Source organism: Chryseobacterium sp. KACC 21268 (genome assembly GCA_028736075.1).
Classification (GTDB): domain Bacteria; phylum Bacteroidota; class Bacteroidia; order Flavobacteriales; family Weeksellaceae; genus Epilithonimonas.
The window spans coordinates 2,537,549-2,595,219 of sequence record CP117875.1; the positions used below are offsets into that span (position 1 = coordinate 2,537,549).

The 57,671-nt window shown below is 38.0% G+C and carries 54 protein-coding genes (2 of these 54 running past the window's edge); 21 read left to right on the plus strand and 33 right to left on the minus strand.

Annotated features, from left to right (window positions below; all coding sequences use genetic code 11):
- The 8 genes in view from PQ459_11815 to PQ459_11850 are tightly spaced (at most 28 nt apart) and all read right to left on the minus strand, a layout consistent with a single transcriptional unit that may run on beyond the window.
- Positions 1-79 carry the 5' end (the start) of a carboxymuconolactone decarboxylase family protein gene (locus tag PQ459_11815; GenBank protein WDF45584.1) on the minus strand. The gene continues 665 nt to the left of window position 1, outside the view, so 79 of the gene's 744 nt are visible here — the first part of the coding sequence; its start codon is at positions 77-79; its stop codon lies off the left edge, out of view.
- Positions 80-107: 28 nt separating this feature from the next.
- Positions 108-728 carry a flavodoxin gene (locus PQ459_11820; protein ID WDF45585.1) on the minus strand — a complete coding sequence of 207 codons (621 nt, stop codon included), beginning with the start codon at positions 726-728 and terminating at the stop codon, positions 108-110.
- Positions 729-747: 19 nt separating this feature from the next.
- Positions 748-1,824: an alpha/beta fold hydrolase gene (locus tag PQ459_11825; GenBank protein ID WDF45586.1), complete on the minus strand. Its 1,077-nt coding sequence runs from the start codon at positions 1,822-1,824 to the stop codon at positions 748-750.
- A 2-nt stretch (positions 1,825-1,826) separates the two neighbouring features.
- The gene (locus PQ459_11830) at positions 1,827-2,300 is read right to left on the minus strand and encodes a nuclear transport factor 2 family protein (protein WDF45587.1); all 474 of its coding nucleotides are present in this window, start codon (positions 2,298-2,300) and stop codon (positions 1,827-1,829) included.
- 20 nt (positions 2,301-2,320) lie between these two features.
- The gene (locus tag PQ459_11835; GenBank protein WDF45588.1) at positions 2,321-3,304 is read right to left on the minus strand and encodes an aldo/keto reductase; all 984 of its coding nucleotides are present in this window, start codon (positions 3,302-3,304) and stop codon (positions 2,321-2,323) included.
- 25 nt (positions 3,305-3,329) lie between these two features.
- The gene (locus PQ459_11840; GenBank protein WDF45589.1) at positions 3,330-4,331 is read right to left on the minus strand and encodes an aldo/keto reductase; all 1,002 of its coding nucleotides are present in this window, start codon (positions 4,329-4,331) and stop codon (positions 3,330-3,332) included.
- A gap of 4 nt (positions 4,332-4,335) precedes the next feature.
- A complete protein-coding gene (locus tag PQ459_11845) occupies positions 4,336-4,470 on the minus strand; it encodes a hypothetical protein (protein ID WDF45590.1) in 135 nt (44 codons plus the stop codon).
- Between the two features lie 26 nt (positions 4,471-4,496).
- Positions 4,497-5,348 (minus strand): aldo/keto reductase, encoded by an 852-nt coding sequence (locus PQ459_11850; protein WDF45591.1) that lies wholly within the window; start codon positions 5,346-5,348, stop codon positions 4,497-4,499.
- A gap of 185 nt (positions 5,349-5,533) precedes the next feature.
- On the opposite strand from PQ459_11850, the gene PQ459_11855 reads away from it, so the two are divergent.
- A complete protein-coding gene (locus tag PQ459_11855; protein ID WDF45592.1) occupies positions 5,534-6,430 on the plus strand; it encodes a helix-turn-helix domain-containing protein in 897 nt (298 codons plus the stop codon).
- 117 nt (positions 6,431-6,547) lie between these two features.
- Here PQ459_11855 and PQ459_11860 read toward each other — a convergent pair whose 3' ends face one another.
- Together PQ459_11860 and PQ459_11865 are read right to left on the minus strand one after the other, a co-directional pair.
- Positions 6,548-7,066 carry a hypothetical protein gene (locus PQ459_11860; GenBank protein ID WDF45593.1) on the minus strand — a complete coding sequence of 173 codons (519 nt, stop codon included), beginning with the start codon at positions 7,064-7,066 and terminating at the stop codon, positions 6,548-6,550.
- A 50-nt stretch (positions 7,067-7,116) separates the two neighbouring features.
- Positions 7,117-10,704, minus strand: a complete 3,588-nt coding sequence (locus PQ459_11865; protein WDF45594.1) for a T9SS type A sorting domain-containing protein — start codon at positions 10,702-10,704, stop codon at positions 7,117-7,119.
- A 158-nt stretch (positions 10,705-10,862) separates the two neighbouring features.
- On the opposite strand from PQ459_11865, the gene PQ459_11870 reads away from it, so the two are divergent.
- The 3 genes from PQ459_11870 to PQ459_11880 all read left to right on the plus strand — a co-directional run bounded on the left by PQ459_11870 (position 10,863) and on the right by PQ459_11880 (position 14,850).
- Positions 10,863-12,845 carry an ATP-binding protein gene (locus tag PQ459_11870; protein ID WDF45595.1) on the plus strand — a complete coding sequence of 661 codons (1,983 nt, stop codon included), beginning with the start codon at positions 10,863-10,865 and terminating at the stop codon, positions 12,843-12,845.
- A gap of 143 nt (positions 12,846-12,988) precedes the next feature.
- Positions 12,989-14,044: a hypothetical protein gene (locus PQ459_11875; protein ID WDF45596.1), complete on the plus strand. Its 1,056-nt coding sequence runs from the start codon at positions 12,989-12,991 to the stop codon at positions 14,042-14,044.
- Between the two features lie 101 nt (positions 14,045-14,145).
- Positions 14,146-14,850: a hypothetical protein gene (locus PQ459_11880; GenBank protein ID WDF45597.1), complete on the plus strand. Its 705-nt coding sequence runs from the start codon at positions 14,146-14,148 to the stop codon at positions 14,848-14,850.
- Between the two features lie 162 nt (positions 14,851-15,012).
- Here PQ459_11880 and PQ459_11885 read toward each other — a convergent pair whose 3' ends face one another.
- The 3 genes from PQ459_11885 to PQ459_11895 form a co-directional block, all read right to left on the minus strand.
- Positions 15,013-15,573: a ferritin-like domain-containing protein gene (locus PQ459_11885; protein WDF45598.1), complete on the minus strand. Its 561-nt coding sequence runs from the start codon at positions 15,571-15,573 to the stop codon at positions 15,013-15,015.
- A 137-nt stretch (positions 15,574-15,710) separates the two neighbouring features.
- Positions 15,711-16,310 (minus strand): Crp/Fnr family transcriptional regulator, encoded by a 600-nt coding sequence (locus PQ459_11890; GenBank protein WDF45599.1) that lies wholly within the window; start codon positions 16,308-16,310, stop codon positions 15,711-15,713.
- Between the two features lie 418 nt (positions 16,311-16,728).
- Entirely contained in the window at positions 16,729-16,959 is a 231-nt protein-coding gene (locus PQ459_11895; GenBank protein ID WDF45600.1) for a hypothetical protein, read from the minus strand.
- A gap of 215 nt (positions 16,960-17,174) precedes the next feature.
- Here PQ459_11895 and PQ459_11900 point away from each other — a divergent pair, with 215 nt between their 5' ends.
- Positions 17,175-17,768 carry a Crp/Fnr family transcriptional regulator gene (locus tag PQ459_11900; GenBank protein ID WDF45601.1) on the plus strand — a complete coding sequence of 198 codons (594 nt, stop codon included), beginning with the start codon at positions 17,175-17,177 and terminating at the stop codon, positions 17,766-17,768.
- Between the two features lie 112 nt (positions 17,769-17,880).
- On the opposite strand, the gene PQ459_11905 is transcribed toward PQ459_11900, so the two are convergent.
- The 3 genes from PQ459_11905 to PQ459_11915 are packed head-to-tail and all read right to left on the minus strand — an operon-like array spanning position 17,881 to position 21,417.
- Positions 17,881-18,051, minus strand: coding sequence for a lmo0937 family membrane protein (locus PQ459_11905; protein ID WDF45602.1), 171 nt, complete (start codon positions 18,049-18,051; stop codon positions 17,881-17,883).
- A gap of 27 nt (positions 18,052-18,078) precedes the next feature.
- Positions 18,079-19,245, minus strand: a complete 1,167-nt coding sequence (locus tag PQ459_11910; protein WDF45603.1) for a glutathione-dependent formaldehyde dehydrogenase — start codon at positions 19,243-19,245, stop codon at positions 18,079-18,081.
- A gap of 30 nt (positions 19,246-19,275) precedes the next feature.
- Positions 19,276-21,417, minus strand: coding sequence for a catalase (locus PQ459_11915; protein WDF45604.1), 2,142 nt, complete (start codon positions 21,415-21,417; stop codon positions 19,276-19,278).
- A 346-nt stretch (positions 21,418-21,763) separates the two neighbouring features.
- On the opposite strand from PQ459_11915, the gene PQ459_11920 reads away from it, so the two are divergent.
- The 6 genes from PQ459_11920 to PQ459_11945 all read left to right on the plus strand — a co-directional run bounded on the left by PQ459_11920 (position 21,764) and on the right by PQ459_11945 (position 29,986).
- A complete protein-coding gene (locus tag PQ459_11920) occupies positions 21,764-22,864 on the plus strand; it encodes a glycosyltransferase family 1 protein (protein ID WDF45605.1) in 1,101 nt (366 codons plus the stop codon).
- Positions 22,857-23,963, plus strand: a complete 1,107-nt coding sequence (gene glf, locus PQ459_11925) for a UDP-galactopyranose mutase (protein ID WDF45606.1) — start codon at positions 22,857-22,859, stop codon at positions 23,961-23,963. Before PQ459_11920 ends, glf begins: the two co-directional genes overlap by 8 nt.
- The gene (locus PQ459_11930; protein WDF45607.1) at positions 23,947-25,116 is read left to right on the plus strand and encodes a hypothetical protein; all 1,170 of its coding nucleotides are present in this window, start codon (positions 23,947-23,949) and stop codon (positions 25,114-25,116) included. The genes glf and PQ459_11930 overlap by 17 nt, the downstream gene beginning before the upstream one ends.
- 162 nt (positions 25,117-25,278) lie before the next feature.
- Positions 25,279-26,997 (plus strand): FAD/NAD(P)-binding protein, encoded by a 1,719-nt coding sequence (locus PQ459_11935; protein ID WDF45608.1) that lies wholly within the window; start codon positions 25,279-25,281, stop codon positions 26,995-26,997.
- 83 nt (positions 26,998-27,080) lie between these two features.
- Positions 27,081-29,375 (plus strand): GH92 family glycosyl hydrolase, encoded by a 2,295-nt coding sequence (locus PQ459_11940; GenBank protein WDF45609.1) that lies wholly within the window; start codon positions 27,081-27,083, stop codon positions 29,373-29,375.
- A gap of 128 nt (positions 29,376-29,503) precedes the next feature.
- The gene (locus PQ459_11945; GenBank protein WDF45610.1) at positions 29,504-29,986 is read left to right on the plus strand and encodes a histidine phosphatase family protein; all 483 of its coding nucleotides are present in this window, start codon (positions 29,504-29,506) and stop codon (positions 29,984-29,986) included.
- An 81-nt stretch (positions 29,987-30,067) separates the two neighbouring features.
- Here PQ459_11945 and alaS read toward each other — a convergent pair whose 3' ends face one another.
- From alaS to queG, 5 genes are all read right to left on the minus strand, one after another.
- The gene (alaS, locus tag PQ459_11950; GenBank protein WDF45611.1) at positions 30,068-32,671 is read right to left on the minus strand and encodes an alanine--tRNA ligase; all 2,604 of its coding nucleotides are present in this window, start codon (positions 32,669-32,671) and stop codon (positions 30,068-30,070) included.
- Positions 32,672-32,792: 121 nt separating this feature from the next.
- Positions 32,793-34,385: a T9SS type A sorting domain-containing protein gene (locus tag PQ459_11955; protein WDF45612.1), complete on the minus strand. Its 1,593-nt coding sequence runs from the start codon at positions 34,383-34,385 to the stop codon at positions 32,793-32,795.
- A gap of 53 nt (positions 34,386-34,438) precedes the next feature.
- Positions 34,439-35,023, minus strand: a complete 585-nt coding sequence (locus PQ459_11960; GenBank protein WDF45613.1) for a murein L,D-transpeptidase catalytic domain family protein — start codon at positions 35,021-35,023, stop codon at positions 34,439-34,441.
- A 62-nt stretch (positions 35,024-35,085) separates the two neighbouring features.
- Positions 35,086-35,763 (minus strand): TIGR02117 family protein, encoded by a 678-nt coding sequence (locus PQ459_11965; protein WDF45614.1) that lies wholly within the window; start codon positions 35,761-35,763, stop codon positions 35,086-35,088.
- 233 nt (positions 35,764-35,996) lie between these two features.
- Positions 35,997-36,920, minus strand: a complete 924-nt coding sequence (gene queG / locus PQ459_11970; protein WDF45615.1) for a tRNA epoxyqueuosine(34) reductase QueG — start codon at positions 36,918-36,920, stop codon at positions 35,997-35,999.
- A 113-nt stretch (positions 36,921-37,033) separates the two neighbouring features.
- Between queG and PQ459_11975 the strand changes: the two genes are divergently transcribed.
- Positions 37,034-37,321 (plus strand): rhodanese-like domain-containing protein, encoded by a 288-nt coding sequence (locus PQ459_11975; protein ID WDF45616.1) that lies wholly within the window; start codon positions 37,034-37,036, stop codon positions 37,319-37,321.
- 57 nt (positions 37,322-37,378) lie between these two features.
- Here PQ459_11975 and PQ459_11980 read toward each other — a convergent pair whose 3' ends face one another.
- Positions 37,379-37,543: a phosphatidate cytidylyltransferase gene (locus PQ459_11980; GenBank protein ID WDF45617.1), complete on the minus strand. Its 165-nt coding sequence runs from the start codon at positions 37,541-37,543 to the stop codon at positions 37,379-37,381.
- A 370-nt stretch (positions 37,544-37,913) separates the two neighbouring features.
- Here PQ459_11980 and PQ459_11985 point away from each other — a divergent pair, with 370 nt between their 5' ends.
- Positions 37,914-38,114 (plus strand): YqaE/Pmp3 family membrane protein, encoded by a 201-nt coding sequence (locus PQ459_11985; protein WDF45618.1) that lies wholly within the window; start codon positions 37,914-37,916, stop codon positions 38,112-38,114.
- 105 nt (positions 38,115-38,219) lie between these two features.
- Here the strand turns inward: PQ459_11985 and PQ459_11990 are convergent, their stop codons facing one another.
- From PQ459_11990 to PQ459_12005, 4 genes are all read right to left on the minus strand, one after another.
- Positions 38,220-39,632, minus strand: coding sequence for a T9SS type A sorting domain-containing protein (locus PQ459_11990; protein ID WDF45619.1), 1,413 nt, complete (start codon positions 39,630-39,632; stop codon positions 38,220-38,222).
- 22 nt (positions 39,633-39,654) lie between these two features.
- Positions 39,655-42,567, minus strand: coding sequence for an insulinase family protein (locus tag PQ459_11995; GenBank protein ID WDF45620.1), 2,913 nt, complete (start codon positions 42,565-42,567; stop codon positions 39,655-39,657).
- 361 nt (positions 42,568-42,928) lie between these two features.
- Positions 42,929-43,390 (minus strand): IS200/IS605 family transposase, encoded by a 462-nt coding sequence (tnpA, locus tag PQ459_12000; protein WDF45621.1) that lies wholly within the window; start codon positions 43,388-43,390, stop codon positions 42,929-42,931.
- A gap of 454 nt (positions 43,391-43,844) precedes the next feature.
- Positions 43,845-44,324: a hypothetical protein gene (locus PQ459_12005; protein ID WDF45622.1), complete on the minus strand. Its 480-nt coding sequence runs from the start codon at positions 44,322-44,324 to the stop codon at positions 43,845-43,847.
- Positions 44,325-44,887: 563 nt separating this feature from the next.
- Here PQ459_12005 and PQ459_12010 point away from each other — a divergent pair.
- From PQ459_12010 to PQ459_12030, 5 genes are all read left to right on the plus strand, one after another.
- Positions 44,888-45,439: a hypothetical protein gene (locus PQ459_12010; GenBank protein ID WDF45623.1), complete on the plus strand. Its 552-nt coding sequence runs from the start codon at positions 44,888-44,890 to the stop codon at positions 45,437-45,439.
- Between the two features lie 26 nt (positions 45,440-45,465).
- Positions 45,466-45,987 (plus strand): hypothetical protein, encoded by a 522-nt coding sequence (locus PQ459_12015; GenBank protein ID WDF45624.1) that lies wholly within the window; start codon positions 45,466-45,468, stop codon positions 45,985-45,987.
- A gap of 80 nt (positions 45,988-46,067) precedes the next feature.
- Positions 46,068-47,069 (plus strand): SDR family oxidoreductase, encoded by a 1,002-nt coding sequence (locus PQ459_12020; GenBank protein WDF45625.1) that lies wholly within the window; start codon positions 46,068-46,070, stop codon positions 47,067-47,069.
- A gap of 338 nt (positions 47,070-47,407) precedes the next feature.
- Positions 47,408-48,055, plus strand: a complete 648-nt coding sequence (locus PQ459_12025; GenBank protein ID WDF45626.1) for a response regulator transcription factor — start codon at positions 47,408-47,410, stop codon at positions 48,053-48,055.
- Between the two features lie 346 nt (positions 48,056-48,401).
- Complete coding sequence (locus PQ459_12030; protein ID WDF45627.1) at positions 48,402-49,046, plus strand: response regulator transcription factor; 645 nt, start codon at positions 48,402-48,404, stop codon at positions 49,044-49,046.
- An 87-nt stretch (positions 49,047-49,133) separates the two neighbouring features.
- Here the strand turns inward: PQ459_12030 and PQ459_12035 are convergent, their stop codons facing one another.
- From PQ459_12035 to PQ459_12065, 7 genes are all read right to left on the minus strand, one after another.
- On the minus strand, positions 49,134-50,639 hold the full coding sequence (locus PQ459_12035) for a carboxypeptidase-like regulatory domain-containing protein (GenBank protein WDF45628.1): 1,506 nt from the start codon (positions 50,637-50,639) through the stop codon (positions 49,134-49,136).
- Between the two features lie 12 nt (positions 50,640-50,651).
- A complete protein-coding gene (locus PQ459_12040) occupies positions 50,652-52,016 on the minus strand; it encodes a CsgG/HfaB family protein (protein ID WDF45629.1) in 1,365 nt (454 codons plus the stop codon).
- Positions 52,017-52,034: 18 nt separating this feature from the next.
- Positions 52,035-52,448 carry a curli assembly protein CsgF gene (locus PQ459_12045; GenBank protein WDF45630.1) on the minus strand — a complete coding sequence of 138 codons (414 nt, stop codon included), beginning with the start codon at positions 52,446-52,448 and terminating at the stop codon, positions 52,035-52,037.
- Positions 52,449-52,459: 11 nt separating this feature from the next.
- Entirely contained in the window at positions 52,460-53,191 is a 732-nt protein-coding gene (csgH, locus tag PQ459_12050; GenBank protein ID WDF45631.1) for a curli-like amyloid fiber formation chaperone CsgH, read from the minus strand.
- Between the two features lie 11 nt (positions 53,192-53,202).
- Complete coding sequence (locus tag PQ459_12055; protein WDF45632.1) at positions 53,203-53,610, minus strand: hypothetical protein; 408 nt, start codon at positions 53,608-53,610, stop codon at positions 53,203-53,205.
- Between the two features lie 153 nt (positions 53,611-53,763).
- Positions 53,764-54,582, minus strand: a complete 819-nt coding sequence (locus PQ459_12060; GenBank protein ID WDF45633.1) for a hypothetical protein — start codon at positions 54,580-54,582, stop codon at positions 53,764-53,766.
- A gap of 258 nt (positions 54,583-54,840) precedes the next feature.
- Positions 54,841-55,875, minus strand: a complete 1,035-nt coding sequence (locus PQ459_12065) for an acyl-CoA reductase (GenBank protein ID WDF45634.1) — start codon at positions 55,873-55,875, stop codon at positions 54,841-54,843.
- 49 nt (positions 55,876-55,924) lie between these two features.
- On the opposite strand from PQ459_12065, the gene PQ459_12070 reads away from it, so the two are divergent.
- From PQ459_12070 to PQ459_12080, 3 genes are all read left to right on the plus strand, one after another.
- On the plus strand, positions 55,925-56,275 hold the full coding sequence (locus tag PQ459_12070; GenBank protein WDF45635.1) for a 4Fe-4S dicluster domain-containing protein: 351 nt from the start codon (positions 55,925-55,927) through the stop codon (positions 56,273-56,275).
- Between the two features lie 48 nt (positions 56,276-56,323).
- Positions 56,324-57,379: a 3-phosphoserine/phosphohydroxythreonine transaminase gene (gene serC / locus PQ459_12075; GenBank protein WDF45636.1), complete on the plus strand. Its 1,056-nt coding sequence runs from the start codon at positions 56,324-56,326 to the stop codon at positions 57,377-57,379.
- A gap of 159 nt (positions 57,380-57,538) precedes the next feature.
- On the plus strand, positions 57,539-57,671 hold the 5' portion of the coding sequence (locus PQ459_12080) for a D-2-hydroxyacid dehydrogenase (protein ID WDF45637.1). Its footprint extends 824 nt past the window's final position; only the first 133 of its 957 coding nucleotides appear in the window; it begins with the start codon at positions 57,539-57,541; its stop codon lies beyond the right edge, outside the window.

Consider the following 57,671-nt stretch of genomic DNA (forward strand, 5'->3'; position numbering starts at 1 on the left):
GCTGTGCTTTTAGATGATTAAAAAACAGTGAAATTCCCATCAGTAAAACAATGACGACTGTAAATTGTATTTTCTTCATTTTTCTTTTACTTTAAATTTAATTTCAACTATTTTGTTTTATTTAAACCACTTCTGGTCAGCCATTCTCTGACTTTCTTCTCCGCTTCGATTTTCTTTTTCCCTTCCATTACAAATAAAATCCCGTCACGTTCTACGCCGCCTTTCATTGTAAATCCTTCCAGAACTTTGCTTTCCGGACTGAGTTCTTTAACCGTATTAAAACTGCTTCCGACTCCGTAACCTGCATTGGTATTGAATGGGATAATGGTTTTACCTTTTAAATCATATTGTTTCAGAAAACTTTTCATTGGTGGCGGCAGTTTCATTCCCCAGGTTGGAAAACCAATGAAGACGACGTCATATTTTTCAATGTTTTCAATTTTTGTTTTCAGTGGTGGCAAAAATCCTGACTCATTTTCCTTTGAAACCTGGTCAACAATGGCCTTATAATTTTCGGGATAAGGATTTTGAAGTTCCAGCTCTACCAAGTCTCCACCCACATTCTTCTGAATTATTTCTGCAATGGTTTTGGTGTTTTTGGTTCGGGATAAATAGACAATCAGCACTTTTTTATCTTTTAATAATTCTCTTTCTGATGTTGTTTCCTTTGCTTTTGAGCAAGAGAAAAAACTGAGAACTGATATTATGAGTATGATGTATTTCTGCATTGATAATGATTTTAAATAGTTAATCTAATTTTTTAGCCTTCAGCCATTGGCTCATTAAATCGGCCACCTGGATGTTATTTAAATCAGAAAAAGGAAAATGTGTATTGCCTTTCAAACCGACCTCGGGAAGATGAACGACTGTCACATCACCACCATATTGATTGACCGCATCGCGCCACAATCTCGCCATCTGCAAACGTGCTCTCCAACCGTCAGGTCCCGAATTTTCCGAGTACTTTTCAGGAATATTATCGCCGTAATAAATAATAATCGGAATTTTAGTAAGTTTCATAAAATCCTCTTTTGAAACCGAAGAAGCTTCGAGCGCACCGGCAGAACTGGCAATGGGTTTGGGTAATTCGCCCTCAGGAAAAACAAAACCACTTCCCGGCTCGTAGGAAACAATGCCTTTTACATTTTGATTTTTTATAGCGGTCAGCCAACCCATTCCACCCGAATGAGAATGCGTAACCAAAACTCCGGCCCCGATTTTATTAAATAAAGCTGAAGCTGCGTCAACATTTACCTTAATATCAATTGTCCCAATATTCGGTGTCATAGAACGGAAATATTGATTGAGCGTGGCAGAATCTTTGGCAAACTGTACACCTTCGTAATATTTCGGCCACAATCCCACACGGAAAACATTGAACCAATTTTGCTCATCGGGAGTTGGTTCAATCTTAGAAGCTACCGTACTCCTTCCCGCATTTCCTCTTCTCGGCTGATCAATTATGTAAACCGGGAAATTCCTGCGCAGAAAGATATTCTGAAAACCTTCTCTTCCGTCTGGAGTTGTCTCCCAGGTTTTTGAAAACTGTCCGATTCCGTGCCACATTACCAATGGATATTTTCTGGCTTTCACAGGAATCTGATAGAAAACGTAAGCGTGGTCGCCTCTGAAAGTCTGTCCCTCCGCAGTCGGCTTTTGTGGATTGAATGTTCCCGGACTTTTCAAAACAGTTCCGCCAACCGCAAAACTTCCCTGCTCTGCAATCATCAAGGGTTCCTTCGCATTTTTCTGAGCCTGAATCGTAGTATTAGTAAATACTATTAAACCAATTAAACTTAAAAATTGTATCGCCTTAGTTCTCATCTCTATTTCTTTTCCGAGGTCATTGTTTTGGTGAATGACAGTGAACCCAATTTCCAGGTTCCATTATTTTTCACAAATACTTCCGTTACAATAAAGGGATTGGTTACTTCATTTCCACCAACCACGGCTACTAAATCCATTTTGGTCAGAATGATGGCGGTATTTTCAATAATGTTTACCGATGTTTCGTGGATGTGGGCTTTCTTGTACCAGATTCCGCCACTTTTGATGACGTCCAGTTCCTGTTTTTTGCCCCACGAACCGCCCATATGTACGAATACTGATTTTTCGTCAAAAAGTTTCTCCAGTTTTTCGGCATCTTTAGAAGACATCCAATCCCATTTGTCTTTGGAAAGCTGGATGATTTCCTGTTCGGATTTTGTCTCTTTTTTCACGACGTTTTCCACTTTTGTCTGCTGTGCGAATGTGTAGGTAGAACTTGTGGATATGATTAATGCAACAATTAATGCTTTCATTTTTTTTTGAATTATTTAAATTATTTCCCAACTCTCGACTGTAAATGCTGCGGATAACGTTCCCCGACGATTTCAATCTGGCTCAGTGATTGCGTGATTTTAGATAAATCATCAGAAGAAAGTTCTAAAGATGCGCCACCGATGTTTTCCTCCAGTCTGTGCAGTTTTGTAGTTCCCGGAATTGGTGCGATGAACGGTTTCTGCGCCAACAGCCACGCCAAAGCAATCTGTGCGGGTGTTGCCTCTTTTTCTGCAGCAATCTTTTTCAACAAATCGACCAAAGCCTGATTTGCCTTTCTGTTTTCCTCAGAAAATCTCGGGACAATATTTCTGAAATCGTTTTTGTCAAACTGCGTCTGCTCTGTCATTGCTCCCGTTAAAAATCCTTTCCCTAAAGGACTGAATGGCACAAAACCAATGCCCAGTTCTTCCAGCGTCGGGATAATTTCTTTCTCGGCATCACGGAAAAACATTGAGTATTCACTTTGCAAAGCTGAAACAGGCTGTACGGCGTGTGCTTTTCGAATGCTTTCGACACTGGCTTCCGACAATCCGAAATTTTTTACTTTTCCTTCGCTAATCAATTCTTTTACCGCTCCTGCCACGTCTTCCATTGGAACATTCGGGTCTACTCTGTGCTGATAAAAAAGGTCGATATAATCTGTTTTCAGTCTTTTCAAAGAATCCTCCACTACTTTGCGGATTCTTTCCGGACTGCTGTCTAATCCTTTGCTGGAATCACCATCCTGAAAACCAAATTTCGTAGCGATAACGACTTCATTTCGGAAAGGCTGCAAAGCTTCGCCCAGCAATTCTTCATTAGTAAACGGGCCATAACATTCAGCTGTGTCGAAAAAAGTAACACCCTTTTCAAATGCTGTTCTGATTAATTTAATAGCTTCCTGTTTCTCTGTTGCAGGTCCGTAGCCAAAGCTTAAACCCATACATCCTAATCCTAAAGCCGAAACTTCTAATCCTTGATTTCCTAATATTCTTTTTTGCATTTTAATTTTTTTGTATGATTAATTTCTAATTCTTTTTCAAAGGTGCTTCCACATCCGAAAACTGCTGTACGAAAGGCGGTAATCTCTCTCCAGCGATTTTCACAGCATCAATTTGCGTATTGAATTCTTTAAATTCGGTATTGGTGAATTTGATTTTATCCGCTCCGATATTGTCCAGCATATTTGATATTTGAGTTGTTCCCGGAATGGGCACAATCCAAGGTTTTTGATGAAGCAGCCACGCCAAAGATATCTGAGCTGGCGTCGCCTCTTTCTTCACGCTCCAGTCTTTCAGAACTTTGACTAATTTTAAATTTTGCTGAATATTTTCCGGTGAAAAACGGGTTTCATTTCCACGGATGTCACCTTGTGCAAAACGCGTGTTTTCATCAATAGCTCCTGTCAAAAAACCTACACCCAGCGGACTCCAAGGAACAAAACCAATTCCCAATTCCTCACAAAGCGGGATAATTTTCTTTTCCGGTCCGCGCCACAGCAATGAATATTCATTTTGAATAGCTGTCACAGGATGAATTTTATGCGCTCTCCTCACCGTTTCCACGCCAGGTTCTGAAAGTCCGTAATGCAGGACTTTTCCCTCTTTTATTAAATCTTGAATGGCGCCAACCACATCTTCAATCGGAACTTCTGGGTCAACACGGTGTTGATATAGCAAATCGATTCGGTCGGTTTTGAGACGCTTCAGCATTCCTTCAACAACAATTTTGATATGTTCAGGCTTGCTGTTCAGTCCGGGCAGACGTTTTCCGGTTTTCTGGTCGATGTTCCAGCCATATTTGGTTTCGATAACAATTTTATCCCGAAAAGACGAGGTGGCTTCTCCCAAGATTTTCTCACATTCAAAAGGACCGTAAGCTTCTGCGGTATCAAAAAGCGTCACACCGTTGTCGTACGCTTTCTGAATAATTCTGTGCATTTCTTTCCGGTTGGGAATTGTAGTTTGATACGTTCGGCTCATATTCTGAACGCCCAATCCGATGCTTGAAACTTCTAAAGATTTGCCCAATTTTCTACGGCTGGGGAAGCGAACCAATTTCTTTATCACCTAAATCTGACGTTGCACCTTTTGCTACATTCCCGAAAGGTAACAATACAGTTCCGACAGCTGCCAATCCGATGGTTTTTAAAATATCTCTTCTGTCCATTTTAATATTTTTAAGTCTTGATTAATTTATAAATCCAGTTTTCTTTCGCTCAGCCATTTGACCATATTCGGGTCTCTGTGGTCGAAAAACAGGCTTGCACTGGTGTCTAAAGTTGAAATCTCCTGCATTTCTTCTGCGGACAATTCAAAATCAAAAATGTCAAAATTTTCAGCCATTCTTTCTTTTCGAACCGATTTTGGAATCGCCACAACACCTCTTTGACTTAACCAACGCAGGATTATTTGAGCCACAGATTTATTATTTTTAACCGCAATCGATGCTAAAATTTCGTTTTTAAAAATATCGTTTTTACCTTCTGCGAATGGTCCCCAGGATTCGATTTGAATATTGTTTTCCTGAAGGAATTTCTGCGCTTCGACCTGCTGATGGAAAGGATGGGTTTCTATTTGGTTAATGGCCGGCGTAAATCCACTGTTCGCAATCAAATCTGCAATTCTGTCGGGATGAAAATTGGAAACGCCAATCGCTCTTACTTTTTCCTGAAAATACAGTTCCTGCATCGCTCTCCAGGAACCGAAAATATCGCCATAAGGCTGATGAATTAGATATAAATCAAGATACTCCAGCTGTAATTTATTAATTGATTTCTCAAACGCTTTCAACGTATTTTCGTAGCCAGCATCCTGAATCCAAAGTTTTGTGGTGATAAATAATTCCTCTCTCGCAACACCGCTTTTACTGATGGCATTTCCTACTGCTTCTTCGTTTCCATAAGATGAAGCTGTATCGATTAATCTGTATCCGGTTTCGATAGCCTCAAGGACTGCTTTTTCACATTCTGCCAAATCCGGCACCTGAAATACGCCGAAACCTAAAATCGGCATTTCCACACCGTTGTTTAATATTACTTTTTGCATAATTTTAAATTGATTTTAAAAAATTGATTATTCGGATAATCAACTTACTATGCAAATTTCCACCCTTATGATGAACCTTTTTGTAGACAGATTACGGTATTACCTACCAATATTACAGATGTGAAGTTTTACACTTAGAAGACATTGATTTTATAATTAGATTTGTATCAGAAAATGAAACTGCTATGAGTAATTCCGTTAATTTTGAAACCGTTAATGATTATAATCAATTTAATAATCACGAGACATTGCATCCTTTGGTGAGCGTTATTGATTTTTCAAAAGCCCACAAAAGAACAGGTTCTAAAATGAATTTTAATCTCTACTGTATTTTTCTGAAGGATGTAAAATGCGGTGACTTGAAATATGGCCGCGCAACGTACGATTATCAGGAAGGTACGCTGGTTTTTGTCTCTCCGGGACAGGTTGTGGATGTTGAAAATAAAGTAGATTTTTATCAGCCGATGGGTCACGGACTGGTTTTCCATCCCGATTTGATTAAAGGAACGCCGCTTGCCAAAAGTATTTCAGAATATGGCTTTTTCAGTTATCAAAACAATGAAGCGCTCCACTTATCTTCGAAAGAACAACAGCTTGTTTTGGAATGTTTTGCTAAAATTCAGTCAGAACTCGAGCAGTCTGTGGACAAACACAGCAAGAAACTGATTGCCTCCAACATCGAACTTTTCCTCAATTACTGTGAGCGTTTCTACGACAGACAGTTCATCACTAGAGAAAATGTCAACAAAGGAATTCTGGAGAAATTTGAAGAATTGCTGAACAGTTACTTTAATTCAGAAAAACCGAACAGTTTTGGATTGCCATCTGTCGCTTTTTGTGCAGATGAACTCAATCTTTCTCCCAACTATTTTGGAGATTTAATTAAAAAAGAAACCGGCAAAACGGCGCAGGAATATATTCAAAATAAAATCATAGATGTTGCCAAAGAACGGGTTTTTGATGCTGATAAATCCATCAGTCAGATTGCGTATGATTTAGGGTTTAAATATCCTCAGCATCTGACGAGACTGTTTAAACAAAGAGTTGGTTATACGCCCATTGAGTATAGGAATTTGAATTGATGGTCAATTTTTTTTAAAAATTATTTGAATGAAATGTTTAACACTTGTTCTCACATATGCTCTTAAAATTTTTTTTCAGCGTATTAAGTTATAAATCTTAACTGTGTTTTCATTAAACTAAAATCCATTTGCAGCATCGAATTTAGCTAGGGCAATACTGAGAAGATTTTCATTTTTATAAACTTTTGTATACAGAGATTTTTTTTGACGAGCCAATTCAATCAGCTGATCCTGAGCCATTTTTTGATCTTTCCCATACAGTTTGCTGATTAATTGCTGCTGCACAATTTCTTTACGGTCAAAAAAATGAAGTTCCTTCAATGATTGGTAATAATTGATAGCAGCCATCTTAAGTGGTTCACCTTCCTTAATATCATCAGACGAAAGAATTTTAATACTTTTAATCAATTTGTCAAATTCTACTGCCTGCTGATCTACAGCTCTTAGCGCACCTTTGAAATCATTTTCCTCCAGATATTTAAGCTTCTTTGTTTCGGGACCATCTTTACCAAGAATAATTTGAGATGCGACACGCTCTTCTTGAACAATGCTCTCCCTAAAGTCTTTTGTTTTTGGAGATTTGCAGGAATTAATCATTAAAAATAGAAAAGCCAACAGAAAAATCTTAAAATTCATATTTGTATAGGATTGGTCATTAAACTATCTAAAAACGTGCTGAAAATTATCTATTTTTTAATAATTTTAAAAGCTTGCGTAGAATTTTCGATGGTCAACATATAAACACCAGTTGGTAGATTTGCGATATTGACACTGCTGTTTCTAAAATTACCTTGTTTTACAATACCTCCGGCTGTATTGAAAATTACAAATCCAGAATCCTCTTTAGCGTTATCTTTGGAAATAATGTGAAGTATATCTTTCACCGGATTTGGATGAATTTGAATCACGTCATTGCTATGTTCTTTGATTGAAATAACCGTGTTAAGGTTTGTTGCTTGCGAACTTACCGAGTAAGGCAGATCTCCCATATATCTTTCCGTGTCCTTCACACATCTTACTCCCATAGCAGCCTGCGGATAAAAGCCTGTTCCCGATGCAAGTTTCCCTCCATATCCCGATACGCTGCTGAGATTAAATCCAATAGCATAACCTGTATAGAAGTCTGCGGGAGAACTGGTCCACAATCCTGTCTGGTACTTATAATTATCTGCAGCAGGATAGCCGCTTCTGGCATTTTTCCAATCATTCCCTCCAAGAATTCCTCTTATTCCCGTTACAGGAATATTTCCAATATTATATTTTGAATTTGGGAAATTAAAAACCCAGCCAGATCTGCTGCTTGGTGTTGTACTTTCTGTTGTCACTGTAAGGGTGTATCCTGGATACTGTCTTGCGTTTACTGCATTATTAACCGAATTACCCGTGAGATCTGCAATGGTGCTTTGGACAATACCATAGTTTGAAAAGTTACTTGTCGTGTTGTAACCATTGTAAAACCAAGGCGATGAGCCTTTAGCATATGAACCATTATTGCCTGCAGCAAATAAATTAGCATTCGCAGTATCAGGTACCCGCCAGCCTGCAGGACAAGGATCATAAACTGATTTTTCTGAAGCGTGTCCCCATCTGTCTTGCGCCAATCCATTTTCATCGGAAATCCAATCTTTTACCTGCTGTGATTTTGTAAGCAAAGTTCCTGCATCTTCCATCCCAAGTTCATTTCCTGTTTTGGATCTGAAGAGAAAGTATAAAGGATTTTCCGCAGCGTATTTTGTGATTTTTCTGATCTTTTCATTTTTTGGATCAGCGGCAGCGATTCCGGCGGAAGATCTGTAAACATTCCATTCCCTGGAATACCCGGAAGTATCTGTGGATGAAAAAATAGCGTCTGTAATCGGATTTGATATTCCAATAATGATATTGTTGTTGGCATCTACACCAGTCTGCTTATAAACATTATAAGTTGCGGCAACCTGCACACTGTTTGCGTGGGCAGAAATGTACTGTGTTCCTCCAGGGTTATGGAAGGTTGGCAAAGGATCCTTTCTTCCCCATTGATAATGAAGTCCACCAGACTGTTGTATTTGTGTTTTAGACTGCAACTCGGTAGCTAGATTGGGTCTGACCAATGAGGATGGCAACACCTGCAAAGCACCAAGATTACGATCCATAAAAGTGGTAGTCATAGCTGTACCTCCTTTGGCGGGATTGATAATTTGTGCATTTGATGTAGGAATAATTCCGCCATTCTCTACAGATTCTGTGGTGTATGTAATTTGATTTTCTAATGCCAATGGGTCCGTAACAGGTGCCCAAATATGCCAGCTCCAAAGAATTTTATCAGGATTGGAACTTCCCCATACTCCATTATTACCTTTGTGGAAAGCAATAACCGCATTGCCTTTTTTCTTCGCAGCAATTGTGACCTTCATCTGCTGATCCGGATAAGTGCCAACAATCTGAATTTTCTTAATTAAAGTTTGATTATCAGTCCAAACCACACTTCCTGTATTGATATTTCCTGTCGGAAGTTCTTTATTATCAGATAGGTAAAGCTTGTGCATCGCATAGGCTTTTTTAAGGCTTATAATTAATTCTTTATCCTGTGCCACTGTTTCATTTGCCTCACCTGTCATTACGACAAAGCTATTGGGTTCTTTTGTCCAGGCTTTGTAATCGGTTTGATCGGTATCGGTTGACAAAACATATTCTGTTTCATAAATTGAAGGTAACAATGCCATATTTGGATCTTTCATACATCTTACGGCGCCCAAACCATTTGTTTTGACTGTTTGATTGACGTAGATTCCATTCCAGCCACTAACGGAAACATCTGTTCTTTCGGGATCACTGTGAATAATGGTTGCTCTGTGGCCACCAATCCCATAAGTCGCATTAAGTAAAATACCATCAGAACCCTGATCTTGATAGACAACTTGTGCTGGATTAGCACCAGTGGTCTGATAGTAAACATAATTGCCAGTAGTTGGCATCAAGCCGATTGATCTATTATCTGCACCTGTAAAATCTATTCCTCTGCTGGGATAAACTTTCACTCCAACCAAAACATTATTAATTGCATTCGGCAAAATCTGACTGTTGGCGCTATTCGTATCATCATTGGCACCACTGTTTTTCCTACCAAATGGGTTTAGATTATTATTAACGGTATTTCTGCCGTATTGAGAAGGAATTCGCCAACCATTTGGGCAAGGATCAAATTCTGATTTTAATTCATAGGATTTGCTATCGGTTGCCAAAGTATTATCACTGCTAGAGGCGTTGCTATTCAGACCTTTTCTGTTGTCCGACCACAAGTCCCAGGTCTCTACCAGGTTCAGATTGGAATTATTAATCTTATATTCCTGGCTGGAAAACCAAGTTCCGTCATTAGTAGCATGTGTTATTATATCAATTGGATTATTAATGGAGTATCTTATGTTTCCATTAATATTATTAGTGCCAGTATCGGTTCCTCTTTGTTTTAAAGCTATTGTGGCAGATTGCAAAGCAGCATAGGAATGTCGTCTGCTGCCAACATCACCTGTCACTTCATAGAATGATCCATCTTTATATTCCAACGGAGGAACAGGATCTTTCCTGCCCCATTGGTACATTAGGCCTCCGGATTTGTGCCAGTTATGTCCCAGAAAGCTGGCATTAGTTGCTCCCAGATTCCGATCCATATACTTTGGTGTGAATGCCTGATTCAAACTATTAGTTTCAAAGCCTTGTCCGTAGGCTGCTCCGTCTGCAGGATCATCTGTAACCCAAATGTGCCATGTCCAATAGATGATGCCATCTACTTTAAATGCTACACTCGCATTCCCTTCTCCTTTCGTCTTATCAATTATTATTTTAATTTTAGCATCTTCACCCGTGCCTACGATGGAGGTTGAGCTGATTAATCCATTTACATCTTCCCAAAATACAGTTGCAGACTGAAGACCAGTTTCATTAATCGGAGTGAATGTGCCGCTGTCATTTTGCATGTACCTACCCTGTTTCCACATTTGATAGGCTTTTGCAACAGGAATGTACAATCCATCGGTTTTAGTACCATCTGGCAGAATTCCATCTTTGTAATAGATATAACTATTGGGAGCAAACGAATAATCATTTTGTGCTATTTTTAAATTATTTGCATTTGCAGTCTGAGTCCTTTGCTTTACATGATCCGAAATTAAAATTACATCCTGAAAATTCGAAATATCTGAATCAGCGTTATTTGTTTCGGAAATTTTAGATTCGGGAATCTGTCCAAACAAAAACAATGAACCGAATGATATAAATAAAATATAAATTTTATGCATGATGAGTTTTTTAATAACCATATTACAATATACGTGCTAATAAATCAAATTTTAATCATTATGAATAAGAATGTGTAAAAATATTAAAGCATCTTTATTTAAGAACAATAAAAGGACTTTTGTATATCTTTGTCATACGTATAATTACTCAAGAAAATATGTCCGATAAAAATTTCAGTCAGGATCTAATCATCCAGGCTTTAGTTTCATCTCCTGCACCCACAGCAATCTATTCTGGAGAAGAAATGGTCATCCAATTTGCAAACGAAGGTATGCTGGCGCTATGGGGCAAAGATGCATCTGTAATAGGAAAACCTTTGATGGACGCAATCCCGGAGCTGGAGGGACAACCGTTTTTAGAATTATTGAGGGAAGTTTGGCGTTCTGGTAAGACCTATTCCGTGCACGAAGCTCCTGCAAAACTTATAAAAAACGGGGTGGAAACGCTGGATTATTTTGATTATGAATACAAGGCACTTACGGATCAGCAAAATAAGACCTGGTGCATTCTTAATACAGCACTTGAGGTAACATCCCGACGCGAATTCTTGCAGCAGATAAAGCAAAAAGAAGAGCGGGAAAATGCACTGAATGAGGAAATGGCTGCTACACTTGAGGAACTGACATCCACCAATGAGGAACTGAATACATCAATGCAGCAGCTTGCACAAAGCAGAGAGTACATTAAAACAATTATCGAGCAGGCTCCTGTTGGCATTGCGATGCTGGAAGGACCAGAGCACGTCATTGAAATTGCTAATCCGGCCATTCTTAATATATGGGGTCGCAAAGAATCTGAAGTCATAGGACATCCACACGAAAGTGCAAGACCAGAATTGCGAGGCCAACCTGTCAATGACTGGCTTAGAGAAGTTTACAATAATGGAAAGCCTAAAATAAATACCGAGTTTACGGTTAGATTACGCCATAATGATGGATTAAGGGAAGCTATTGTAAATTCCATTTATCAACCAATTTTTACTGATCGTGGCGATATTTCGGGTGTTCTTGTCATTATCGAAGAAATCACTGAACAGGTTTTAGCAAGGAGGAAGAATGAAAATGATCAGCAAATGCTGGCTCTTGCCATCGATGCTGGGGAACTTGCCACCTTCTACTACCAACCGGCAACAAACTTGTTTTCAGGAAACAACCTGCTGAAAAATTGGTTTGGCTTATCTTCGGAAGAAAATCTGGACTTGTCTGTTGCGTTAGCCGCAATTTTGCCGGAGGATCGGGAGCGTGTAGTTACAGCCATCGCAAATGTTTTGGGGAAAGATTCTGATGGTCAATATTTTATCGAATATAAAATTCAAAATAAAACAGACAAAAAGATTAGACTCTTACAGGCTAACGGCAGAGTTTTCTATGATCAGGAAGGAAATCCACAAAGTCTAAACGGTACTTTGAGAGATATTACAAAACAGAAAAAAGAGGAGGAAAGAAAAGATGATTTTATGGGCATGGTAAGTCACGAGCTCAAAACACCGCTCACTTCTCTTAAGGCCTATATACAAATTTTACAACGTTTGGAAGCACGTGAGGGAGATTCAAAACAACAAAGCATCTTAGAGAAATGTTTGAAGCAAACGGATTATATGAACAATATGATCAATGGTTTTCTTAATGTTTCAAGACTTGATTCGGGACAGTTACATATTGAAAAAACAGATTTTGATTTCCAAGTTTTATTCTCAGAGATTGAGGATGAAGTACTTTCCACCAATCAAACCCGCAATTTTGTTTTCAGGCCATCCGGGCAGGTTATGATTCAGGCGGATCGTGAAAAAATATCACAGGTACTTCACAATCTTATTGGGAATGCTATTAAGTACTCTCCCATTGGTACTTCCATTAATGTAGAATATCTGACGAAGGATCAAAACAATTTAATAATTAATGTTCAGGACCACGGAATTGGAATCTCGGAAAATGATCAGCAGCGAATATTTGACCGCTATTACAGGGTGAAAGATATGAATAGCAGATCCATAGCAGGATTCGGTATTGGACTTTATCTTTGTAGAGAAATCATAGAACTACACAATGGAGTTATCCAAGTGGAGAGTTCTAAAAATGAAGGTACCATATTTTCTGTTGTCATTCCTATTGCAGATTCAAACACATCAAAAGAGATCTAAAAATTGTATAATTAATTAAAGAGGTTTCCTAAAAATTAAATAATCATCCATCAACGTAAAAAAGAATGTGAGAATGTTAAACTGCTGGAAAAGTTGAATCATCTGGCGTATTTTTTGACCTGAGTTGAGCAAATAACGTCTCAATGAATTTAAAATCTCTTTTCTACGCATCCTCTTTCCTTTTAATAACAGCACTTGCCGCAGTACAATGCACCAGTAATGAGGAAAATGACAATGATTCAAATATTTCAGAACCGATAATTTACACAGCAGGACGCGAAAATTACAAGGCCAAATACTGGAAGAATGGACAGGAAGTTCTTTTAGGAAAAGGCTCTGGAAGTTCTGATGCACTGGGAATGAAAGTCTTGGGAGATGATATACATATTGTGGGCTACGAAATCAATTCAGCTGGCAAGTACGTGGCCAAATATTGGAAGAACGGCGTATCTACTAATTTGACAGACGGATCCAAAGATGCCTACGCTAATGATATTTTCATCAGTGGTAATGATGTTTACATAGCCGGCCAGGAAATGAAGCCAGGACAGGCAGCCTATGAAGCCAAGTATTGGAAAAACGGAATTCCAATTACTTTGACGGATGAGGCGCAGACAGCCATTGCCACAGGAATTGCTGTAGTAGGCAGCGATGTCTATGTTATCGGTGAAAGACGGATGCAGAATTGGATCACTCCTGTTACCTGCTATTGGAAGAATGGCCAAAGAACCGATATTTCCAATCAGAACACCACAGCAGCTGATCAGGATATTACTGTTTCTGGAAATGACGTATACATGATGTGGTCGGTCGTTTATGACAACGCTGGACAACTGCAAACCTGGTATTCTAAAAATCTAACCGGAGCTACACTTATTCAAGATGGAACTTCCTATGCAGGCGGAACAGCGATTGAAGTGCAGGGAAATGATATTTATATTGCAGGAAGTGGCATTGCCCCAAGCAGTAATTCCTTTGTATCAAAATACTGGAAAAACGGTTCACCAATCATTGTGGGTGCAGAAAATTCCTTTGGACTGACTCTTGGTATGTCAGCGAATGATGTCTATTTGGCAGGCTATCAGGAGGCAACTGGAGGTGGTTCCGCAGCGGTTTATTGGAAAAATGGAATAGCACAGGCTGTAACAGGCAACACAGGAAGTGCGATGATCAGGCAAATTATTGTAAAAGAAAGATAGTTAACAACCCTACCATTTTTCTGCGATTTTGACAGTTAGTTCATCAGATCGATATAATTTTATTAACTTGTCGAGGAGAAAATAAAGTAAGCTCTTAAAGTATGAAAGTATATTTTTCCATTGTAACCGTCTTGTTCTATTCGATTTTTATGGGACAGGAATTTAAAATTATATCGATCAAAGATTCAATCCCGGAAAATAAAAATTATGAGATTTTTGAATTTATTAATGATAAAACACCAACCGACAGTCTGCGATTTTTGGCTAGCATAAGTTGCGAAGGTGAAAAAAAAGCATTTTCAAATATCTATGAGATTGCAAAGTTTCATTCCCAAAATTTAGGCTCGAATTCATTTAAATATATTAAAAAGGAAATTGACGGGGACAACATCAAAATTTTCTTAGATGTTTATTACACGGATCCGAAAATACTTGTAAAGAATAGAAACAGCGAGCCGGAAAATAGCATCTACATATTCGGAAGCGATAATTTGAATGAAAAAAAGAAACGTTCTTACAAACAAAACGGAACTGCTATTGTCCTTCCATTCGGAAAGTTTAATAAGATCAATTATCAGCTCAATTCTACTTTAAAACTCTCTAAAGATGAATTTATGGCGCCCTTTGTAAAAATCAAATCATCCAGGAATTTCAGATCATTATTTTTCAACACAGATGGCTGGGGTCAAAATGACAGCAGGAATTATGATAGTGACGTGTTCGACAGAACGATGATCTACGATAGGAATACGCTATATCATTTCGATAAAAACCTTGGATATACTCTATTGGAGGTGCTAAAATAATTTTAAAAAAGCTGTCTGAGAAATCGAACCAAAATTAATCAACAATAATTATTATTTTAAAATTTTTTGAATATTTCATTAACGTATTTGAAAATTGTTCCAGTACAAACATAAAAAAAGCAGCAATTAATTTTGCTGCTTTTTGATTTCTAAGTGGTTTGATTATTTATTAGCTTTAGAATTGAGATTCGTATCAGCCAGTTTTGTCAATAATTCATCACAGGTTTTTTCTTCGCCTAATGTCGCTAGTAAATTAACCAAAGCATCCTTTTCTTTCAGCACTTTTGCAAACGCTGCCAAAGTACCATAGGTTGCAATTTCGTAATGCTCCACTTTTTGTGAGGCAGCAATGATTCCTGCATCACGCACGGTTCCAGGCTCCGTTTCTTCGATGATGCTGTCGGCTTCGTCTAATAATCCCTGCATGGCATCACACTTTTTCGCCTGTGCCTTTACGCCGATAGATTCAAAGATATCTTCCAATCGGCTTACCTGTCCTTTGGTTTCCTCGAGGTGTTGTGCGATTGCCTGCTTCAAAGTTTCATCTGTAGCATTTTTCTGCATTTTTGGTAAGGCTTTCACTAATGCTTTTTCTGCCCAATAGATGTCTTTCAAACTATCTTCGAAAAGATCCTTTAGTTCTTTTGCTGCATCACTTTTTGCGGGTGTTTTTTTCTCTTTACTGGTTGCAGTACTTGTCGTTGTTTTTGAATTTGTTGCCATAATAATATTTTTTGGTTAATTGATGGTTTGATATGTTATTTAATCATAATTCAAAACTATAATTAAGCATTTCAGCGAGTTATGACTGGAATCACAATGCAATATAATCGCTTAAAAAAGTATTGAAATTGAAAAAATCAATACAGAATTTTTCGGTTTCTGATTCTTACAATATTGTCCTTTTCCATTGTCTTTATGGTTCTGATGGTTGTTTCAACACAAAGACCAGTAAGATTAGCCATTTCCTGACGTGTGTAGGGAACCTGAAAGGCAAATGGTTCTTTTGCATGTTGACTGCTTTTCAAATAGTCCAAAAAGGATTTCAGCTTGTACATTGGACTGTTTGTACAAAGAATCGGTCCCATTTTTTGTTTGAAATAAAGGATTTGAGAAAGGTGTCGATTCATTTCCAGACTTACTTCTGGATTTTTATCCAGCAAATCAAAAAATGCAGATTTTCGTAGTTTGAAGATTCTGCAGCTGGTGATTGCGACCGCATTTACAGGATAGGTTACATTTTCCACAAAAAGAAGAGATTCTCCGATGCTTTGTCCAGGCTCCAAAATAGTCTGAAGCACTTCTCTGCCTTCGTGGTTGTAGTTGTTGAGTTTTACTTTACCATTGTTAATCTGGTAGTAGTATTTGGGGATTTCATCTTCTGAGAAGATAGATTCTCCTGCCAGGAAATTTTCGGTAGTTGCACCCAGAGATTCCAGAATGAGTTCATTAATAATCATAATTGATAATGGTAGATTTCTAATGATCAGATCTCATAAATAGAACCAGGAGAAAAGTGTGATGTGTTACTTCGATTTTTCTAAATAATTCAATTTTTTAACTGATGTACAGTCCACAAAATTTATTATTCCAGAATATTTAAATCGTAATTTTTATATAATATTTACCTTTCAAATCTTGTGCCTTAATTAATGATATTTATACAAATAAAATAATATCGGTGATTAATTTCAATTAAATATATTATTAGCTTAAATAATTCATATATTTACAGATATTGATATGAAAAGATTCGTCCCGAAGCAATGATAGTAGATTGAGAAAATAGGATGATGTTTGTTTGAAAAATCACCATCTTCCCTTTTCTCTTATCAGTGCTTACTCAGAACGAAAATTTAATTTTAAAAAAGTAGAATTCTATTTTGCCGAATCTTTTCTGGCAGAAGACGAAGTTGAAGTACTGTCGCTGGAAGAACCCGAATTGGACATTGATGCAGTCGTACTGTCTGTTTGCGGCGCTGGATTTGGGATTGCAGCAGAACTGTCGGATACGAGAGAATCATTGTTCATAGAATTTGTTTCAGTAGTATCTTTCTTAGAACAACTGATGATGAATAAAAAACTCATCGTTAAGAATAATTTTTTCATAATAATTTATTTTTTGGTATCTATCAAAGCTATGACAGTTACAGAATAAACTTTATGACCTGAATCATATTAATAAAATAGTTTGTTGATTAATTTCGCACAGCTTAAAAATAGAGCCTTCAATTAATTTATAAATTATTGTATTCAATTATCTATCAATAACTTATTTCTGTTTAAATCTATTTTAAAACTAATTGTCATTAAACCATAATAAAATGATTGCGGAAGAATTACTATTGTCATACGGTGCAGAATATGAAAAGTTCAAACGTGGTGACATTATTTTCAACGAAGGCGAGACTCCAAAATGTTATTATCAAATCGTAAATGGAAGAATAAAGCTGAATCACTACAACGAAGCGGGAAAAGAATTGATATTAGCGATCTTACAACCTGGTCTCAGTGTTTGTGAACTTTTACTTTTTATTGATAAAAAATATCCAGTGAATGCTGTGGTTTTTGAGGAAAGCACCGTCCTGAAATTATCAAAAGCTAAGTTTATAAAAATGCTGGATGATCATCCTAATCTATCTAGAGACGTCAATAAATTTCTGTCCGAAAGATTGTACTACAAATTTGTGATGCTGGAAAATAATGCATCATTGCAGGCAGATGTAAGAATCAAAGGCGTTTTGGATTATCATAAAAGTTTCAGTTCAGACATGAGTCAGTTTTCTTATCAGGTTCCATTGACTAGGCAGCAGTTGGCTTCCATTACAGGACTTCGTGTCGAAACTGTAATCCGAACTATTAAAAATCTTGAGAAACGAGAAGTTCTTAAAATCATTAATAGAAATATTTATTATTAATATAAATTCAAATAACACAAAACCCACCTGTAAAAGTGGGTTTTGTGTTTTCCAAAACTACAGAATTGAAAAATTTGAGTTTGTTTCTGAAGTTTTTAGAAAAATCAATTAATTAATCAAGAGGTTTTCTGCCCGATATGATGTTGTACAAAACAACAATCACGGCGATGACCAGAAGGATATGAACTAGATATCCTGTGCTTAGGCCTTCTATTACGCCTAACATTCCGAGTAGCCAAACAAAGATGCAAATTGCTGCTACAAACCATAGTATATTTTTCATAATATTAAATTTAGTTGTTTATTAAAATTAAATCCACGGATCCAAAACGACTTTCACACAGCCATCTTCTTTTTTGTGGAAGATCTCGTAGCCTTTCGCCACATCGGTGAGACTAAGTTTGTGCGTGATGATATCATCCAATTTCACCTGCCCGGTTTCTACATATTTCAGAAGTTTATCGATGATGGTATGAACAGGACATTGTCCACCTTTGATCGTGATGCCTTTGTCGAACAATTGACCAACTCTGAAGTTGTCGTAATTAACAGGATAGACTCCCAAAATAGAAACAGTACCGCCTCTCTTGACACCGCTCATACAAGCTTCCAAAACTTTGATCGACCCTTTTTCGAAGTTGATAACCGCTTTGGCCTTGTCCAAGAAATCTCTCTCTGGCTCGAATCCAACCGCATCGATACAAAGATCTGCGCCGCGTCCGTTTGTCAAGCTTCTGATTTCCTCCACGACCTGTTCCGCATTCTCCCAAAGAATCGTTTCGCAACCTGTCAGCTTTTGAATCTGATCCAGTCTGTATTGCAAAGTATCGATCACGATGACTTTTTTCGCATTGTGTAGAATGGCACTTTTCACAGACATCGATCCAACTGGACCTGCACCGAAAATAGCTACTGTTTCTCCACCTTTCAGATCGCCCCACATTACGCCAACATAGCCTGTCGGGAAAATATCTGTGAGGAAAAGCACTTGTTCGTCGGTTAAATTATCAGGCACTTTTCTCGGTCCGAAATTAGCGGAAGGAACACGTACATATTGCGCTTGTCCGCCATTGTGACCGCCATACAAATCTGTGTAGCCGAACATACCGCCACCTTTCTCTGTCAAGATTCCACCTTCTGGACCATAATGATCCGGATTGCTATTTTCACAAGCTGTTGGCAATCCGTGTTCGCAGAAATAACAGCCTCCACAAGCGATTGGAAAAGGTACGACTACCCGATCGCCGACTTTGAGATGGTTGATATTCTTTCCAACTTCTTCTATGATCCCCATAAACTCGTGTCCCATTACCATTGGTCTGGCCTGCGGAATGCTACCGGTGTACATATGGAGATCACTGCCACAGATTGCTGTGGAAGTCACTTTTAGGATGATGTCATTTTGATCCTCAATGATTGGATCTTCTACCGTGTCGCAAGTAATTTTACCTGGTGCGTGAAAAACTGCTGCTTTCATATTTTAATATTTTGTGGTGATTTGATGTTTCTAAGCAGGATTGTTTCTTTCCGTTTCCAATTCCCAAACGCGGTGGTTGGCAATTGCTTTGATGAAAGCTTCGTCTGCGTTTTGACTTTCTGAGGTGACAATCGCAGGATCCTTATGTTTCTTGCTTGCGACCTGACTCGCTTTGAAGATTTCATCTGTGTCTGTTCCGAAATAGATCGCTTTGCAATGTTTGTAAGCTTCATTCACAAAATGAACAGTTCCAGGTTTGTTATCTTCATTTAAAAGATTGTCTGAAGATGATTTTCCGCTACAGATATATAAAGCATCAAAACAAACGCTGGCTGTACTGGTCAAAGAATGCTTAGGCGTAAAACTGCTTCCATTATCTGCTTTGACTGGTGAAAGACTTCCGGCGATGATTTGAACCTCTGCACCTTCGGACTCTAATTTTGATTTTAAAGAATTGACATCTGAAGCATTTACGCCATCTTCCATAATGAAACCTACCACTCGACTTTCTATGGAATCTTTCGCCGTATTTTTCATACTGAGTGCGTCTGAACTTTTAGTTGCCGGTTCTCTTTCCTCACTTTGAAGTGTTTTCGGATCGGCATCGGCGGGAATACTTTGGTTGGGTTGTTCGAGTTTTGTCACATCAACACCAACTTTCTTTGCTACATTTTTTGCTAGATCTTTATCTATGAAATTAAGTTGACCAACCATTCTTTCACGGATTGCCGGGATTTTCACTTTCGAAAGTTCAAAGATCAAGGCATCCTGAATGTGTTTCTTTTCTGGCGCACTTTGGCTGTTGACAAATAATTTGGCTTGAGAATAATGATCCACGAAACTCTGGCTTCTGGCTCTAACTTTATGGCCATCTACTCTTTCGCCGTGCGATACAAATCCACCATCTTTCATCATCGACTGGAATGGACATCCGCCACCGATGGAATTTGGCTCGTAACTCACTTTTCCTTTTGAGATCTGTTGACGCATATGTCCGTCGCGCTGGTTGTTATGAACTGTATTTAATGATCGGTTGATTGGAATCTCGTGGAAATTAGGAGAACCTAATCTTGACAATTGTGTGTCGGTGTAAGAAAACAATCTGCCTTGCAACAAAGGATCATTACTGAAATCAATTCCTGGAACCAAATGTCCCGGATGGAAAGCGATCTGCTCCGTTTCTGCAAAGAAGTTGTCTGGATTTCTGTTCAATGTCAAAGTTCCGAAGATTTGAACCGGAACTTCTTCCTCGGGAACTAATTTGGTTGGGTCCAAAAGATCAAAATCAAACTTATGTTCATCTGCTTCCGGAATCAGTTGTACACCAAAATCCCATTCTGGAAATGCACCACTATCAATCGCTTCCCAAAGATCTCGTCGGTGAAAATCCGGATCTTTTCCTGAAATTTTCGTCGCCTCGTCCCAAGCTACAGAATGAACACCCAATTTCGGTTTGAAATGGAATTTAACAAAATGAACATCGCCAGCGTCATTAATAAATTTAAATGAATGAACGCCGAAACCTTCCATCATTCGGTAACTTCTTGGAATTGCGCGATCGCTCATCAGCCACATTATCATATGCATACTTTCCGGCATCAATGAAATAAAATCCCAAAAAGTATCGTGCGCGGAAGAAGCTTGCGGAATTTCATTGTCTGGCTCAGGTTTTACAGCGTGAACAAGGTCTGGAAACTTCATCGCATCCTGAATGAAGAACACAGGCATATTGTTCGCAACGAGATCATAATTCCCTTCCTCTGTATAGAATTTAACTGAGAAACCTCTCACGTCTCTCGCCAAATCTGTACTTCCACGGCTTCCGCCAACGGTAGAAAATCTAGTGAAAACCGGAACTTCTTTTCCAACGTCTGTCAGGAATTTTGCTTTGGTGAATTCCTTCAAACTTTTCGTCAGTTTGAAAACGCCGTGTGCTCCGGAACCTCTTGCGTGTACGATTCTTTCCGGAATTCTCTCGTGGTCAAAATGCGTGATCTTTTCTCTTAGAATGAAATCTTCCAACAGACTTGGCCCTCTTTCGCCAGACTTCAAAGAATCCTGGTTGTTGTTGACTTTAAGACCTTGATTGGTCGTCAACGCTTTGTCCGAATTGTCTGTTGTGTGATCCTGAAGCTGATCTACTTTTTCACTCTTACTTTTGTCATTTTCCATAGAAATATTTTTGATAGGTTTATTTTTTATCAATTACAATAATTGTTGATTTGGTAATACGTAAAGATAGCCGGACGAACAGCGGGAGTTTATGATTTGAGTCATAACCGAAACTATTAATCAAAAATAAAATGATTATAACTTATTGAAATTCAAATTATAAATCGTTATAAAATACATTTTAAATATCAGCTTTGTTATGACCGCAATCATAAATAAGGCAAAATTTACGGCTTAGATTTACAGTCCACAATTGCTCTTTAATTTCGGCTAAAATCACATTCTATTCTGATGTAGAGCTTTGGAAATACTTTTCATCCAATATTGTGATAATACATTTTTATCTATGCAAAATATTCTATGTTTCAGCCATTTACATTGGGATTTCGTTTACCAGCGACCGCAACACTTGTTGACCAGATTTGCTAAACAAAACAAGGTTTTTTATATCGAAGAACCACGCAACAGCATTTCTGACTTTTACGAGATCGACTTGCAGGATGGCGTTTCCATTATTAAAATTTTCATTAATGATGATCAGGAAAACAGAAATCAAAGGTTGGAAAAACTCATCAGCAAAATTCTGGCAGATCAAAACATAAAAACCTATTCCTGCTGGTACTACACGCCAATGGCTTTGGAATATACATCGCATCTGAAACCTCAGATAACGATCTACGATTCTATGGATGAGCTGTCCGCATTCCGATTTGCACCACCACAATTGTTGGATTTGGAAAATGAACTGTTCAAAAAAGCAGATGTGGTCTTCACTGGTGGACACACGCTTTATCAGGCAAAAAAAGACCGTCACCACAACATTCATCCGTTTCCGAGTAGTATAGATAAAGCGCATTTTCAAAAAGCACGATTTAATAAAATAGATGCCGAAGATCAAAAACATATTCCGAATCCGAGGTTTGGATTTTATGGCGTGATTGATGAACGATTCGATATTGAGTTGTTGAGAGAAGTTTCTGCACAAAGACCAGATTGGCATTTTGTGATCATTGGTCCCGTGGTAAAAATCGATGTTAATGAACTTCCTAGAGCTGAGAACATTCATTATCTCGGTTCGAAAAAGTATTCGGAATTGCCAGATTACATCAGCCATTGGGATATTGCATTGGTCCTTTTTGCCATCAATGAATCGACGGAATTTATCAGCCCAACCAAAACGCCAGAATATCTTTCGGCCGGACTTCCGGTGATTTCTACGCCGATCAAAGATGTTGTGAAACCATATGGAGAAGCCAATTTGGTGTATATCGCAGACAATGCCGAAACTTTTATCGCTTACGCTGAGGAAGAACTTGGTAAAGATTCCAAAAAAGAATGGCTGGCAAAAGTGGATGAATATCTGGCAGATGAATCTTGGGACAACACATTCGAAAAGATGAATCAATTAATTAACAACGTCAAAAAAACCAACGGAATCTATGTATGATTTTTTAATTATCGGTTGCGGATTCGCCGGATCGGTCTTGGCAGAAAGGTTAGCTAATGAAGGAAAAAAGGTTTTGATTGTTGACAAACGAAATCACATTGCTGGAAATGCCTACGATTTTTACAATAAAGAAGGCATCTTGATCCACAAATATGGCCCACATATTTTCCATACAAACTCCGAAGATGTTTTCAAATACTTAAGCAAATTCACAGAATGGCGACCTTATGAACATCGCGTTTTGGGCAGTGTTGACGGGCAATTGGTTCCGATTCCAATCAATCTGACAACCATCAATAAACTTTATGGAAAGAATTTGACTTCCGATGAAGTTGTGAGTTTCTTAGCCTCAAAAGCTGAACTTCGCAAACCCGTTTTGACTTCGGAAGATGTCGTTTTGAACGTCGTTGGAAAAGAACTTTACGAAAAATTTTTCCGTAGCTACACCAAGAAACAATGGGATCTTGACCCGTCAGAATTAGACGCTTCGGTGACTGCAAGAGTTCCGACGAGAACAAATGCCGACGACCGATATTTCACAGATTCTCTGCAGGCGATGCCGAAAAACGGTTACACAGAAATGTTCCAGACAATGCTTTCCCACAAGAATATCCACGTGATGTTGAACACGAACTACAAAGATATTGTCGATATCATTCCGCATAGACAATTGATCTACACTGGTCCGATCGACGGCTATTTTGATTATCAATTTGGGAAATTGCCTTACAGATCAATCGATTTCAAATTCGAAACTTTGGATCAGGAAAATTATCAGGAAACGGGAACTATCAATTATCCGACTTCAAATCTTTATACAAGGATCACGGAATTCAAACATCTCACTGGACAAAAGCACCATAATACAACCATCGTTTACGAATATCCGACGGCGGAAGGTGATCCCTATTATCCAATTCCAAGAAAGGAAAATCAGGACGTGTACAATCAATACAAAAAATTGGCAGAAGAAACGCCAAATGTCTTTTTCACAGGGCGATTGGGAACTTACAAATATTACAATATGGATCAAGTCGTAGCGCAATCTTTGGCGCTTTTCCGAAAGATCATCAAAGAAGAAAATGCAGTACAACAGTAATCCCATCAATTTTAAAAATCCTTTTCAATCCTTTCTGATGGCTGGTTTCGAATGTGCAGACCAGCAAAATGCCTTTGGCGAACGAGTGGATTTAATCAAATTAACTGGCCACGATCGTTTCATTAATGAAGATTATCAGCGTCTGACGGAAATCGGAATCACAACCATTCGCGAAGGCATCCGTTGGAGTTTTGTTGAGAAATCGCCGTTCGTTTACGACTGGTCGCAGGTTGAAGAGATTATTATTAATGCAAAAAATAATGGCATCCAGGTCATTTGGGACATTTGTCATTTTGGATTTCCAGATGATTTGACACCTTTGCATCCAATGTTTGCAAGGCGATTCTCACATTTGTGCAGAACTTTCGTTTTGAAATACAGAGGTTTGGTTCCTGATGGCGAATTAATTGTCACACCAATCAACGAAGTCAGTTTTCTGTCTTGGCTTGGTGGCGATGCGAAAGGCACGAGTCCGTATTGCGTGAATCAAGGTTGGGAAGTGAAATATATGCTGATGAAAGCCTACATCGAAGGGATTGAAATGATGAAGGAAATCGATCCAAGCATCAAAATAATGACAACGGAACCTTTGGTCAATATCATTTCTTCCAATTTGTCAGATCCATTTTCAGTTCTTAAAGCCAATGAAAAACATCAGGAGCAGTTTCAGGTTCTGGAAATTCTGACAGGAAAATTGTGTCCTGAACTCCGAGGAAAACCGGAATATCTGGATTTGATTGGCGTTAATTTTTATCATAATAATCAATGGACGTTTCCGGAACATCAATTCATTCCGTGGAAAGAAACGCCTCCAAGTCCACATTGGCGAAGTCTGCATTCATTAATTGAAGAAGTTTATATCAATTACGGAAAACCAATTGTACTGTCAGAAACCAGTATTCCTGAAAATGACAGACGAGATTGGCTTAAGATGATTTCTGATGAATGTCTATCGATTTTGAAAAGTGGAATTCCCTTCTATGGATGTTGCATCTACCCAATTATTGATCGTCCAGACTGGGATTTTCCAGATGAGTGGCACCACAGCGGATTTTGGGATATTACGAATTTGGAAACTTTGGAAAGGGAAATTCATACTGATAGTTTGAAAGCATTAGAATCGTTATTACAAATTAAAATTGAAAACTACTAGTTATTACCTACTGATTTTATGTAATTAAATCAATAAACAAATCAAAATATGTAGTAAATCGGTTTGGCTTTATGACCTGAAACATAAATTAATAATTTTTTTGTGCTTATGATTTGACAAAATAGGTACAGGATTTGAGTTGATGAGAAAAAAGAACTTAAAATGCAGAATATCGATTCTCAAACCATTGCGCTGATTGGCGGTGGACCTGCTGCTCTTCTGGTATTGAAGAATATTATTGATAGTCAAATCAATGCTTCAACTATTTTTGTGTTTGAAAAAAATGAAAGATTAGGCGTTGGAATGCCTTATGGAAGATTGGGTGCAGGAAAGGAACACGTTGCGAATGTATCAGCAAACGAACTTCCTCACTTTCAGATCAGTTTCGAAGAATATCTAAGTCAAAATCCTACAAACGAATTTCCTGATTTTTCTGTGGATGGAAAATGCAATCCATACCAAGTCATTCCAAGACTTCTATTGGGAAATTATCTGGAATTTACATTCAAATATTACATCAAAGAAGCCAAGAAAAAAGGCATCAAAGTCATTAGTAAAACCAACAGCGTTGTAGATGATATCATCAAAAGTGCAGATAGACAGCAATTCAAAATCCTGGTTAATCAAAACGAGGAATATTTAACTGATAAAGTGATTTTATGCACCGGACATTATTGGCCAAAAAAGTACGAAGAAACAAAAACCGGATGGTACGATTCGCCATATCCGCCAACAAAATTCCAATTACAATCGAACTTTCCCATCGCCATTCGCGGCACATCACTCACTGCGGTAGATGCTGTGAAAACGCATTCCAGACTGAATGGAAGATATGAAACAACGTCTGATGGACAGATGAAATATATTTTGAATGAAGGATCAGAAAACTTTCGGATCGATATGTTTTCCACAGGTGGTTTTTTGCCCGCACTAAGATTCCATTCCGAAGAGGAAGCATATTCCAACGACTGGACGATGTCACTTGACGAAATCTATGACTACAAAACTAAAAATAACGGTTTTGTAGATTTGGATCACGTCTTTGAGATTAATTTCAAACTTCCCCTCAAACAAAAAGATTTAGATTTTTATAATAAAATTAAAGATCTTAGCATCGAAGAATTTGTGAAAGAAATGATGGCTATCAGAAAGGAACTGGACAGTTTTCAACTTTTCAAAGCGGAATACAACGAAGCCGAAAAATCCATCAGGAGACATCAGTCGATCAGCTGGAAAGAAGCACTGTCTGCCTTCAGTTATTCTATGAATTATCCTGCAAAGCACTTTTCTGCTGAAGATATGCTGCGTTTGAAAAAGACGCTTTTACCTTTGATTTCCATCATTATCGCATCACTTCCACAATCTTCTTACAAAGAAATTATTGCCCTGCACAATGCTGGAATTATCGATTTGATCCAAGTCGATAGAGAAAGCTTTGTAGAGCCACACTCCGAATCTGGCGGCATCTACCATTATAAATCTATTGAAAATATCAATTCACAAAAACATTACCAATTGTATATTGACGCCGTTGGTCAACAATCATTGGAACTGGAGGATTTGCCTTTTGAAGGTTTAAGATCGGGTCAGTTTGTGAGCTCTGCATATCTGAATTTTAAGGATAATAATGACGCCATGAGCTTACTGCAAAACAATGAGACCAATGTAAGAAAAGGCTACAACGACAATTATTATATGAAAGTGCCAGGATTGGAAATCAATGATTATTTTCAGTCGTTGAATCCTTATGGACAGACTGTTGATAATGTTTTCATAATGGCTGTACCCTTTATTGGTGGGCTAAATCCTGATTATTCCGGACTGGATTTTTGCGACACAGCAGCTGAAAGAATTGTCAAAGTATTAAAACAACAGGCTTAATATTTCGAAATTTATTAAAATATCAATAGAACCATAAAAATTTTTGGTTCATAAATCCTATTTTTGATCTATATAAATTTTGAATGAGAAGCTTAAAACTATTTCTGTTCTGCTCTGTCATTTCTGTAGGACTCAAATCTCAGGAGATCGCTGATTGGATAAAAAGTCCAGTCGATTACGTAAATCCTTTGATGGGAACACAATCTTCATACGAATTATCAAACGGAAACACCTACCCAATCATCGGATTACCTTGGGGAATGAACTATTGGACGCCCCAGACAGGTAAAAATGGAAACGGATGGCAATATACTTACGATGCCAGGAAAATTCAAGGATTCAAACAGACGCATCAGCCATCGCCGTGGATGAATGATTACGGACAGTTTTCCATTTTGCCAATGGTAGGAAAACCAGAAACAGATCAGGACAAAAGAGCGAGCTGGTTCTCTCACAAGACGGAAGAGGTAACGCCTTATTTTTACAAAGTTTATCTGGCAGATTATGATGTGTGGACAGAAATTACGCCCAGTGAAAGAGCTGCCGTGATGAGATTTACCTTTCCCGAAACAGATCAGGCTCAGGTTTTACTGGATGCATTTGATAAAGGTTCTTATGTGAAAATCATTCCATCTGAAAAGAAAATTATTGGTTATTCTACGAGATATGCGAGAGGGAAAATGGAGAATTTTAAAAATTATTTTGTCCTTCAATTTGATAGAGATTTTAATTCTCAAAATGTGTGGAGTGACAAGGAAATCTCAAAAACTGATATTGAAATTAAAGCAGATCGCGTTGGCGCATTAATCAAGTTTCCTCAATTAAAAAAAGGTGAACAGGTAACATTAAAAGTGGCTTCTTCTTTTATAAGTCCAGAACAAGCCGAACTTAACCTAAATGAAGTCAAAGAAAAAACTTTTGATCAGGTAAAATCCGAAGGGAAAGAAATCTGGAACAAAACTTTAAATAAAATCGAAATCAAAGGCGCAACAGTTGATCAGGCCAGAACTTTTTACAGTTGTCTGTATCGCAGCGTACTTTTCCCGCAAAAGCTTTACGAAAAAGATAAAGACGGAAAGATCCAGCATTACAGTCCTTACAATGGTAAGATAATGCCAGGCTATTTATATGGTGGAACAGGTTTTTGGGATACATTCCGCGCACTCTACCCACTTCTGAATTTGGTCTATCCATCCGTCAATGTAGAAATGCAGAAAGGTTTGATTTCCGCTTATCAGGAAGGTGGATTTCTCCCCGAATGGAGCAGCCCCGGATATGCAGACATAATGGTTGGAAACAATTCCGCCTCTGTCGTTTCCGAAGCTTATATCAAAGGTTTGCGAGGTTATGATGCGGAAATTCTTTGGCAAGCTGTAAAACATGGCGCAAATAACGAAGGCCCGATAAGCGCCGTCGGAAGAAAAGGTGTAGAGGATTACAATAAACTCGGATATGTGCCAACGGACACAGGAATTAATGAAAGCGCCGCCAGAACTTTGGAATACGCTTACGATGATTATGCAATCTACGAATTTGGAAAAGCATTAAAAAAATCAGAATCCGAGCTTCAGCCTTACAAGGAAAGAGCGATGAATTACAAAAAGCTCTTCGATCCGAAATATAATCTGATGCGCGGCAAAAAGAAAAACGGAGAATTCCAGGACAATTTTGATCCCTTTGAATGGGGAAATGCCTTTACAGAAGGCAACAGCTGGCATTACACCTGGAGCGTTTTTCAGGATATCGACGGGCTTAAAGAATTGATGGGCGGAAAACAACAGTTTGCTAAAATGTTGGATTCTGTATTTGTAATGCCGCCGACTTTCAATACCAATTATTATAAAGAAGTGATCCACGAGATGCGCGAAATGCAGATCGTAGGAATGGGACAATACGCACACGGAAATCAACCGATTCAGCATATGTTGTACTTATATAACTATGCAGGTCAACCTTGGAAATCGCAATACTGGGTGAGACAGGTTTTGGATAAATTGTACAAACCTACTCCAGATGGCTACTGTGGCGACGAAGATAATGGCCAAACCTCGGCTTGGTACGTTTTCTCAGCTTTGGGTTTTTATCCTGTGACGCCTGCAAGCACACAATATGTTTTGGGCGCACCACTTTTCAAATCTGTAAAAATTAATCTGGAAAATGGTCAGGCAATTATGATTGATGCGCCAAAAAATTCAAAAGAAAATATCTATATAAACCAGCTGAAATTCAATGGAAAAAATCATTCGAAAAACTGGATCGATCATTTTGAACTTCTGAAAGGTGCAAAATTAAAATTCGATATGACATCCAAACCAAATTTAAAAAGAGGAACGGAAAATGCCGATGCACCCTTTTCTATAAGCACTTATGAGAAATGACATATCGAAAATTATTTAATAAAAGATTTTAACTGATTTTTTTTTACTAATTTTAATTTATTATTAATCATTTGTTAATGAAATACTTTTGCAGTATTCCATCTGACCACAAAAAATAGACAAAACAGATGAAAACACTTTTACTTGTAAGGCACGCTAAGAGCGATTGGCCTGTAGATGTTGAAGACTTTGACCGCCCGCTCAATGAGTTAGGAATGATCAATGCGCCCAAAATGGCACGTTTGTTACAAGAGAAATTAATTGAAATTGATACTTTCATTTCCAGTCCTGCAACGCGAGCATTGGAAACTTGCAAATTATTTTCGGAGGTTTATCAAAAACAATATTCTACAGATGCATCGTTGTACAATCCGAAGGAACGTAATTTTGAAAATCTGATTCTCGGATTGGGTAGTAATGTTAATTCTGTGATCTTGTTCTCGCACAATAATGGCATTTCCAATTTTGCCAACTCCTTGACAGATGAGATTGTGAATCTCCCGACTTCCGGCGTTGTTGGCTATCAGATTGATTGTGATAACTGGAGCGATTTTGTAGCTGCTAAAAAGGAATTTTTATATTTTTATTCGCCGAAGAATTTTGCTAAATAATTATTTATTTCAATAAGATTTATAATAGAAAAACGTCTCGATAATTCGAGACGTTTTTTTGTTTTATATAAAATTTGAAAATTAGATTTCCAACGCTTTCTGATAAGCATTTTCGATCCCAGCCAGATTTTTTCCGCCAGCTGTAGCAAAACCTGGATTTCCGCCGCCACCGCCTTGGATTTCTTTCGCCAATTCTTTTACGATATTTCCAGCGTGATAACTCGCTTCCAGATCTTCAGAAACGCCCACTGTTACCATTGGTTTTTCATTAGCATTAGAGATAATAATGATGACAGAATTTGGGGTTTCTTTTTTCAGTTGGAAAACGATATCTTTCACAGAACCTGCGTCCAGAGATGTTTTCTTAACCAATAATTTTTTACCATTTTTGTCTTCGAATTCATTTTTCCAGTTTTGGATCTCGCCTTTTGCTTTTTCTTTTTTGAATGAATCGATCTCAGATTTCAAAGCTGAATTTTCGTCCAATAATTTCTCAATTGACTTAATTAAATCTTTTGATTTTAACAATTGTGAAATCTCAGAAACTTGAGTTTCCAAATTCTTGAAATATTCTTCAGATTTTTCTCCAGAGATTGCTTCAACCCTTCTGATTCCAGCTGCTGTTGAACTTTCTGAAGTTAATTTGAAATGTCCAATTTCGCTCGTCGTTTTCACGTGAGTTCCACCACATAATTCTTTCGACGTTCCGAATTGGATCATTCTTACATTATCCCCATATTTCTCTCCGAAAAGTGCCATTGCACCTTTGTCCAAAGCCTCCTGGATTGGAATATTTCTGAACTCTTGAAGAGCTAAATTTTCTTTGATCTTCGCATTCACTTTTTCCTCAACCAAAGCCAATTCTTCCTCGGTCATTTTACTGAAATGTGAAAAATCGAATCTCAAATAATCAGGACCAACGTAAGAACCTTTTTGCTCTACGTGCGTTCCAAGAACTTCTCTCAAAGCTTCGTGCAACAAGTGCGTCGCAGAGTGATTGGCTTGAGAATTTTTTCTGTCAGCAACATTCACTTTGGCGTAGAAAATTGCGCCTGCATCTTTCGGAAGACCATTGATCAAAGAAATGATCAATCCGTTTTCTTTTTTAGTTTCTAAAACTTCGAAGCTCTCGGTTGCATTTTCGATAACGCCTTTGTCACCAACTTGTCCGCCACCTTCCGGATAGAAAGGCGAATTACTCAAAACGATTTGATAAAATTCGCCGTCTTTGTTTTCTATTTTTCTATATCTCGTGATGTATGTTTCAGTTTCCAAAACATCGTAACCAACGAATGTTTCAGGCTTTTCTTCCAAAACGACCCAATCGTAAACTTTTGCTGCCGAATCTTTTTTGGAACGTTGTTTTTGTTTTGCCATTTCGGCTTCGAAACCAGCTTCGTCAATCGTTAAGCCTTTTTCCTCAGCGATAATTCTCGTTAAGTCATCAGGGAAACCATAGGTATCGTATAATTCAAAAACTTCTTCGCTTGGCAATACTTTTTGACCGCTAGCAATTGTTTGCTGAATCAATTTCTCAACTCGAATCAAACCGTTTTCAATTGTTTTAAGGAAAGATTCCTCTTCACTTTTGATTACTTCTGTAACCAGAGTTCCCTGCTTCTGAAGCTCAGGAAAAAATGCGCCCATCTGATCTTGAAGAACAGCCACCAATTCGAAAAGGAAAGGTTCTTTTCTGTCCAAAAATCTGTAAGCGTAAGAAATTCCTCTTCTCAAAATTCTTCTGATCACGTAACCTGCGCCACCATTGGAAGGCAGTTGTCCGTCAGCAATCGCAAACGAAACCGCACGGATGTGATCCACAACCACACGAATGGCGATGTCCTTTTCGTCCGTTAAAATTCCTGTATATTTTTTACCCGAAAGTTCTTCCACCTTAGCGATCAAAGGTGTGAAAACATCGGTGTCATAATTGGATTCTTTCTGTTGAAGCGCCATACAAAGACGCTCGAAGCCCATTCCTGTATCGATGTGTTTCGCAGGCAGATTTTCCAAACTTCCGTCCGCTTTTCTGTTGAATTGCATAAAGACAAGATTCCAGATCTCCACAACTTGAGGATGATCATTGTTCACCAATTCCAATCCCGAAACTTTCGCTTTTTCTTCTGGTGTTCTCAAGTCAACGTGGATCTCTGAACAAGGTCCGCAAGGTCCGCTCGCTCCCATTTCCCAGAAATTATCTTTCTTATTTCCATTGATGATTCGGTCTTCGGAAATGAATTGTTTCCACAAATTATAAGCTTCCGTATCGCGTTCAAGGTTTTCTTTTTCGTCACCTTCAAAGATGGTCACGTAAAGATTTTCTTTCGGAATTTTATAAACTTCTGTCAGTAATTCCCAAGCCCAGGTAATCGCTTCTTTTTTGAAATAATCGCCAAAACTCCAGTTCCCTAACATCTCGAACATCGTGTGGTGATAAGTATCACGACCAACATCGTCCAGATCGTTGTGTTTTCCGGAAACTCTTAGACATTTTTGTGTATCGGCAATTCTGGAAGATTTCGGTTCTTTGTAACCTAAAAAATAATCCTTGAACTGTGTCATTCCAGAGTTGGAAAACATCAGCGTCGGGTCATCTTTCAGAACAATTGGTGCAGAAGGAACAATCAAATGTTCTTTGCTTTTGAAAAAATCTAAAAATTGCTGTCTTATTTCTTGTGAAGTCATAGTCTTGTCTTTTGGCTAATAGCTTTTTGCTGTCGGCTTTTTGGTTGGCAAATTTAACTAAATTATGTGATTTTACGAATGTTTTTGTTTGTCAGGATATGAATAAAATTCTAAAAAAAAATTATCGTTTCAAAAGTTTCAAAGTTTTGACAACACTTTTTCCTTCCATTAATTTTAGAAGATAGATTCCGCTTGGTTTTCCAGATAAGTCGATTTTATTTATCTTATTTTCAAATTTGCCCCTTGAAATAAAGGAACCATTGGAAGAAAATAATTCGAACTTGAGATTGTTTTTTATGATTTCTACATCAATTTTAAAAATATCCTGCGAAGGATTTGGATAAACTTTGATTTGATTTGTTAAGGCATCTTCTGAAGTTCCTAAAATTAATGCTGGATAACTATCTAAAACCATTGCCTCAGAATTTATAGGATCCAGCCATTTTTTAAGTTGTGTATCCCAAGTTCTGCCGCCATCCCAAGAAACATCTAGCCTTCCGTACTGATAATAGCCACCTTGGTATGTTGTACCATTACAAAAACTTGGACCACAGCAAAGTTGACCTGTTATTTTTCCCTCATTATTAAATAAAGGTGAGCCAGAAGAACCAGCCTCAGCAAAGCCGATTTCCCAGTTATTCACCTGCCACATATTTTCTTGTAGGGATGGACTGCTACCTCTGCTCACCTTCATAATATCTCCTGCAGGATGATGTATTCCAAAAACCCAGGGAGATACATTTCTTGTTCTGTCCCAGCCTGCCCAAACCGTTTCCCACACCTCGGGGATTTCAGAATTTATCTCTACGAGACAAAAATCAGCAATCTCTCTTCTGGCCCTAAGAGTCGCACCACTGATGGAATGATAATCTGTATTACTAACACTATCTTCCGTGGTAGCACAAACTGCATTGGTGCTAATCCAGTTGAATCTAAAGGCCCAGGTTGAAGGATCGGAATAGCAATGATTGGCCGTTAAAAAATATGGTTTTTTATCATTTGCTGTATTATTGATCAATGCTCCCGAACACATTGCTGCGCCATCCACCAAAACTAAACCGATTGATTTTTTCAAAACATTTTTCAAAGGATCTGCATCATTTCCGATTGAGCAATTCACATCGATATTACAGTCAGAAGATGCATTTAAATTGCCGCCCGAACGATAACCGTGTGTTATATTTTTAATTGTGAATGACCCTTTGCCTGTTTGAGATGCGGGTTCGAAATATTCTAGAATAACATCATCTCCTTTCACGATCCAGGTTCCTAATGTTCTGCTTTTATTATTTTGAGTGAAAGTGTAAGCACCTAGAAGATCGGTTTTATCATTGTTATATAAAAACAGTTTCGCACCAATTGGAAGGAAAAAATCTTTCAGAATGAAATTCATAGTTACCGCTTCTTTAGAACTAAATCTGATTCTCCAAATTCTATCGCCATTGGATAAAGTTTCCCAGAGGCCGGAATTTTGAAGACTGTAGTTTACCTCAAATTTGTGCCCGAACCGAAATGGAATATCTATAATCTTATCATTTATTTTATCTTCATTTTGAATCGATTTTAAATCAAAAAAGGGAAGATTAATTGCGGGTAGTTTTTGGATATTTTGCAACTCCCAGCTTTTAGGTTTTCCTTCATTAGTAACTTGTGATTGAAACTGATGAAATGTTAAGAAAAAAATAAAAATTGCGAAAACGGAATTCAAGTTCATATTTGTTTATTTTTTAACGTAATGGAAAATTGGATATTTAAAGATTTCATCTCTTAATTATAAATCCACATCAATACAGGCTTATTAGAATTCTTAATCAATGGATCAATTTCTTTGAATGCATTGTTGGAAACTGTGGGACAACCCCAACCTTCTGGCGAACCTTTTGGATAGACTTCCTCATCGCTCATTATTTCCCAGGAATGAAACACGATGATCCTTTTAAGTGCATTGTTGTTGGTTTCTTCCAAGCCGTGCATCAAATATTTGATATTGACGCCCCAATTGCTGTAACCTCTGGCACCTATTTTATATTTTCCTAATGACGAAAGATGGCTATTGTCTTTGTTGCTGAAACCTGGATTTTCTTTTGTATCATCTTCACTCCAAGATGAAGTTCCGCAACCGTCACCGACCAAATATCGCTGCGAGATCTCGCTCTTTTTTAAATCATAAATAAAAAAACGTTTCAATCCAGAATGCAAACTCATATCTATCAGAATGCAAAAATCTGTGTTGAAGTTTTTGGCTTTGCAAAATTCTAAAGCTTCTTTGGCTTTCTGATTTGTTTTCGAAATATCGATTTCTGGTTTTGTTGTCGTAACTGAATTATTGACAATTGGGATCAGCTTGTTCAAATTTTCTTTTTGACAACCTAAAATAAAGATTGAAAAAAAAAGAACGAAAAACACTTTCATTTTTACTTATAATGTCTGAAAATCCCAAAGTCTGTCGGCGTCCAAAATGCAGCCTTTTGTCCAGCTACTTTTAGTCCGTCATTTGCCCAAGTGTTGCAAGTGTATGTGAAGTTGTAGCTTCCTTTTGCATCATAAAAGGCATCATTGTTTCCGTACACGGCGTCGGTTTTTATGAATTGATAATTGCCGGAAGCATCTTTGTCGAATTTCTCATCAATGAATTTGATCAAGGCTTGGTATTGTTTCTCGGTCAGCATTATTTTTTTGCAGTCTTCTCCAATCTTCAAATCGTTGTAGTACGTACAGTGCATGGCAGATTCACTCAACCAAAATGCGGCATTGAAGGCTGTTGAGAATTTGAGGTCGGCCCAAGTTGGTGTGTTGAGATAAAATCCCTTGTCGCCCCAGCCGAACGAAATAAACTTGAATTTTTCTTGCTTGGATTTTGTGTTGCTGTACGGTAATTTGGTACTCCAGTCAATAAATTCCGTTTTCACAGGAACCACCAGATCGGTATGAACGCCATTGGTCAAAATGTAGGCTTCGATGACTTTCGGATCATTGGTTTTTTCCGCAGAAACGGGAATTAATGGAAGTACAACTCCCAAAATAATATACAAAAAAACGGCTCCGAGTATGAAGCCGATTATTTTTAAGGTTAGAATTAATGTTCTTTTCATCTTATTGGGTTTCCCGAATCGTGCGAACTATAAAGATAATAAAATTATTCAAACAAAATCAAGTTGTTAATTTTTTTTAATAATTCTTGGTTTTATGGAATTTTATGATGAAATTTAATAGCGAAAAAACATTAGAATATGCCGAAAAACCGCCAATCCAACAAAAGAAAAACCATAAGAGTAAAAGTTGCCCCAAAAAGAGTTCAGAAAAGAAAATAATGGTAAAAGGGATTTCACTCTGACAGAAAATCAAGATTCCTTTTAAGTCCTGAAAACTTAGTTCTCTTCACCGCAGACTTTTTGAAAACCGAGGAAAAAATTTCTTGGGTGATGTCCTTCCACTCTTGTTTTGTGAAGTTTTTGATCTCAGAATTAGGCCGGAATTTCTCTTCCAAAGTTGGTGCAGAAAACCTGTTCCAAGGACAGACATCCTGACAAATGTCGCAGCCGAACATCCAATCTTCCATCTTATCCTTGAAGAAATCCGGGATAAGATCCTTCAACTCTATTGTTGCGTAGGAAATGCATTTGCTACCGTCTATGATTTTATCCGAAACAATGGCTTGAGTGGGACAAGCATCGATGCATTTGGTGCAGCTTCCGCAATGATCCGTCACTTCAAAGTCTTGGATTAATTCCAAATCGCAGATAATCTCCGCCAGAAAGTAAAACGATCCGTTTTTCTTTGTAATCAAATTAGAATTTTTCCCAACCCAACCAATTCCTGATTTCTTAGCCCAAGCCTTTTCCAAAACTGGTGCAGAATCTACAAAAACGCGGAATGCAAACTCCCCTATTTCATCTTGAAGTTCGGCAACCAATGTTCTCAATTTTTCCTTGATCACATCGTGGTAATCTTCGCCATAAGCATATTTTGCAAGCTTAAAATCAGGATTAGTCTGTGTTTCTTCCGGGAAATAATTATAACTGAGTGAAATCACAGATTTCGAACCTTCTACCAACAGTCTTGGATCCAGTCTTTTATCAAAATGATTTTCCATATAGCGCATTTCGCCGTGAAAATTATTCTCGAGCCATTGTTCCAAACGTGGCGCTTCTTCTTCCAGAAAATCCGCTTTGGAAATACCGCAGGACTGAAAACCAAAAGCCAATGCTTTGGATTTAATCAAATTGCTGTATTTCTCCTGATTGTTCATTTACAGCGCAAAATTAATGTTTTAAAATTTGATATTTTTTATAATAAAGTTTTCAATATTTTAAAAATTTATATTGTAATTTTGTTAGTATTAAAATGTAAAAAATAAAAATTATGGCTTTAGAAGATGTTTTAAGAGCAGGAAATTATCACTTGATTGATGTGCGTGAACCCTTGGAATTGGAAATGAACGGACACATCGAGGAAGCTCAAAATATCCCATTGGGAGAATTGGAAGACAGAAAACAAGAAGTTATCAACCTGAGCGGTACTAAGATTTTCTTCTGCAGATCAGGAAACAGATCAGGAAAAGCGGCAGAATATTTTAAATCAGAAGGATTGACTGATGTTTACAACGGCGGCGGTTATGTAGATCTAAAAGAAGTTTTGGATAATCTCTAGAACAGACTTTCTATAAAGTAAAAGCGTCCTGAAATCTAAATTTCAGGACGCTTCTTTTTAGTTTTTACCCCTTGATAATAACCATAATACCAAGCCTACAATTCCGACTACGACGATGATTCCCCACCACATACCGGCTTTGAAAATAGTTTCTACTGCTTCACAGCTAGTCAACATTCCTGCTAATAAAAACAATGGAATGAAATTCATATATTTTTTCATAGTAATAAAATTTGTGAGTTAAATTCAAACTTTGCGCCAAAGCCTGTTGATCATTGATAAATACTGATTTTTATAAAATTTACAATAAGTTTATAAAATTAAAAAAGCCACCAAATCCGGTGGCTTTTTTATGCTTTGACAACTGCTTTATCCTGCGATTTTTTGGCTTGCCTTTCTTCAAATTTTTTAACGACATATCCAATGATAAAGGGCGCTGCCCACGTCAATACTGTTCTAATTAGTCTAGGGTTCATAATTTTAAATTTCAGAAAAAATTGCAAGAAGTGCGCCATTATATAATTGGATCACTAAATGTGAGATATTCTGATATTAAAGCGATTTTATTATCTTGCTTAAAATTCATACAATTATGTTATTAGCCATTATATTTCCATTTTTGTCTTTCTTCTTTCGAGGAAAAATAATTACTGCAGTTATTTGTTTTATATTGCAGATCACCGTTTTAGGCTGGCTTCCTGCTGCAATCTGGGCTGCGATGTCTCTGAGTAATGAGAGAGCTGAGAAACGGAATGAGAAGTTGATTCGTGCTGTGAGGGAAAATAGGAATTAACGAGTAAAGTTAATGGTGAACGGAAGGGCTAATGTAAGACCACATCAAAGAATAAAAAAGGATGAGCCCTCGCCCATCCTTTTTTATTTAAAGTCTTATTATTTACTAGTCTTTAATAAATTTAAAACTTTTGATTCCCTTATCTGTTTCAACTTTCAGAATATAATTTCCCTGGAGTAATCCTTTCACATTAATTTTTTTGAGCGCTCTTGAAGACATTACCTGATTGCCAGTCATATCATAAATCGTGATATTCTTGATCTCAGAGTCTTTGGTTTTGATATTTATGATATCCGTTGCTGGATTTGGATAGAAAGAAATTTTAGTTCCATTCGCATTTTCTACAGACAAATCATCTCCCAATAGCAATCTAGCAATTCGGTTTCTTGTGACACCATTATAGTTATCAAAATTACCTCCAATCAAAATTTTTGAATCTGACTGAAGCACTATCGAATTCACGGTAGCAGTACTAACACCTGTTCCTGAAGTGAAGCTCGTATCCAAGCTACCATCGGCATTCAATCTTAAAATACTGCTTGTGCTTATTCCATTGTATTTAGTTATATATCCGCCAACTAAAATTTTCCCATTTGTTTGTAAAACAATACTTTCAATATGATTGTTTGGTGTAATAGTATTGCCATTTGTAAAAGTATTATCAATTGTTCCGTCCTGATTCAGTCTGGCAATTCGGTTTCTGGGATTGCCATCGTAAGAAGTAAGTTGACCACTGATCAAAATTTTGCCGTCTGGCTGGATGATAATCTTGGATATAGAATCATTTGTTCCCGATCCGGTTTCGAAGGTCGTATCAAGACTACCATCAGAATTTAGTCTGGCAATTCGTGTAGAGCTCGTTCCATTGTAGGATGTAAAATCTCCACCAATTAATATCTTACCATCGGATTGCACAGCTAAGGCAGTAACTGCCGAGTCTACTCCAGTACCGATATTGAATGAATTATCAATACTTCCATCTGCATTTAATCTGACCAGATTATTTTTTACAACGCCATTGAAAGATGTAAAATATCCACCCACAAGAATTTTATTATCAGATTGTACCGCAATCGTAAAAATGACAGGATGATTCTGTGCACCTGTTTCGGGATTAAAAGTGGTATCAAGAGTACCATTTTCATTTAATCTTGCAATACCTCTTCTTGGACTCCCATCATACGAAGTAAACTCTCCCCCTATTAAAATTTTACGATCTGTTTGTAATACAATACTATAAATTCTTGCAAAAAATTCTTCATTCATAGCTCCTGTGAGCGGATTGAAGCTTGAATCCAGACTTCCGTTTTCATTTAGTCTTGCGACTCCTCTTCTGGTAATGCCATTGTAATCAGTAAAAAATCCGCCAATTAGAATTTTATTGTCGGGCTGTAAGGCAAGTGATACGATACTCATATCTGGACCAATTCCGGGATCGAATGTCGTGTCTAAAGTACCAGCCTGAGCAGGAAGAATCAGAGATGACACTAAGCAAATTACTAAAAAGAAGTTTTTCATGGTTATAAGTTTTTTTCTTTGATTAATATCCAAAAATCTCTTCCAAACTCACTTCTGTGAAAGTTCCCATTTTGTTAATGGATTCCATATTCAGGTTTTCTTTTTTCCCGATGATGGCAGTGTTGTAAGACAATGGCTTCACTTCGGTGTTGTAGAAATTGGTCAATTCTGGTAATGTCAGTTTCTGGATCTCAGCATAGACATCTTTTCTAAAATCATAATCCACACCTAATTTCTTAAGCGATAATTGATTGTAGAAAATCACCGTTCTATTAATTCTGTTGGATGCAATCTGTTTCAATGCTGATCCTTTTGCATTCTCAAACTGAGCCGGGATTTGCGGAAGTTCCACCATCAATTCGCTCATTGCAGCGACTGCCAAGGGCAATTTGTTGGCCTGAGTTCCGATGTAGTTGGTCACGTAATTCGGTTTGTTGATCTCGGTTGCATTGGCATAAGAAACGTAAGCGGAATAAGCCAAAGATTTACTTTCTCTAATCTCCTGAAACACAATAGACGACAATCCACGTCCAAAATACTCATTGAAAACACTTGCTTTTCCGAAGTTTGCCAGGTTCACATTTCCGGCTTTTGCCACTTTCGACATTTCCATCTGCACCATATCGTAACTTGTGAAATACACTTTGCCGTCAGTCGCCAGCTCTGTATATTCTTTCGCTTTTGCAGGTTGAAGTTTCGTAGCCAAAATGTAAGGCTTCACCGCTTTTTCCAGACTTTTTTGATCTTCGCCATAAAGGAAAACTTCATATGGATAATCGTTCAAGGTTTTGATTTTCGACATCAGATCGTTGACGTTGATGCTCTGCAGACGTTCTTTGGAAATCACATCCGTCAAACGGGATTCTTTTCCGTATTTGGCGTAGTTGGTCAAAGCTGCCATAATTCTGGTCTTATCTTTTTTCGCAACATCTCTGGATTCCAAAATCGTTTTTACAGTCTGGTCGTAGATTCCTTGGTCAGCTTTTACATTGTTAATCCAATGGTTCATCAGCTCAATACCTTTTTTCATATTGCTTTCTAGTCCGCTCAAGGCGATGATCATCTGGTCATTGGTCGTTCTGAATTGGTTGGTAATTCCCAGTTTGTAGAACTCTTCTTTCAGTTGTTCAGGCGTGTATTTGTCCGTTCCAAGGTATTGAAGAACCGTTACACCCAATGCCAATTCCTTGTCATTATCTGTTCCGAAAGGGAATACATAATTGACCTGAGCCACTTCATTATATTTATTTTTAACGAAGCTTACTTTTTTATCTTTAATCGTTGACGTTGCAATCGCTGTTTTAAAATCAATGAACTGAGGTTTGATGTCAGACGATTTTGAATTGATGATCTCTTTCAGGAACGGCGATTGTGCTTCTCTGTTTAGTTTGATTGGCGTAATGCCAGGATTCTGAACACGAACCAATTTATCATTCACACCTTTTTCTTTGTAAACGACAACGTAATTATCCTTGAAAAAATCGTTGGCAAATTTCACCACATCGGCTTTAGAGATCCCTTCGTATTGGTTGATTTCGTCCAGCTCCTGTTCCCAGGTTCTGTTGTTAATATAGGCACCGTACAACGTAGTCGCCAGTCCGTCAGCCGTCTCCCAGCCTTTCATTCTTTGAACTTTCATATCGTTGACGATGGCGTGAAGCATCCAATCCGGGAATTGTCCTTTCTTCACCAATTCGATTTGGTCTAATAACAGTTTCTTTGCATCATCAAAGCTTTGTCCGTCTTTTGGAACCACACTCAAAACAAATGCACCATAAGTTTTGAAAGCCGATTCATAAGCGCCAGCTCCCAATGTTTTTTGTTTTTGATTGATGTTAAGATCGATCAAACCAGCATCGCCATTGTTACTTAAAATTTCAGCAACAACATCCGCCAGTCTTGCATCCTGAGTTCCATAAGAATCCGTTCTCCAGGCTAATGTCATTCTTTGTGTGGATGGACTTTTTACCGTTCTGGAAACCACGCTCGTCATTGGCTCTTCCGATACCATTTTCTTCATCGGAAGTTCTTTGTATTTGAAGGTTCCGAAATACTGATCTACCATCTTAATGGTTTTATCAAAATCCAAATCGCCAACTAATACAACCGCCATATTATTAGGCACGTAATACGTATCAAAATATTTATGGATTGCTACCATAGACGGACTTTTCAAATGCTCCGAAGTCCCGATGGTCGTCTGCTGACCATTTGGATGTTTCGGGAAAAGCGCTTCCATCATTGCGTAATTTACAAGACGACCATCGTTATCCTGAGCACGGTTGAATTCCTCATAAACCGCTTCCAATTCGGTGTGGAACAATCTCAAAACCAATTCTGAGAAACGTTCTTTCTCCACTTTCAGCCATTTCTCCAGTTCGTTGGATGGGATGTTGTTTTTGTAAACCGTTTCATCCAGCCAAGTGTGGGCGTTGGTTCCTGTCGCGCCAAGAGAAGAGATCGCTTTGTCGTACTCGTTGGCGATGGCGTATTTAGATGCTTCCTGGGAAACTTCGTCTATTTTCTTGTAAAGTGCTTTTTTCTTTTCCGGATCTTTTTCCGCTTTGTGCTGCTCGTAAAGATCTGAGATCTGCGTCAGCAAAGCTTTTTCCTTTGCCCAATCCTGAGTTCCCAAATGAGAAGTCCCTTTGAAAACCATATGTTCCAGGTAATGCGCCAATCCTGTGTTGTCGCTTGGATCGTTGTTGGAACCTGTTTTTACGGGGATATAAGTTTGGATTCTTGGAGCGTCATCATTTTTTGCTAGATAGACTTTGAGTCCGTTTTTTAAGGTGTAAACACGAACGCCGGATTGGTCGTTCTTTACGGTTTCGTAGGTATAACCGTTTTTATCTGTGGTTGTTTGTGTTTCAAATTTCTGTGCCATTGCATTCATCATAAATAATAGTGAAATTGAAATAAATAGTTTCTTCATAGCATACTTTTATTTTTTCTGGAGCGTAATTTACGCAACATTTTATTAGTTGCCAATTGTTGGGGTTTGTTACTTGGGTGTTGGAATGAAAAGAATGAATTTGGAATTAATGTAATTATTGATGGATATATATATTATTAACAGGTCACTCCTACGGAGCTGGTTATAAATGGTAAATCCAAATGCTATTAACAGTATGCCTCTACGTGGTATTTCCAATGTTATTAAATCATAAATATTTATCCGAAACCGTTCAGTTTGCAATTTCATATTTTTTGCCTCGTAGAGGTAATCTGTTAATAGAAAATAAATAAATAACGCTTGAAACTAGCTCCGTAGGAGCGACCTGTTAATCGCAATTTTATTCAATCCATTCGAACACATATTTGTCATCATATTCAATGTCAAATTTCTTTAGAAAATCAAAATATTCTTTTTTGAATGTTTTCATTTTATGATGTTCCTCTTGGTTCAAAATATATTTGACGACATTATCTACATGGCTTCTAGAATATGAAAATGCGCCATAACCTTCCTGCCAATTAAATTTACCAACAATCCATTTATTGTCATTGATGAATTTTGACGAACCCGCCTTAATATCTCTTACCAAATCCGAAATCAAAATATTCGGTCTGATGCTCACCAGCAGATGAACGTGATCTGGCATTGCAAAAATGGCGAATAATCTTTGACCTCTATTGGAAACTATTCCTGTAATGAATTTGTGTAATTCATCCCGATGTTCTTTTGGAATCAGGTTTTGTCTTCCTTTTACTGCGAAAACTATTTGAATATAAATTTGGGTGTAGGTATTTGCCATATTGTGTTATTAACAGGTCGCTCCTACGGAGCTGGTTTTAAAATGATATTTGTTTTCTATTAACAGGTTGCCACTACGAGGCAAGTATCCAAAAACAATAATTTCTTTATGTGTAATACGGTACTCTAAAGATTATCTCAGAATGTCTTTTTATTTTTCTTTTAAGAAACCACCTCCACCCACTTCACAAGTGGCTAAAGGTGGTTGGTCAAGTGGTTGCGGGTGGTTCAGAAGCACCTTTATCCACTTCCATAACCGGTTGCAGGCGGTTGCCGAGGTGGTCTCGGGTGGTTATTGACCGGCTGCGGGTGGTTGGGTAAGTGGTGGTGACCACTTAGGCAAGGGGTCTGGGGTACTTCGGAACCGGGTGCAACCATTTCAGAACCGGGTGATGGGTGGTTCCGAACCGGGGGTACCCCCCCCTCCCGAACCACCCCCCTCGGGAGTCAATCTATTATTCAGATTCTCCAGGAATGGTGGACGGTGGCGCGATAAAAAACTGTTTCATATCGTCGTAGATCACATTGGTTCCCGGTACGTTTTCGCTGGAGAGGTATTTCACATTTCGGTAGAAGGTCAGCGAGTTGTGATAGTTGTCAAAATCCAGCAGAATCTTGGTGTCCGACAGTTGCTCGGTGAGGGAGTTCATTTTTTGCATTCTGCTTTCCAGCTGCTGCCTTGCCGCAAAATCTTTGTCATACTCGGCTTTGTCCAAAAATGGAGGGACATACTGTGGGTATTGCTCCATGTAGCTTTTGGCCTTATTGACAAAGAGTTTGTTTTGCTCGGCGATGCTGCCGTACTGTTGTCTCTGCTCGGGCGTCAGATTGATGGTTTTGCCTTGCAGCACCGTCTCTATGGTGCTAAATGCTGTGTCTAATTGTGCAAGTTCTGCATTAGTGAACTCTACGCTGATTAAATTTTCTAAAGCCATACTCTATGGTTTTTTAAGTTATTAATAAATGATTTTGAGTACACACCAAAGGAATATTACAAGACTTACCATCTCCCAATCGGGCTTCACATCATCCCATTATTACATAAGAATAGGATGATATTTGAGTCGGATAATTTGAAGAGAGCATTTTTGTGGATGTGAAATTGCTGCCCAAGAAAGGCAGATTTGGGATTTAGGAATCATCAGAATATCATTTGTGTGTCTTACAAATATATTTAAAAAATTAACACAGCAATGGATTCTTGTTAAAATTTTGAAGTTGAAGTTTTATTCGGAAAATAAAAAGTTGAGTCTGATCATTTACCAATTTTACACTCCCTTTATCTGAATGTACATACAGGTCGAAAAAAAGACAGCGGAGAATGAAGCCATTAGGTAATTACTTTTTCTGAAATCCTTCGGAGGTCTGAATTTTGCTGACAGTCTCAGCTTAATTATTGAAGATGTTTTCTCAATAGACATCAGCATTTTCACACGGAATTAGCTTTATAAAATTCAGAATTAATATCAATCAGAAACTTTAAATATCAATAAACATTATGAAAAACATCAGCAAAACATTCAGCTATTATGGCGCATTGGCATTACTTGTCATTTTCACTTTATCCTTACACTCTTGTGCAGAACCAGCGGACAAATTTTTCGCCACCGCTATTCTAAATACGAATACCATCAGTGATTTTGCAACCCCAACTTTGGCAAAACATATCAATGATGAAACTACTGAGTTCCCCGACATCCCATCCAGCAAAAAGAATGGTGACGAAGCCGGAAAATTAGTTCAAAATAACATCCTGTACATGGAAAAATCGCTCAATGATATCAAAGCGCTGAATGCCAGTTCTGAGGACCGAAAAGCCATTAAGGAAAAGTCTATTGCACTTTATGAGTTCGTGATTCCGGTTTGTAAAAACGAGTACACTAGTTATGCAAAACTCTGTGACAGCAAAGCGGATGAAGCTCAGAAAACCGCGTTGGCACAATCGATAGAACAAAAGTATGGGGCAAAATTTGAACAGATGTACACCGATCTGATGGAAACCGGCAAAGTCTTCGCCAACGAAAACAAACTGAATGTCGACTGGAAATAAATCAAACTTTAATTTAAACCACCACTATGGAATTTTACAGAGACCGAAAAAAATCAATGAATCTAATCCTGATTTGTGCAGGAATATTAGTCGTTTTAGTCGCCACATTCCTCTATGGCATTGGCTTGTTTGATGGCCAGGTAGGTGCTAAGCTGGCGGCAGTTTCGGGTGTTTTCATTTTAATATTAGCGATCGTGATTCTTAAAAAATTATTTATACTGAGGGATAAGTCACCTTTGGTCGTACTCAGCAACGAAGGCATCATTTCAAAAACAACCGCCCTAAGTAAAGCTGCAGGAATGATCCTCTGGAATGATATTATGTCTGTTAATTTAGAAAAAGTGGGTGCAGATACTTTGGTGACATTGACGGTGAATAATGCAGAAAGTTATCTTCCATTAATCAAAAAGAAATTATCAGGAATGGTCACCAATGGACTTGCCAATGCCGATGGAATTCTGCCAATCAGCCTCACTGCTTCGGAACTGACTGTAGATGCCGAGGAACTGTTTGTCGCGATCACAGATTTTAGAAAAAATGTTGGATAATCTGTAGCAGCGCCAACTTGGAATGTTGATTGCTTAAGATAAAACTTAAATCAAAATATTCACACCAAATCACAATTTATATGGACGATCAAATCACAAGACGAGAAGCACTCGACAAATTATTGGATATCATTACCCCTGAAGAATCTGCTGAGGAGCAGGAAAATGCAAAGGAGGAATCTACACTGAACGAAAGCCATTCGCACCTGGAAGATCCAACTACAAAACATCCCAAACCACCTTTCAACAAACAGTTTCAGCCATTTCCCGGTTTAGCAGCCAAGATGGATCCTGTGCCGGATCACGGTGAAGAAAGCTATGTGGGATCAGGAAGACTGACAGGCAGAAAAGCGCTTGTAACGGGTGGAGATTCCGGGATTGGCCGTGCAGCCGTCATTGCTTTTGCCAGAGAAGGTGCCGATGTTGCGATTAATTACCTGCCGGACGAAGAATCTGATGCGAGAGAAGTCGTAGATTTAATCATTAAAGCAGGCCGAAAAGCTGTAGCAATCCCAGGCGATCTGCGTGATGAAGCGTTTTGTCAGAAGTTGGTTTCAGAAGCTGTGAGCCAGTTGGGCGGGCTGGATATTTTGGTTAATAATGCCGGTCATCAAAAAAGCAACCAATCGATTTTGGACATCAGTACAGAAGATTTTGACCGCACGATGAAGACGAATCTTTATGCACCATTCTGGATTATCAAAGCTGCACTACCCCATTTGAAACCGGGTTCCAGTATTATTGGACTCTCATCAGTTCAGGCGTATGATCCTTCTGCTGATCTTTATGACTATGCACAGACTAAGGCAGCGACCACGAGTTATGTCAAATCTTTAGCAAAACAATTAGGACCGAAAGGGATTCGCGTGAATGGCGTTGCACCCGGACCAGTGTGGACAGCACTCGAAGTTAGTGGCGGGCAGACTCAGGATAAGCTGGTGGAATTTGGTGGCGACACCCCATTGGGACGACCAGGACAGCCTGCAGAACTGGCTTCTATTTTTGTTCAGTTTGCAGATGACACTGGCAGTTTTGCGACAGGACAAATCTATGGTTCGGCTGGCGGCAGTGGACAACCTTAAAATAAAAAATGCTTCTATTGCTAGAAATGAAAAAGACCGTAACGTTTGTTACGGTCTTTTCTTTTGTACAGATTATCGGTGTCCTTGTCTTTATTCAATTGAGGTGATAGAGATGACTTTATGTTAATATGAAATAATAGAGAATATTGCCAACACTTCTTGTTTTGATATTACAGCAGTACGGATAGTCAGTGGTTCAGCTGATTATTAAAAACATAATCTATTTTTCTATTCGTTAAATAAATTAATATAAAGCAGTTGTTTTTAAGAAAATAATTTCAATATTATAAGTATTTTTTATTACATTTGGATTACAGCCAAATAAAAACACAAAATCTATGAAAACAAAACTAATCATTTTTGATGAGCAGGTTTTTTATACCGAAGGCCTCTCTAAACGCCTTACTGATGGGCAAATTTTTGATTTGGTGTACATTTGCAATTCCTATAAAGAACTTTCCAAACAGTTTAACAATCAAGCTCCAGAATTCCTGATGTTGGGATCTAACTGCCTGGCGCTAACCGAAATGTACACTTTGATACAAGATTTGGTAAGTCAACACGATAATATCAAAATTATTGTCATCGGTAATTTTTTCGAAATGTCTGAGATCAGAAAACTTTTTGACAAAGGGATTAAGAGTTATCTGGATATTAATTGCGGATACAATGAACTTGTAAAATCTTTTAGCGCGCTGAACTCGGGAATGATTTATATCTGTGATTCTGCAAAGGAGCGTATGATGGATTTTCTAAGTCATAAAAAAAATCAGTATGGCTATCAATTAAAAGAAGCACTTACCAAAAGGGAGCTGGAAGTCTTACAGTTGATCTGTGACGGGCTGAGTAGCAAGAAAATTTGCGAAAAACTGTTTATCAGTATTAACACCGTGGAGACACATCGCAAAAAAATATTATTAAAATTCAATGTGAAAAATTCCGCGAGTGTCGTAAAGTATGCTATGGATAACCACATGTTAGGATAAATTCCAAATGAGAGTTTCACTGACCTTTGCTCCGGCTCAGAAATTCTTTTTCCTGAATCTTCCATTGGTTAATTTTCTTTACCTAATGTGCGCTTGATTTTCGATAATCAATCTGTCAACTTATCATCAATTTAACATATTAAAATTGGTCAATTAGCTCCAGGATTTTCTCAAACCGCGATCAACTGATATTAGTTTGTTCTTCAACTATTTCATTGTTTTTATTAACGACTATTGAGAACTAAAAAAAATCAATACTAATCGTAGATTTTAAGAAAATAATTTTAGGAATAGAACGTATTTTTTATTATATTTGAATACTAACCATCCAAAAAACTTAATACTTATGAAACCAAAATTAATTATTTTTGATGAGCCCGTCTTTTACGCAGAAGGACTCTCAAAACTCCTTACAGATGGGCAAATCTTCGAAGTTGTACACATCTGCAATTCCACTGAAAAACTCTACGAACATCTCAACTACCAGCCGCCGGAATTCCTAATGTTGGGATCCAACTGTGTGGTGCTGACAGAAATGTACAACTTGGTGCAGAATCTGGTTTGTAAATATGAGAATATCAAAATCATTGTCATCGGAAATTGCTTCAAAGTGGCAGAAATCAGAAAACTATTTGAGAAAGGAATCAAAAGTTATTTGGATATTAATTGTGGCTATCAAGAGTTTGTAAAATCTATCGATGCTTTGAGATCCGGTCTTGTTTACATCTGCGATTTTGCAAAAGATCAAATGATGAATTTCCTTAGTCATATCGAAGTTAATAGCAAAGTTCCTAGTCACTGTCTTACCAAACGGGAAATGGAAGTTCTGAAACTGATCTGCGACGGTATGAGTAGCAAACAGATTTGCGAAACGCTCTTCATCAGCATCAATACGGTGGAAACCCATCGAAAAAAAATCTTATTGAAACTGAACGTGAAAAACTCTGCAGGTGTTGTGAAATACGCCATAGAAAATCACATTTTGCAGTAAGAAAACATTAAACAAAAAAAAAGAATTTCAAAAACCTTTTGCTCCGGCCCAGAAATTCTTTCCTATTACAAAAATCGTAATATATTTTTACTCATAATCCGGCATTTCTGCATTACTAAAAAGGGTTGTTCTTTCCAGATCAGATTCTGAGCTACTTAAATCTATCATCATTATTGTTTTTTGCGAGATACCATCATTAGATGTGTTTGTGAAAATTACCTGTGCATTGTTTGGCGAGAATCTCGGATCCAGATCGTTGGTTCCATTTGTTTTTTCACTTTCTGCGGAAATATCACGTACGGAATTATCCGTCAAATTGTAAATGAAAATATGAGAATCCAGTTGTCTGTAGTTCCCATCCTGGTAACCAGAAACATCGTGTGAATAGACCAAAAGATTACCATCTACAGAAAAATCCAGACCGCCACTTCCACCAGAAACACCCGCCAAAACTGTTTTGAGCGTATTGCCGAGCATATCGATTACATAAATCTTGGTGTTGTAACCATTGAAGTCATTTGTTTTGATTGCAATCTTACTGCTGTCATAGCTCCAATCACATTCTGAAATAATGCTTCCATCGGGCGTTGTGTAAATCAATTCTTGTCCGCTTCCGTCTTTGTTGATTCTGTAAAGCTTATCAAAATTAGCGTAGATCAATTCTTTCCCATTCGTTTTCCACGCAAAATCCAATTCATAATTATTGAAACCCGAAACAGGAACAGTCGTTACTTTGAAAACTCCCGATCCATCTGGCTTGGCTGTGAAAATATGCGTGTTTCCACCTTCCGTTCTGAGGAAAGCGATGACGCCGGCATTGTTATTTTTTCTTGGTCGCCAGCTGTTGTAGGAAAGCGCCGTGAAGTCAAAACTTGTTCCAGCTTCATTCGTCGAAACAATATATAAATTCCCAGATTGTTTTCTTACAAAATGAAATCTGTTTGCAGGCGTTGTGCTTGTTGTAAACTTACTTACAGCACTGAAAACCTCCGGATGAATCCCATCTGAAACAGCAACTTGCCAAAAATAGCTGACACCGAATTTGAGATCTTTCAAAGTGTAATGTTTATCCAGAAGATCTTTCAATTCCAGAACATTGGTGTTGAGATTATTTTTAACGATCAATCTGTATTTCAAAACATCAAGACTGTCTGGATCTGTCGTGTTCCAAGTCAACTCCAATTCCAAAGGTTGATTTTCCGAATTATCTGTAGGACTGAGCAAAGTCGGAACAGATGGCGCTGTGTTTAGAGATTCGTCATCGTCCATTTCAAATACGACCGTCACAATTTGATCTTGTGATTGCATATTGACACTTAGAAAATTAGTGAGAAATCCCGTCAGTTCGGCTTTTACGGAATAATTACCAATCGGCATATCTTTGATTTCAAAAGTTCCATCTTGTGCACTGAAAACCGTGCTCGTTGTAGGTGTTGTAAATATTTTGACATTTGCCAGCGGTTCATTGCTTCCTCTTCTTACGACTTTCCCTTTGAGAATGCCGGATTGTGTTTCCTCTACCAACTCTTCATTACAAGAAATCAGGAAGATCGAGAAAATGAAGAAGACTGTGATTTTTATAATAGTTTTCATAATTGTAGTTTTTTATTTTTTTCCGAGATAAAAATTGATTCCCAGTGCCACACGGATTGCTTGATCTTTTTGTTTGCCGTTGACCAATCTGTCCCAATTGTCTGTGAAGCCAAGGTCATATTGAGAGGAAAGTCTAATGGCAAAGTTCTTGTCCATCAGATATTCCAGTCCGCCACCGAATTGTGCTTTGAAGAAATTTTGATTTTCAGAAAACATAGATCCGCCACCTGCATAGAGGAATGGTGATAATTTATACTTTGGGAGCATCAGATATTCCAAATTGACCTCAGAAACAAGAAAAGTTCTGGCCAGGATATTTTGATTCCGAAGTGTCAAGACATTGGCGTTGAGTTCCACATTGATGTGATCGCTTAGAAAATATTTCAAGCCCAATTTGAAACCGACACTAGCCTTGGGATTCACATAATCACCTTTGATCTGCTGTCCTTCTACATTGGCAAACAGCGCTACTTTTTGACGGTAGTTGTTCGGATATTTGTTTCCGATGATCCGCTTGTCATTATCTTCTTGTTCAGTTTCGTATTTTTCGATCAAAGCTTTGTAAGTTGTCGGATCCTGAATGGCACTTCCCCAGATTTTATCGCGAACGCCTTCTACGATGAGTGATTTCACGGCTTTCTCAATCGCTTCTGTCACCGCCAATTGCACTGGCTCATTTTGGGTAACGCCAACTTCCGATTCCAAAAGTCTTTCTGTATCGATATATCTGAAAAAGTTTCCATTCACGCTTGTCGAGAGAATTGTTTTTGAAGTGTAAACGGTTTTCAGGATTTCGCCATTCAGCGTAGAGACCGCTCTCAGATAAATCGTGATCCGATCCTGACGATATTGCGACGACAGACCAATTCCAAAATATCTGGCGCCAATTCCGCCTGTCATCACATTGCTATCATAAGAAATCACACCACCTTCCAGCAAAATGCCAGCGTACAAAAGTGGCGGAAGTGATTGCACATTTTTGTCAGCTTCTTTCAAATATTCCTGTCTTGTGGATCTGATGATTTGTCTTTCATTAAGGAGATTCGCGATGTTTTCTCTTTCTATTGGGACAAACCATTTGCTGTCTTCCAGCGCTTTTATAAGGATCGTTGTTGTGCCTTGTGGAACTGCCGTACTCCAGTTGCTTCCGTTTTCCGAAGGTTTGTATTGTCCTGTTTGATCTCGGAACTTGTATACACCGATGACAATTTTTTCTTTTGGTGGAGGCAGTTTTTTGAGTTCCGTGGTGTAGGAAGTCACTTCGCCCATTGTAGATTTCTCACTATTGGATGGCAAGTTGAAAAGCGAACTGCAACTCTGCATCAGTGCAAACAGAATCACACCTGCAAAGTTTCTATGGTTAATAATTGATTTCATTGGGTTGGTTTTTAGTTTTTACTTCGGAATGACAATCTCTGTCTGCTGACCAGTATTGGTGTCCAAAATGTTGATCAGCAATCCTTGCGAAGTCTGATTGACCTCCAGAAACAAGGATCCAAATGTGTAGTTTCCTGGCGTCAGCGGTCCATCCCCAAATTGATCTTCGAAAAGTTTCTGAGAAAGCTGACTCAGAATCTGCCTGTTGAGACTGTCTGTAAAACCGCTCAAAGAATTCATATCATCCAGAAGATTTCTGTAATCACTCTTGTCGTCATCAAATTGATTCTGAGCATTGGCAGAACTCAACAACCATTGATAATTGAAAGTGTCACCTCCAAATGCAGGATTGATGGGCTTGTAAACCAATTGTTGCGCCGAGAGGGAAAGGAATCCCATCACGGTGATCATTAACATTAATAGTGTTTTCATAGCAATAGTTTTTAGTATAGGAATTCATTTCTGATCAGATTTTTCTTGGCATTATAGTCTTTGATATTTCGAAAAGTCATCGCCAATTGTTCTTTCAAATAATCTTCATTCGGATTGGTGAAAAAGCTGTAGATCTGCTTATCATCTATGGTTACGATGATTTGTCCTGTGGTTCCTCTGGACGGTAGCTCGCTGATGGTGATCGTGTAATTGCTTTTCTCCGTCAGTTGGTTGTACTGCATATAAAAGGCGTCATAGAAATCCTTCCCGATTTTGCTTTTGGTCTCATCAATCGTAAGACCTTTCAGCTCAGAATATTTTTCCTCTTCCAGTTTTCTTGCAGTTTGCTGGAAATCATTGGAATTAACGACAAGGCTATCTTTTGAAATGAGCGTTTTGGTTTGCTCGTCTCGGATGTAGAGAAAGGTTTTCAGCGCATCTTTGCTATTGAGATTCACGCTGATCTCGGACAGTTTTTTCGTTTCGGATGGATTGATAGAAAACTTGCCACTTTGTTTGTTGTTGGAAATATTTCCGCCGTTGCCTTTTTTAATAGAAATCAAAAGATAGTTGAGTTCCTGATAGGTATCAGAATTGTTGGTCACGACAGCGCTCAGCTTTATCTGGCCTTCTGTGTTTTTACTTTCGATTTTCGCCACAATCTTTTTATCGTCCTGACCTTTCATTTTGAGAAAAGGAAATAAAATAAAAGCGGAAAACATCAGGGTATATAGATTTTTCATTTTTAATGATTTTAATAGTTTCTCATAAAGATGGTCACGTTGTCACCTTTCACATTGATTTTCATATCATCCGAAATGCTATTGCTTCCCGTGATGTCTATGATGTTGTTATGACCTTGCGTCGTGATGCTGTTGTTGACCTTGGTCTCGGTGAAGGAATTATTGAAAAGAAGCTTGTTGTAATCACCGATTTGTGCGACGGAAAGTTTAGTTCTTTCATTGATGAGAAGTTCCGTGCTGTTGTGATTACCAATTTGGATCGTTGCATCGTATGATCCATTATCCGGATTTTGAATATTGATGATGTTGAAAGCATTATTGCTATTGATCTGTCCCCAGTCGATCTCCTGAGACTTGATGGATATTGAAAAAAGCAACGATGCTACATAAGGTAATATGTAAAATATTTTTTTCATCATTTTTTTATAAAGTTACAATCCACGGTGGTTGTGCGAAACACCAGTAGCCGTTAGAAATCAAAAATCACGGTTTTCCGTTAGATTGATATTTAAACAAAAAAAGATGAGAGAAACCAAGTTCTCTCATCTGAAGGTTAAAGCTAATTGTTACTTTTAGTTAGACTGATTTACAACCAATGAGTTGTTGTTACCTGCTTGCATTCCAAAATGGAAGTGAGAAGTTCCGGTTTGTGTTACATCTGTGTAGTTAGAATCGCCCATTTGAATGTCCAGAGCCGTGTTGTCATTTCCATATTGATATTGGTACAATTCGTTTCCGGTACCAACTTGCAATCCCATATTGGAGTTGTCATTACCATACTGATGAGAATCTGCATAGTTGTCACTTCCTAATTGAATATGACTTGCACTGTTGTCATTTCCGTCCTGCAATTGGTGAATGGTGTTGTCAGCTCCGATTTGCAAAGCGTACGCATCATTTCTTCTGCCATATTGCTCTTGTCCGATCGTGTTGTCTACACCAACTTGGATTGCAGTTGCAGAGTTTCTTCTACCGTCTTGATATTGGCTGATAGAGTTTCCAATTCCTAACTGAGTTGCAGAAGCGTCATTTCTTCTTCCGATTTGTATTTGATCTACATCATTCCACAATCCCACTTGCAAAGTCTGAGCAGAGTTTCTGTTACCAAATTGCAAAGTTGAGTTGGAGTTTCCGATTCCCCACTGTTCAACGTCAATAGAGTTACGATTTCCTTGGCTTACCGCCAAATTGGTGTTTACCCATCCTACTTGGTCGATGTCCGCATCATTACGGTTACCATCTTGCAATAAGACGTTTACATTCATAAAACCTGTTTGATCCACAGTAGCTGTGTTTAGGTTTCCAATTTGTGCACTTAGATCCACATTAGATTGTGCAAATGAGAAGTTCATGGTCATTAGCGCAATAGCACCGATAATAATTGTTTTCATAATAATAAAATTTAATTGGTTAATTGTTTAGCAAATGTAGAATCATAAGCAATGCAAAAAACCACCATAAAAGAGTAAATTTCAAAAATCACGGTTTGTAGTTAGTTGAAAATGAATTAAAAAAAATATTACTAAAACTCTGATTTTCATTATTAAAAAGTATTATTATAGGTTGAGTTAGGAATATCCAGACATAAAAAAAAAACGGAAACTTTCGAGTCCGTTTTGTATTAAGAATAAAAAAAATATTATAATTGATTAAATCACACTCAAAAAAGCCATCGTATCCACATCATCCGCATAGGTATTCAAAGAAGGATTTTGTGTTTCTCCAAAACCGATGGAATCCAATCCCAACTCAGGTTTTGCAACAATTGCTTGGATCTCTTCTCTGTTATCTTCCACAAATTGCTTCGCATCTTCCAAAGTTTCATATCGTGAAAAATTGACCACTGACAATGGACTGAACAACTTCTCATCCTCTCTCAGCATCACAAAATTATTATCCCAAAAAAGGTCTTGATTCAAAAGATAGACCGCGCGATTGTAATCGTAATTATTAGCGTATTTGTTATGATTGATGACATTTTGATATTTTACAAAATTTTCAAACAAACCATCGACTTTCATCTCTTTTGGAAGCAAAAGCTTGGTCACATTTCTGCAACCCAATCCGAAATATCTGAAAATATCATCCGCCAAAAGCTGAAGTTCTTCCACCGTTTCGTCACCTTTCAAAACTGCGATGGATGTTCGGTTTTTCCTAATGATACTCAGGTGATTTTTAAAATAATATTCCAGATATCTCGCCGTATTATTACTTCCGGTCGCAATCACCGCATCGAAGTTTTCCAGTCTTTCAACGATTTCAAATTCAATTTCATTATTAGAAAACTCTTTCCAAAGTTCTAATAGAAATGGCAACATCAATTTATCCTTCGAAGATAATTTGATGATTGGAATATGATTGCTCAAAACCACAGAAATAATATCGTGAAAACCAACAATCGGGATATTTCCTGCCAGAATCAGTCCTACCCTTTTTGGCGTATTTGATAATTCATATTTGGATAACCAGTTCTCAATATTTTCTTTCGTGAAAAGGCCTGCCCATTGTTTCAGGTTGTAACGTTGATTTTCCAAAGTAAACCAAGGATTTTCAATCTCAGAACGCTTCATCAGATAAGCCAATCGCTCTTCTTTCTCATTGTAATTTTCATCATCTTTATGAATAAAATCATTGATGAAATTTCCTAATTTTTCGAGTCCCAAAATTTTGTTTTCGTTCAGCATAGCTGGCTTTTTTTTTGTAATTTTGCACAAAATTAAAAATAAAATAGCAATGGCTATCAAGATAACTGATGAATGTATAAATTGTGGCGCCTGTGAACCGGAATGTCCGAACACCGCCATCTATGAAGGAGCAGTAGATTGGAAAGCATCCGAAGGTACAGAACTGAAAGGAATGGTGGTTCTATCTTCCGGACTTTCTGTGAGTGCAGACGCTGCTCAGGAACCTGTTGCAGATGATTATTACTTCATAGTAACCGACAAATGTACCGAATGTAAAGGCTTTCACGAGGAGCCTCAGTGTGCTGCAGTTTGCCCTGTGGACTGCTGCGTTCCGGATGAAGACAATGTGGAAACCGAAGAACAACTTTTGGCTAAAAAAGCATTCCTTCACAACGAATAACTTAGAATCACAACACCAAATTATCACCAAAACAAAATAAACTATAGAATGAAAAAACATAATTTCAGCGCAGGTCCAAGTATTTTACCTCAGGAAGTTTTCCAGAAGGCTTCAGAAGCAATTCTTAATTTTAATGATTCAGGATTATCGCTTTTGGAAATTTCGCACAGAAGCAAAGATTTTGTTGCAGTAATGGACGAGGCTCGTGCTATCGTAAAAAGATTGATGAATCTGGGCGACGATTATGAAGTTTTGTATTTGCAAGGTGGCGCAAGTCTTCAGTTTTTGATGGTTCCTTACAACCTTCTTTCTGTGGATGGAAAAGCAGCTTACACCAACACCGGAACTTGGGCGGCAGGCGCAATTAAAGAAGCGAAGATGATTGGAAATATAGATGTTGTGGCAACTTCCAAAGAAGCTAACTATTCTTACATTCCGAAAGAATTTAAAGTTGGTTCGGAGTACGATTATTTCCATTGCACATCCAACAACACGATTTTTGGAACGCAGATGAAGGAATTCCCGAAAGTGGATACGCTTTTGGTTTGCGATATGTCTTCTGATATTTTCAGTAGAGAATTGGATTTTTCTCAGTTCGATGTGATTTATGCAGGTGCTCAGAAAAATATGGGTCCAGCTGGTGCAACCTTGGTTGTTGTTAAAAAATCGATTCTTGGAAAAACAGGAAGATCGATTCCAACTTATTTGGATTATGCCGTTCACATCGATAAAGAATCAATGTCCAACACGCCGCCTGTTTTTGCAGTCTATGCGTCTTATTTGACATTAAAACATTTGGAAGAAAATGGCGGAATTGCAGCTGCTGAAGCAAGAAACAATGCTAAAGCTAAATTGCTTTACGACGAGATTGACAGCAATCCAAACTTCCAAGGTGTTTCTGCCATCGAAGACCGTTCTTTTATGAATGTGACTTTCACTTTGACAGACGAATCCAAACAGGAAGCTTTTGATGCAGCCTGGAAAGCAGCCGGAATCAGCGGATTGAATGGCCACAGAAGTGTTGGCGGTTACAGAGCGAGCATCTACAACGCAATGCCAATCGAAAGCGTGCAGGTTTTGGTGGATGTGATGAAAAGTATTTAACATTTTCTTATCATAAAATAGAAACGTCTTCAATTTGTTTGAAGACGTTTTTTTGTTAATTGAATGTTAATTTGGGAAAATATCGTATCTTAGCACACCTTGAAATTTACCTCAAACATTTCAAGGAAACTCAATTATAAAAGCATTTTTGAATTAAACATGATTGTATTAGCCAATGATGGGATTTCCGAATCGGGAATTCAACTTTTGAAAGACGCCGATATCACGGTTTTGGAAAGCCGTGTTTCGCCGGAGCATCTCAGCAAATTCATTAATGAAAATAATGTGGATG

Excerpts from the sequence above, each read along its gene's own strand:
- PQ459_11875 (WDF45596.1), top strand. The coding sequence starts at position 12,989 with ATGAATTTAAAATCTCTTTTCTACGCATCCTCTTTCCTTTTAATAACA.
- PQ459_11860 (WDF45593.1), bottom strand. The coding sequence starts at position 7,066 with ATGAATTTTAAGATTTTTCTGTTGGCTTTTCTATTTTTAATGATTAAT.
- PQ459_11975 (WDF45616.1), top strand. The coding sequence starts at position 37,034 with ATGGCTTTAGAAGATGTTTTAAGAGCAGGAAATTATCACTTGATTGAT.
- queG (WDF45615.1), bottom strand. The coding sequence starts at position 36,920 with ATGAACAATCAGGAGAAATACAGCAATTTGATTAAATCCAAAGCATTG.
- PQ459_11885 (WDF45598.1), bottom strand. The coding sequence starts at position 15,573 with ATGGCAACAAATTCAAAAACAACGACAAGTACTGCAACCAGTAAAGAG.
- glf (WDF45606.1), top strand. The coding sequence starts at position 22,857 with ATGTATGATTTTTTAATTATCGGTTGCGGATTCGCCGGATCGGTCTTG.
- PQ459_11850 (WDF45591.1), bottom strand. The coding sequence starts at position 5,348 with ATGCAAAAAGTAATATTAAACAACGGTGTGGAAATGCCGATTTTAGGT.
- PQ459_11830 (WDF45587.1), bottom strand. The coding sequence starts at position 2,300 with ATGAAAGCATTAATTGTTGCATTAATCATATCCACAAGTTCTACCTAC.
- PQ459_11965 (WDF45614.1), bottom strand. The coding sequence starts at position 35,763 with ATGAAAAGAACATTAATTCTAACCTTAAAAATAATCGGCTTCATACTC.
- PQ459_12010 (WDF45623.1), top strand. The coding sequence starts at position 44,888 with ATGAAAAACATCAGCAAAACATTCAGCTATTATGGCGCATTGGCATTA.
- PQ459_11940 (WDF45609.1), top strand. The coding sequence starts at position 27,081 with ATGAGAAGCTTAAAACTATTTCTGTTCTGCTCTGTCATTTCTGTAGGA.
- PQ459_12070 (WDF45635.1), top strand. The coding sequence starts at position 55,925 with ATGGCTATCAAGATAACTGATGAATGTATAAATTGTGGCGCCTGTGAA.
- PQ459_11845 (WDF45590.1), bottom strand. The coding sequence starts at position 4,470 with ATGGACAGAAGAGATATTTTAAAAACCATCGGATTGGCAGCTGTCGGA.
- PQ459_11855 (WDF45592.1), top strand. The coding sequence starts at position 5,534 with ATGAGTAATTCCGTTAATTTTGAAACCGTTAATGATTATAATCAATTT.
- PQ459_12030 (WDF45627.1), top strand. The coding sequence starts at position 48,402 with ATGAAACCAAAATTAATTATTTTTGATGAGCCCGTCTTTTACGCAGAA.
- PQ459_11880 (WDF45597.1), top strand. The coding sequence starts at position 14,146 with ATGAAAGTATATTTTTCCATTGTAACCGTCTTGTTCTATTCGATTTTT.
- PQ459_11890 (WDF45599.1), bottom strand. The coding sequence starts at position 16,310 with ATGATTATTAATGAACTCATTCTGGAATCTCTGGGTGCAACTACCGAA.
- PQ459_12005 (WDF45622.1), bottom strand. The coding sequence starts at position 44,324 with ATGGCTTTAGAAAATTTAATCAGCGTAGAGTTCACTAATGCAGAACTT.
- PQ459_11935 (WDF45608.1), top strand. The coding sequence starts at position 25,279 with ATGCAGAATATCGATTCTCAAACCATTGCGCTGATTGGCGGTGGACCT.
- PQ459_12045 (WDF45630.1), bottom strand. The coding sequence starts at position 52,448 with ATGAAAACACTATTAATGTTAATGATCACCGTGATGGGATTCCTTTCC.
- PQ459_11865 (WDF45594.1), bottom strand. The coding sequence starts at position 10,704 with ATGCATAAAATTTATATTTTATTTATATCATTCGGTTCATTGTTTTTG.
- PQ459_11825 (WDF45586.1), bottom strand. The coding sequence starts at position 1,824 with ATGAGAACTAAGGCGATACAATTTTTAAGTTTAATTGGTTTAATAGTA.
- PQ459_11905 (WDF45602.1), bottom strand. The coding sequence starts at position 18,051 with ATGAAAAATATACTATGGTTTGTAGCAGCAATTTGCATCTTTGTTTGG.
- PQ459_11870 (WDF45595.1), top strand. The coding sequence starts at position 10,863 with ATGTCCGATAAAAATTTCAGTCAGGATCTAATCATCCAGGCTTTAGTT.
- PQ459_12055 (WDF45632.1), bottom strand. The coding sequence starts at position 53,610 with ATGATGAAAAAAATATTTTACATATTACCTTATGTAGCATCGTTGCTT.
- PQ459_11985 (WDF45618.1), top strand. The coding sequence starts at position 37,914 with ATGTTATTAGCCATTATATTTCCATTTTTGTCTTTCTTCTTTCGAGGA.
- PQ459_11910 (WDF45603.1), bottom strand. The coding sequence starts at position 19,245 with ATGAAAGCAGCAGTTTTTCACGCACCAGGTAAAATTACTTGCGACACG.
- tnpA (WDF45621.1), bottom strand. The coding sequence starts at position 43,390 with ATGGCAAATACCTACACCCAAATTTATATTCAAATAGTTTTCGCAGTA.
- PQ459_12065 (WDF45634.1), bottom strand. The coding sequence starts at position 55,875 with ATGCTGAACGAAAACAAAATTTTGGGACTCGAAAAATTAGGAAATTTC.
- PQ459_11920 (WDF45605.1), top strand. The coding sequence starts at position 21,764 with ATGCAAAATATTCTATGTTTCAGCCATTTACATTGGGATTTCGTTTAC.
- PQ459_12040 (WDF45629.1), bottom strand. The coding sequence starts at position 52,016 with ATGAAATCAATTATTAACCATAGAAACTTTGCAGGTGTGATTCTGTTT.
- PQ459_11990 (WDF45619.1), bottom strand. The coding sequence starts at position 39,632 with ATGAAAAACTTCTTTTTAGTAATTTGCTTAGTGTCATCTCTGATTCTT.
- PQ459_12035 (WDF45628.1), bottom strand. The coding sequence starts at position 50,639 with ATGAAAACTATTATAAAAATCACAGTCTTCTTCATTTTCTCGATCTTC.
- PQ459_12020 (WDF45625.1), top strand. The coding sequence starts at position 46,068 with ATGGACGATCAAATCACAAGACGAGAAGCACTCGACAAATTATTGGAT.
- PQ459_11895 (WDF45600.1), bottom strand. The coding sequence starts at position 16,959 with ATGAAAAAATTATTCTTAACGATGAGTTTTTTATTCATCATCAGTTGT.
- PQ459_11900 (WDF45601.1), top strand. The coding sequence starts at position 17,175 with ATGATTGCGGAAGAATTACTATTGTCATACGGTGCAGAATATGAAAAG.
- PQ459_11930 (WDF45607.1), top strand. The coding sequence starts at position 23,947 with ATGCAGTACAACAGTAATCCCATCAATTTTAAAAATCCTTTTCAATCC.
- PQ459_11835 (WDF45588.1), bottom strand. The coding sequence starts at position 3,304 with ATGCAAAAAAGAATATTAGGAAATCAAGGATTAGAAGTTTCGGCTTTA.
- PQ459_12025 (WDF45626.1), top strand. The coding sequence starts at position 47,408 with ATGAAAACAAAACTAATCATTTTTGATGAGCAGGTTTTTTATACCGAA.
- PQ459_11820 (WDF45585.1), bottom strand. The coding sequence starts at position 728 with ATGCAGAAATACATCATACTCATAATATCAGTTCTCAGTTTTTTCTCT.
- PQ459_11915 (WDF45604.1), bottom strand. The coding sequence starts at position 21,417 with ATGGAAAATGACAAAAGTAAGAGTGAAAAAGTAGATCAGCTTCAGGAT.
- PQ459_11955 (WDF45612.1), bottom strand. The coding sequence starts at position 34,385 with ATGAACTTGAATTCCGTTTTCGCAATTTTTATTTTTTTCTTAACATTT.
- PQ459_11980 (WDF45617.1), bottom strand. The coding sequence starts at position 37,543 with ATGAAAAAATATATGAATTTCATTCCATTGTTTTTATTAGCAGGAATG.
- PQ459_11945 (WDF45610.1), top strand. The coding sequence starts at position 29,504 with ATGAAAACACTTTTACTTGTAAGGCACGCTAAGAGCGATTGGCCTGTA.
- serC (WDF45636.1), top strand. The coding sequence starts at position 56,324 with ATGAAAAAACATAATTTCAGCGCAGGTCCAAGTATTTTACCTCAGGAA.
- PQ459_12015 (WDF45624.1), top strand. The coding sequence starts at position 45,466 with ATGGAATTTTACAGAGACCGAAAAAAATCAATGAATCTAATCCTGATT.
- PQ459_12060 (WDF45633.1), bottom strand. The coding sequence starts at position 54,582 with ATGAAAACAATTATTATCGGTGCTATTGCGCTAATGACCATGAACTTC.
- alaS (WDF45611.1), bottom strand. The coding sequence starts at position 32,671 with ATGACTTCACAAGAAATAAGACAGCAATTTTTAGATTTTTTCAAAAGC.
- PQ459_11995 (WDF45620.1), bottom strand. The coding sequence starts at position 42,567 with ATGAAGAAACTATTTATTTCAATTTCACTATTATTTATGATGAATGCA.
- csgH (WDF45631.1), bottom strand. The coding sequence starts at position 53,191 with ATGAAAAATCTATATACCCTGATGTTTTCCGCTTTTATTTTATTTCCT.